Here is a 57,671-nt window from a genome sequence, read left to right as displayed (position 1 = left end):
AATACTAGATGAGAGTGATTTAAATGAAGAACTGTTTTCAAGTTATTTGATGACGAAAGATTTAAAAGATCCAGACCTGCTTATTCGAACGAGTGGAGAAATCCGTTTAAGTAACTTTATGCTTTGGCAATTGGCTTATACGGAGTTCTTTTTTACGGATGTACTGTGGCCGGATTTTGGTAAGGAACATTTAGTTGAGGCCATCGAGGCATATCAAGGTCGTTCAAGAAGATTTGGTGGGTTACAAAGCGAGGAATCCTAATGAAACAAAGAATTATTACAGCAGTGGTAGCAGCAGCAATATTTTTACCAATCATCATTTTTGGGGAAACGCCATTCATCATCTTAATGTATCTGATTGCTTCCATAAGTTTATACGAAGCTTTAAAGATGAGGGGGCGTTGGGTTTTCAGCATTCCGGGCTTATTATCCCTTGCTCTTTTGTGGGTGTTCCTCATTCCGACGGAAACGATCGGGATCATTACAGATTTCGGTTACTCCAAAATTGAGCTTGCCTTTCTTGCCGTGTTATTATTTTTAACGTATACAGTGGCCACCAAGAATCGTTTCAATTTTGATGATGTGGCGTTTTCACTTTTAAGCGTTTTATATGTAGGGATCGGTTTCTATTATTTCATGGAAATCCGTCTGGAAGGCGTGCAGTTTGTTTTTTATGCCTTATTTATCATTTGGGCAACCGACTCGGGTGCTTATTTCATTGGCAGGGCAATGGGAAAAAAGAAACTCTGGCCAGAAATCAGCCCGAATAAGACCGTTGAAGGTTTTGTTGGTGGCATCATCTGTGCTGTCATCGTGGGCGTCATCATGACGTTTTCCACCGACCTTGAGATGTCCATCCCGAAACTAGTGATCGTGACAGCGATTCTATCTATTTTTGGACAAGTGGGGGACTTAGTGGAGTCTGCTCTCAAAAGGCATTACAAAGTAAAGGATTCAGGACATTTACTACCGGGACATGGTGGTATGCTGGATCGTTTCGACAGCTTGTTATTTGTTTTACCCCTTCTTCACTTTCTGTTATAACGTGGACTTAAGGGGAGGTAGGTTGGAATCGGGAGGAGTGTAGTTGTTGAAGAAAATCAGCTTAATGGGTGCTACAGGGTCCATTGGGACACAAACCCTGGATATCATCAGGGAACATCCTGAAGAATTTGGACTGACAGCCATGTCTGTCGGCAAAAATATAGAAGAAGCCAGGAAGATGATCACTGAATTCAACCCCAGGCTCGTATCTGTACAGCGCAGAGAAGATGCTGAAACATTGTCAAGGGAATTTCCCTCATCTATAAAAGTCCTTCATGGAGAAGAAGGATTAGTGGAGGTAGCGTGTCACCAGGATGCCGATATCCTTGTGAATGCGGTACTTGGGAGCGTAGGATTATATCCTACCCTTCAAGCAATCGAGGCTGGGAAAACGATTGCGATTGCCAACAAAGAGACCCTGGTAACAGCTGGTCATCTAGTTATGGAAGCAGCAAAGGCCAAGGGGACGTCCCTGCTGCCAGTGGATAGTGAACATTCCGCTATCTTCCAGGCTCTTCAGGGAGAGCGGGAAAAGAACATAGAGAAGTTAATCATTACGGCATCTGGAGGTAGTTTCAGAGATCGTACGAGGGAAGAATTGGTCGGTGTCACGGTTCATGAAGCGTTGAATCATCCAAATTGGTCTATGGGGGCTAAGATAACCATCGACTCGGCCTCCATGATGAATAAAGGCCTGGAGGTCATTGAGGCTCATTGGTTGTTCGACATCCCATACGAGCGGATAGACGTTGTGCAACACAGGGAAAGCATCATACACTCGATGATTCAATTTCATGACTCATCTGTCATGGCCCAACTGGGTACACCGGATATGCGTGTTCCCATTCAATACGCCCTTACCTATCCTGACCGGCTTCAAAGACCTGGGAAAAGGCTGGACCTTGTAGAAATAGGGAAACTCCATTTTGAACAAATGGATTTAAATCGTTTCCGGTGCCTTGCTTTTGCATACGAAGCGGGAAGGATCGGCGGAAGTATGACGACGGTTCTGAATGCCGCAAATGAAGCAAGCGTAGCGTTGTTCCTGGATAATAAAATATCTTTCCTCGACATAGAAACATATATTGAAAAGGCTATGAATGCCCATCAGGTAATACATAGACCTGATCTTGAAACCATCCATGAAATCGATCTCGAGACCCGTCGACTCGTTTCAAGTTGGTTGTAGGCAAGGGTCTTTAGCATGTTTACACAGACTGTTACGTAGAATGATAGTGGACATGTTTTTTGCGGGATACTTTAACATTTAAATCTGTTACCAACAGGTTATAAAAAAGGTGGTTTTATATTTGCAAACGGTGATTGCCTTTATTGTTATTTTTGGGGCTTTAGTATTTTTTCATGAACTTGGGCATTTAATCTTCGCTAAACGTGCAGGGATCCTATGCCGTGAATTTGCCATAGGGTTTGGTCCTAAAATATTTTCTTATAAAAAGGATGAAACAACCTACACCATTCGGTTACTGCCTCTGGGGGGCTTTGTACGGATGGCCGGAGAAGATCCGGAAATGGTGGAGCTCAAGGCTGGTCATCGTGTGGGGCTTGTACTCGATCAGGATGAAAAGATCGTTAAAATCGTCATGAATAATAAAGATCGCTATCCTAATATTCGTGTCATCGAAGTGGAAGAAGCGGATCTCGAACATAGACTGCATATCCGTGGATACGAGGAAGACGAGGAAGAATTGAAAACCTTCCCGATTTCACGAGATGCGGTATTCATTGAAGATGGTGTGGAAACGCAAATCGCCCCATGGGATCGACAGTTCGCTTCCAAGACCCTTCCCCAAAGGGCATTGGCCATCTTTGCCGGACCATTATTTAATTTCATTTTGGCCTTCTTTATCTTTATCCTGGTCGGTCTACTACAGGGTGTACCAACAAACGACCCGGTGCTTGGGGAATTGACTGAAGATGGGGCAGCGAAAGAGGCAGGCCTTCAAAAGAATGACATCGTCATGAGTATCGACGGGAAAGAAATTTCCACTTGGGAAGATATTGTTACGATTATTCAGGAACATCCGGGAGATGAACTTCGGTTCAATGTTGACCGGGATGGTTCAAATGCTGAAATCCCTGTCACCCCGAAGCCTCAGGAAATCGAAGGGAAAGAGATCGGGATCATCGGCGTTCACAGTCCCGTAGAGAAGTCACCACTCAAGGTGGTCTCCAACAGTGCCCAGCAAACCTATGAATGGACTAAAATGATTTTTGTACTGTTAGGAAAGCTCGTGTCTGGGGAATTCTCCATCGATGCCTTATCAGGACCTGTGGGAATCTATCAATCGACAGACGTAGTGGCAAAATCCGGAATATACTATCTGATGAGATGGGCTGCCATCCTTAGCATCAACCTGGGAATCATGAATTTATTACCGATCCCGGCCCTTGATGGAGGCAGACTTCTATTCTTTGCCGTAGAAGCGGTCAGAGGAAAACCTGTAGATCGTCAAATGGAAGGAATGGTCCACTTCGTCGGATTCGCCCTTCTCATGGTACTCATGCTCGTCGTCACTTGGAATGACATACAAAGATTTTTCCTTTAGAATTCAACGAATGAAACAAAACAGGCAGATTCTCCCTTTGTAATCAAAAAATGAGGGTGTTACTGCCTGTTCTTTTAAGTTAAAATAGTGAGAAGGAAAATCTTACACTACATAAATAATTAATATGGTATGAGGTGCTAGTAAATGAAGCAACAAAATACATTCATCCCGACACTAAGAGAAACACCTGCTGATGCAGAAATTAAAAGTCATCAGCTTCTCTTGCGAGCGGGATTCATCAGACAAAATGCCAGCGGGATTTATAGCTTTCTGCCACTGGGAAACAAAGTGTTGAAAAAAGTAGAAGAAATCATCCGTGAGGAATTGGATGCAGCAGGGGCTGTTGAATTGCTTATGCCTGCCCTTCAACCTTCTGAACTTTGGAAGGAATCAGGCCGCTGGGGGACGTACGGACCTGAATTGATGCGAATGAATGACCGTCATGAACGTGAATTTGCCCTTGGAGCAACCCATGAGGAAGTCATAACCAGCTTAGTGAGGGATGAAATTAAATCGTACAAGCGCCTGCCCCTCACCATGTACCAGATCCAAACGAAATTCCGTGATGAGAAACGTCCCCGCTTTGGACTATTGAGGGGAAGGGAGTTCATCATGAAGGATGCGTACTCTTTCCATTCTTCATTTGAAAGCCTTGACGAGACGTATAATGCATTATTTAAAGCCTATTCCAACATTTTCAGTCGATGCGGTTTGAATTTCAGGGCAGTCATTGCTGATTCCGGTGCTATGGGCGGTAAAGATACACATGAATTCATGGTGTTATCAGAGGTTGGTGAAGATACAATCGCTTATTCTGATTCATCTGATTATGCAGCCAATATCGAGATGGCTGAAGTGGTGGATGCCTACACCGAATCAACCGAAGAGATGCTTTCAATGGAAAAGGTATCAACACCTGACGTCAAGTCCATTGAAGAAGTATCCTCTTTCTTATCCGTAGAGAAGGATCAATGTATTAAGTCTCTTTTATTTAAAGTGGATGATGAGTTTGTTTTGGTATTATCCCGCGGTGATCACGAAATCAATGATATTAAAGTGAAGAATCTTTTAAATGCAGGTGTGGTCGAGCTTGCTTCAGCTGAAGAAACGAAAGAGGTCACCGGTTGCGAAATAGGATCGATCGGTCCCTGCTCTTTAAAAGTGAAGATTGTAGCTGATCAGGCGGTCAAATACATTCGTAATGGTGTTACGGGAGCAAATGAATCAGGCTATCATTTCAGAAACGTGAATCCTGAACGTGATTTCGAGGTATCCCAATATGCAGACCTGCGTTTCATTCAGGAAGGGGATCCTTCTCCTGACGGAAAGGGAACGATCATATTCGCAAAGGGAATAGAAGTGGGACATGTTTTCAAACTTGGAACCAGGTATTCCGATGCTTTGGGAAGCTCATTCCTTGATGAAAACGGCAGGTCACAATCCGTTATCATGGGCTGTTACGGTATAGGAGTCTCCCGTACCTTAGCTGCTGTTGCTGAACAATTCAACGATGACAGGGGTCTTTTATGGCCAACGGATCTGACTCCATACGACCTTCATTTAATTCCCATTAATATGAAGGATGAAGCACAGGCAACCCTCTCAAACGAACTATATGACATATTTAAAGAAAACAGATATGATGTATTAATGGATGATCGAGCTGAACGTCCGGGAGTGAAGTTTGCCGATTCAGACTTGATCGGCCTTCCGATCCGCGTAACGGTCGGGAAGAAAGCCGGAGAAGGAATCGTAGAAGTGAAAGTTAGAAAAACCGGCGATGTGCTAGAGGTTCATAAAGATGAACTTCTCTCCAAGCTGCAAGAACTATTCAAGACACTTTCTTAAATCTAAAAGGGCTCGACTTTAAAGGAGGCCATCCTTTTGCTGTCAGCCCTTTTTATTCTGTAAACAAAATGATTCAAGAGTGGAAATGGGGGAAAGGAATATGGGAGAAAAGCCCCTGGGCAAAAGGGAAAGGTTTCAATTGCTGCTGCAACAGTTAGGCTTAACAGAGGATGCATTTGTAAAGTACTTCAGCCATGCTGAAATTGAGAAATTGGCAGTGTACCGCAAAGAAAGGAAATGGCATTTTTACTTTACGTTTGAGGAAATCATCCCTTGTAACGTGTGGAGCAAATTTTCCATTGCACTGCAGACGTCCTTTAAACATATTGCCAATGTAGGCTATTCGATCAAGGTGTTGAATCCCAATGTAACGGATCAGCATATTTTGGATTACTGGCAGGATTGTGTGAAAGAAATCCAAGGGATATCACCTCCTCTTTTAAAATTATTAAATACTCAAAAGCCGAAGATCCATGGAAACAAAATCATTGTTCAGGCTTCAAATGACACAGAAGCAACACAGCTCAAAAGAAAATACGGAGATATGATCACCTCCACGTTCGAAAATTTCGGTTTTCCTAAATTTGTTCTGGATGCTGAGGTAAGTCAAGTAGAAGAACAAAGCAATGAATATGAGAAATTTCTGGAAGAAAAGCTTAAAGAGGATCAGGAAAGAGCAAAACAGGCACTAATCGAAATGGAAAAAGCAGAAAAAGAGGGTCCAAGCGATGCACCGAGTGGCCCATTCATGCTTGGCCTTACAATCAAAGACGATGCTGACTTCCGTAAAATCGAAGAAATTTATGACGAAGAGCGTCGTATCGCCATTGAGGGTTATGTGTTCGATTGTGAGACTAGAGAACTCAGGAGCGGACGCACCTTGCTTACATTTAAGGTGACCGATTACTCGAGCTCGATTTTGGTCAAGATGTTCTCGAGGGATAAAGAGGACGCAGCTGTCATGAACAACATGAAGAAAGGTATGTGGGTCCGCTGCCGTGGAAGCATACAAAACGATACATTTGTACGGGACCTTGTGATGATCGCCAATGATGTGAATGAAATCAAGCCGGTCCTTAGACTCGATACTGCTCCGGCAGATGAAAAAAGAGTAGAGCTTCACATGCATACTCCAATGAGCCAAATGGATGCCGTCTCTTCCGTTGCAAGCCTTGTGGCCCAAGCGAAAAAATGGGGCCATAAAGCGGTTGCAATCACAGATCATGCTGTTGCACAATCCTTCCCGGAAGCATATAACGCAAGTAAGAAAAATGATATTAAACTTTTATATGGTGTGGAAGCCAATCTTGTGGATGATGGGGTCCCGATAGCCTATAATGATCGCGATCTCCCCCTCGAAGACAGCACATATATAGTTTTTGACGTTGAAACGACCGGGCTTTCCGCAGTATACGACACCATCATTGAACTCGCGGCGGTGAAAATTAAAGATGGCGAGGTCATTGATAAATTCGAGTCATTTGCGAACCCTCATCATCCGCTATCTGCCACGACGATTGAGTTGACGGGCATTACCGATGACATGGTACAGACTGCACCAGAGATAAATGATGTCCTCCTCAGATATCATAAATGGGTCGGGGATGATATTCTGGTCGCTCATAATGCATCCTTTGATATGGGGTTCTTGAATGCTGGGTATCAAAAAGCCGGTATTGAAAAAGCTTCCAATCCCGTCATAGATACATTGGAACTTGCAAGACTGCTTTATCCGCAATTTAAGAATCACCGTCTGAATACACTGGCAAAAAAATTCGATATTGAATTGACCCAGCATCACCGAGCCATCTATGATGCCGAAACCACTGGGTATCTCCTTTTGAAAATGCTGAAAGATGCAGTCGAAAAAGGAATCACTAATCATAATCAATTCAATGATTATATGGGGAAAGGCGATGCGTATAAACGTTCAAGGCCATATCACTGTACGTTGATCGCCCAGACGGAAGAAGGATTGAAAAACCTTTATAAGCTTGTTTCCATTTCTCACATGAATTATTTCTTCCGGGTACCAAGGATCCCCCGCTCCCAACTGCAAAAGTACCGTGCGGGAATCCTGGTAGGTTCAGGCTGTGACAAAGGAGAAGTATTCGAAGGGATGATGCAGAAAGGAAAAGAAGAGGTGGAGGAGAAGGCCCATTTCTACGATTATCTGGAAGTTCACCCTAAAGAAGTGTACCAGCATTTGATTGAATTAGATCTCGTTCAAAGCCAGAAGAACCTGGAAGATATCATCCAAAATATCGTTGAGTTGGGAAGGAAACTGGATAAGCCTGTTGTAGCGACTGGCAACGTTCATTATTTAAATGAAACGGATAAAATATACCGTAAGATCCTCGTGGGGTCACAAGGTGGAGCCAATCCGTTGAATCGTCATGAACTTCCTGATGTTCATTTTAGAACAACGAATGAAATGCTGGATGCTTTCTCTTTCCTTGGTAAAGAAACGGCTAAAGAGATCGTAGTGGATAATTCGAATAAGATTGCCGATATGGTAGATGTCATTAAGCCGATCAGGGACGATCTATATACACCGAAAATCGAAGGTGCCGACGAGGAAATGCGCAGGATGAGTTATGCCATGGCGAAAAGCATTTATGGCGAAGTCCTTCCGGAAATTGTCGAAGCCAGAATTGAAAAAGAGTTGAAGAGTATCATCGGACACGGTTTCGCGGTCATCTATTTAATCTCTCATAAGCTGGTTAAGAAATCGTTGGACGATGGTTATCTGGTTGGTTCACGGGGGTCGGTCGGTTCTTCTTTCGTAGCGACAATGACGGAGATCACGGAAGTAAATCCACTGCCTCCTCATTACGTCTGTCCGACCTGCAAAAAATCGGAGTTCTTTGATGATGGATCAGTCGGGTCGGGTTTCGACCTGCCTAATAAGGACTGCCCGGATTGCGGTGTCCCTTATAAGAAAGACGGACATGATATACCGTTTGAAACCTTCCTGGGGTTCAAAGGAGACAAGGTTCCGGATATCGATCTGAACTTCTCGGGTGAATATCAGCCGAACGCTCATAACTATACAAAGGTTCTTTTCGGGGAAGACAATGTATATCGGGCAGGTACGATTGGGACAGTGGCGGAAAAGACCGCCTACGGTTATGTAAAAGGATACGCGAATGATCATCAGCTTCAGATCCGTGGAGCGGAAATTGACCGTTTGGTAAGTGGATGTACCGGTGTCAAGAGAACAACCGGGCAGCATCCCGGAGGAATCATCGTTGTCCCTGATTATATGGATATCTTTGATTTCTCACCTATCCAATTTCCCGCTGACGATTCGAATTCCGAATGGAAAACGACGCATTTTGATTTCCATTCCATACATGATAATCTCTTGAAACTGGATATCCTGGGACACGATGACCCGACTGTCATCCGTATGCTTCAAGATTTATCCGGAATCGATCCCAAGACGATTCCCACCGATGACCCTGAAGTGATGAAAATCTTCAGCGGTACAGAATCCCTGGGTGTAACAGAAGATCAAATCATGTGTAAGACGGGTACACTCGGGATCCCTGAATTCGGTACGAGATTCGTCCGTCAGATGCTTGAAGATACAAAGCCGACAACGTTCTCCGAGCTGGTCCAAATTTCAGGGCTTTCACACGGTACCGACGTATGGCTCGGGAATGCACAAGAGCTCATTCATAACAACATTTGTAATCTGAGCGAAGTGATCGGGTGCCGTGATGATATTATGGTATACCTGATCTATCAGGGACTCGAACCTTCACTTGCCTTTAAGATCATGGAATTTGTCCGTAAAGGAAAAGGTCTTCAGGAAGAATGGGTAGAAGAAATGAAGAAGAACGGGGTACCGGATTGGTATATTGATTCCTGCCTGAAGATTAAGTATATGTTCCCGAAAGCCCATGCTGCCGCTTATGTATTAATGGCTGTTCGTATTGCGTACTTTAAGGTGCATCATGCACTACTTTACTATGCCGCTTATTTTACCGTCCGGGCGGAAGATTTTGATATCGAAGCGATGGTAAGAGGATCACAGGCTGTAAGAGCCAAAATCGAGGAGATCAATAGTAAAGGCCTGGACGCATCACCGAAAGAAAAGAATACGTTAACGGTTCTGGAGTTGGCACTTGAAATGTGCGAGAGAGGCTATAAGTTCCAGAAAGTTGATCTGTACCGTTCAGCGGCTGCTGAATTTGTGATCGATGGAGATACTTTGATTCCCCCATTCAACTCCATACCCGGACTTGGAACCAATGCTGCCATCAATATTGTAAACGCAAGGCAGGATGGGGAATTTCTATCTAAAGAGGATCTTCAGCAAAGAGGCCGCGTGTCCAAGACCATTATCGAGTATCTGGATAATCACGGATGCCTGGAAGCTTTGCCGGATAAGAACCAATTATCCCTGTTCTAAGACTGATACCATGGGAATTGTTTGCATAAACATGTTGATTATGGTATATTTTTATTGGAAATACTAAAGATAGCTCTAAAGGTAGAAGAGTGGGGTCGCACCCCACTCTTTCGTTATTACATGGAGATTTTTGAACTATCATTTCTAGTCTTGGTGCACGATTTTCATATAGACCAGGAGGTAAGTATGAGCAAAATAACAACACTAGTAGAAGAAATTGTTACACCAATCTTAGATGACATGTCTTTGGAACTCATTGATATGGAATATGTTAAAGAAGGATCCAATTGGTTTCTTCGCATATTCATCGACAAGGATTCCGGTGTTGACATTGAAGAATGCGGAATAGTAAGTGAAAGACTTAGTGAAAAGTTAGATGAAATTGACCCAATTCCTCATAATTACTTTTTAGAAGTTTCTTCACCGGGTGCTGAACGTCCTTTAAAGAAAGACAGGGACTTCGAAAAAGCCATCGGCAAAAATGTATATGTTAAAACATATGAGCCAATGAACGGCGAAAAAGCATTCGAAGGAACACTTCTTTCCTATACTTCAGACCTATTATCATTAGAAGTAACCATTAAGACTCGAAAAAAGAAGGTTGAAATTCCAACAGATAAGATAGCCATTGCGCGATTGGCTGTTACATTTTCATAGGAACTAACCGCACTATAAAGGGGGATGAAACCACCATGAGCACTCAGTTATTAGATGCTCTTACTGTTTTAGAGAAAGAAAAAGGCATTGCCAGAGATGTCATCATTGAAGCCATTGAAGCGGCACTTGTGTCAGCTTATAAACGAAATTTCAACCAGGCACAAAATGTCCGTGTAGACCTTAACCTTGATACGGGTACGATGAGAGTCTTCGCCCGTAAGGAAGTCGTGGATGAAGTGTTCGATTCCCGTCTTGAGATCTCGGTTGAAGACGCCGGGGAAATCAACCCAAGCTACGAAGTGGGAGACGTTGTTGAACTTGAAGTTACTCCTAAAGATTTCGGGCGCATCGCTGCTCAAACGGCTAAACAGGTTGTGACCCAGCGAGTGAGGGAAGCAGAGAGAGGAATTATCTATTCCGAATTTGTGGACCGGGAAGAAGACATCATGACAGGTATCGTTCAACGTCAGGACAATCGGTTCATCTATGTGGCTTTAGGGAAGATTGAAGCCCTCTTACCGGTGAGCGAGCAAATGCCTAACGAAACATACAAACCTCATGACCGGATCAAGGTGTTCATCACGAAGGTAGAAAAGACGACAAAAGGTCCTCAAATCTTTGTTTCACGAACACACCCTGGTCTATTAAAGCGACTATTTGAAATCGAGGTTCCTGAAATCTTTGACGGAACGGTAGAAATCAAATCTGTTGCCCGCGAAGCCGGAGACCGTTCTAAAATTTCGGTTCACGCAGAAAACCCTGAAGTGGATCCCGTAGGTGCTTGTGTGGGAACTAAAGGTGCCCGTGTACAGGCGATCGTGAACGAACTGAAAGGTGAAAAGATCGATATCGTCCAGTGGTCTGAAGATCCCGTGACTTTCGTCGCCAATGCTTTGAGTCCTTCTAAAGTACTGGATGTACAGGTGAACGAAGAAGATAAAGCAACCAGAGTCGTGGTTCCTGACTATCAACTGTCACTCGCAATCGGTAAACGTGGTCAAAACGCTCGTCTTGCAGCTAAATTGACAAACTGGAAGATTGATATCAAGAGCGAAACAGATGCACGCGAATTGGGTTTATATCCTCGGGAAGAGGCCTTTTTGCCTCAGGATGAAGAGGACGAGTATGACAACGAGCCTTTAGATATTGATTTCGAAAATCAAGATTAAGAGGTGGGCAAGATGGGTTTAAACAAGAAGATTCCCTTGCGCAAATGCGTGGCAACGGGTGAAATGAAGCCAAAAAAAGAAATGATACGTATTGTCAGGTCTAAAGAAGGGGAGGTTTCCATCGATCCTACTGGTAAGAAATCAGGACGTGGAGCCTATCTCTCAAAGGATAAAGACGTCATTTTATTAGCCAAAAAGAAAAATACTTTAGCCAATCAATTACAAGCGAAAATAGATGAATCTCTTTACGATGAATTGATTAGCCTTGTAGAGAAGGAGTAACGTTTAGCGTATGAATCAGAATCGTTGGATGTCACTTTTAGGATTGGCAAATCGGGCACGTAAGATTATTTCAGGTGAAGAGCTTGTTATTAAAGAAGTTCGCAGTGGACGAGCGAAACTTGTCATTCTTTCCAAAGATGCTTCTGCTAATACAAACAAGAAAATTACGGACAAATGTAAATCGTATAATGTCCCGGTATGCTTAGTGGAAAACAGGTATGACGTAGGTCAAGCCATTGGAAAAGAGGCAAGGGTAGTCGTCGCCGTAATGGATGCCGGCTTTGCCAAAAAATTATCCGAACTGCTCGATTGAATCTCAGTGGGGGTGAACATATGAGCAAGATGCGTGTATATGAATATGCAAAGAAATACAATGTTTCAAGTAAAGATGTGATCGAAAAATTAAAGCAACTGAATATTGAGGTATCAAACCATATGGCAACTATAGAAGATGACGCGGTAACAAAATTGGACTCGATGTACAAAGCTGATTCAAAAGGGCAAGGGAATAAAGCCGCTAATGAATCTAAATCAAGTGCATCCAAGTCAGACGAAGCTCCAAACAAGGAAAAAGTAAAGACAGCACCGAAAAGTCGTGAAGGAAAAAAACACGATCAACAAAACCAATCAAAGGAGAAAAAGGTCTTCAATAATAATAATAACAACAACAAAAACAGAAACAACAAACAAAATAAGCAGAACAAAAATTTCAAACAGGCTCCTCAACAGCAAACGCCTGCTAAGAAAAAAGAGCTTCCATCTAAGATCACATTCTCAGAATCACTGACAGTTTCAGAACTTGCCAAAAAGCTTCATAAAGAACCATCTGAAATCATAAAAAAACTATTCATGCTTGGTGTCATGGCAACCATCAATCAGGAACTGGATAAAGACTCGATCGAATTGATTGCAGGGGAATACGGAGTAGAAGTGGAAGAAGAGATCAAGGTGGACGCGACCGATCTTGAAGTATATTTCACTGAAGATACAAAAGAGCAAGCCGAAGAACGCCCATCTGTCGTAACCATCATGGGTCACGTCGATCATGGTAAAACAACGCTTCTTGACTCCATCCGTAACACGAAAGTCACAGCAGGGGAAGCAGGCGGGATCACCCAGCATATCGGTGCTTATCAAGTAGATGTAGACGGAAAGAAAATCACATTCCTTGATACTCCGGGGCATGCTGCCTTCACGACTATGCGTGCGCGCGGTGCAAAAGTGACGGACATTGCAATCATTGTAGTAGCTGCAGATGACGGTGTTATGCCTCAAACGGTTGAAGCAATCAATCATGCGAAAGCAGCAGAAGTACCGATCATCATTGCTGTGAATAAAATGGATAAAGAAGCTGCCAACCCAGATCGTGTAATGCAGGAGCTGACAGAGTATGAATTGGTTCCTGAAGCATGGGGTGGAGACACAATCTTCGTACCATTATCCGCATTGTCTGGTGAAGGAATCGACAATTTACTTGAAATGATCGTTCTTGTAAGTGAAGTGGAGGAGCTTAAAGCGAATCCGAATCGTCTTGCCCAAGGAACAGTCATTGAAGCTCAACTGGATAAAGGCCGCGGTTCTGTTGCTACTTTACTCGTTCAAAACGGAACGTTAAAAGTAGGGGATCCAATTGTAGTAGGTAATACATTCGGGCGCGTCCGTGCTATGGTCAATGACCTTGGACGCCGTGTGAAAGAGGCCGGCCCTTCTGCTCCTGTAGAAATTACGGGATTGAATGATGTTCCACAAGCTGGGGACCGTTTCGTCGTATTCGAAGATGAGAAAACAGCGCGTTCCGTTGGTGAAGCGCGTGCATCCCAAGCACTTCAAGCCCAGCGTGGAGAGAAGTCAAAGGTAAGTCTTGAGACCCTGTTCGAGCAAATGAAACAGGGAGAAATGAAGGATCTGAACCTTGTGCTTAAAGCGGATGTCCAAGGATCGGTTGAAGCACTCGCCGCTTCGTTAATGAAGATTGAGGTGGAAGGTGTTAATATCCGGATCATCCACACAGGTGTAGGGGCGATCAATGAATCTGATATTACACTGGCGTCTGCTTCAAATGCCATTGTGATCGGCTTTAACGTGCGACCAGATGTCAATGCCAAGCGTACTGCTGAAGCAGAGGGCGTAGAAATTCGATTACACCGAATCATCTATAAGGTAATGGAAGAGATTGAAGCGGCAATGCAAGGGATGCTTGACCCAGAATTTGAAGAGAAGATCATCGGTCAGGCGGAAGTACGTCAAACATTTAAAGTGTCTAAAGTTGGTACGATTGCGGGAAGCTATGTAACAGAAGGTAAGATTTCTCGTAATAGCGGAGTGCGTCTCATCCGCGACGGTATCGTTATCTTCGAAGGTGAACTCGATGCACTTAAGCGCTTTAAGGATGATGCGAAAGACGTAGCCAAAGGTTACGAATGTGGTATTACGATCAAGAACTTCAATGATGTGAAGGAAGGCGACATCATCGAAGCCTTCATCATGGAGGAAATTACACGTAAATGATCACATATGTTGAATGTGAGTGCATGATTTATGACTCTCACTCATTAAAAGATAAGCGGGCTGTCCTGCAAAGGGTCATGTCACGCCTTAAACAAAAATTCAATGTATCGGTATCTGAAATCGGGCATCAGGATGTATGGCAGCGTACAAGGATTGCCATCGTCACTGTCGCTTCTTCCAAGGGAGCGAGTGAAAGAGAGATTGAACATGCATTGAAATTCATGGATTCTTTTCCTGAGTGGGAACGACTGGAAACCCAAATCGAGTCACTATAAGGAACGCCTTATATCAACGTATAATTATTAACGACATATAAGAGGTGATATTGATGAGCCATCGTGCGAATCGTGTTAGCGAGCAAATGAAGAAAGAGCTCAGCGATATTATCGGACGAAAAATAAAGGATCCACGTATTGGCTTTGTAACGGTTACGGATGTACAAGTATCCGGGGACTTACAACAGGCAAAAGTGTATATTACCGTTCTGGGTGGGGAAGACCAAAGAGAGAACACGCTTAAAGGTCTTGCCAAGGCAAAAGGTTTCATCCGTTCTGAAGTAGGACAGAGAATCCGCCTGCGTAAAACACCTGAAATTATTTTTGAGTTTGATGAGTCGATTGATTATGGTAACCATATTGAATCTTTATTAAGAAAAGTTCAAGATGAACCAGAAGAGTCTAAAGATACAGAAGAGTAATATGAAAGGGCTGATCCGGACGGAAGGACTATTCCAAAGGATCAGCCCTTATTTTTTTTACTTGAAAGGACCAAATACAATGCATACTGGAGGTAATATAGATGAATGGAATCCTGCCCTTATGGAAGCCCAGGGGATTGACGTCCCATGACTGTGTCTTTAAGTTGAGGAAACTCCTCAGAACAAAGAAAGTCGGACATACCGGTACTCTGGACCCTGAAGTCTCGGGTGTCCTGCCTATTTGCATCGGAAGGGCAACCAAGATAGCGGAATATATAACAGCATCCGGAAAGACCTATGAAGGAGAAGTCACGATCGGATATTCCACCACAACAGAAGACGCGTGGGGAGAGAAGGTTGAAGAAAAGAAGGTGGACCGGATCATAACGAGAATGGAGGTTGAGGGGATCCTGCAGGGCATGACCGGAGACATCATCCAGACGCCCCCCATGTTTTCGGCAGTTAAAGTAAATGGAAAGCGGTTATATGAATATGCGAGACAGGGCATAGAAATAGACAGACCTTCAAGGACTGTACATATCCACAGGCTGCAATTGCTGGAGGAGTGGAATGAGTTAGCCGGCGATTACCCTTCATTCGCCTTTGAGGTGGTTTGTGGGAAAGGGACTTATGTAAGGACACTTGCTGTTGAAATCGGGAATGGCCTCGGGTATCCAGCTCATATGTCCGCCCTTACACGAACACAATCAGCCTGTTTTAGAAAAGAAGATTGTATCACGTTCGAACAGATTCAAGAGTTTGTTCAAAATGAGGATCCACAAAACCTTCTCCTTCCACTGGAAATGGGGCTTTCTCATTTGCCGAAAATGACAATTAGTGATACATTAGCAGAGAAAGTGAAGAACGGAGCACGCCTTGAAGAGCCTGAGGACTGGCAGGACGGTTCCGTAGTGATGGAGCATAAAGGTAAGGCTATCGCCATCTATCAGAGGCATCCTGACAAGCCTGGGATCATCAAGCCTGTCAAAGTGCTTTTCAACGACTAGTGAAAAAGGTGAAATACTGTGAAAGTAATAACTGTACATCATCCCCATTCAATTAGTAAGAATGAATTTCCACCACTTGTACTCGCTCTGGGTTATTTCGATGGCGTTCATAAAGGCCATCAAAGGGTGATCAGGGCAGCAGTGGAAGAAGCGAAGGAACAGGACGTTTGCAGCGCGGTGATGACATTTGATCCTCATCCTTCCGTTGTATTAGGTCATAAACACAAGCATATACACTACATAACACCCCTGGAAGATAAGAAAGAAATCATAAAGGAACTCGGTGTGGATTATTTATTCATTGTCCGGTTTACGTCAGAATTTGCAAATCTGACCCCGCAGGACTTCGTGGATCAATATATTATCGGCCTTAATGTTAGGCATGTTGTAGCAGGATATGATTATTCATATGGCAGACTGGGGAAGGGGACGATGGAAACCCTGCCATTCCATTCCCGCGATATGTTTGCCTCCACGACCGTTTCGAAGCTGACAGATGCTGACCTGGATTTGAAAGTGAGTTCTTCCTTAATAAGGGAAAACCTTAAAGAGGGCGATGTTTGCAGGGTGAAAAAGCTTCTTGGCAGACCATTCAAAATGAAGGGAACGGTCATACACGGAGATAAAAGAGGGAGGAAAATCGGGTTTCCTACAGCAAATATCGAACTCTCTGATGACTACTTGACCCCTAAGGTGGGGGTGTATGCGGTAAGGATGAAAATTCATGATAAATGGTTTGAAGGTGTGTGCAATATCGGGTACAAGCCGACCTTTAAAAATCCGGATGATTATTCTTTGACAATTGAAGTGCATCTTTTTGATTTCCACACTTCCATTTACGGAGAGGAAGTATTCATTGAATGGTATGATAGAATAAGGGACGAACAGAAATTTTCCGGAATAGAGGAGCTAATCTCCCAAATTCAGAAAGATAAAGACCAGGCGATAGACTACTTTGCGAAAAATTGAGGATTACACTTGATTTTTATTCAAAAGAGTAGTATTCTAAATATCGTATGAAATGAACCTTTGCTTGGCATCACGATTCACCAACGGCTGCTCAGTAACAGGGGATTTGAAAGAAATTACTAGGAGGTGAAAAGGATGGCTATCACTAAAGAACGTAAAAACGAACTTATCAGTGAATACAAAGTACATGAGAACGATACTGGATCTCCAGAAGTTCAAATTGCTGTCCTAACTGAAGAAATTAACAACCTGAACGATCACTTACGCGTTCACAAGAAAGATCACCACTCTCGTCGCGGTCTTCTTAAAATGGTAGGTCACCGTCGTAATCTATTATCTTACTTACGTAAGAAAGATGTACAACGCTACCGTGAGTTAATTAACAAATTAGGTTTACGTCGATAAACAGACAAAGGAAGCGGGATTATGTCCCGCTTTTTCTTTAGCTTTCATAAGTGGAAATCTTTGTATGATCCTCCACTTCTTTTTATACATTTTCATCATTTAACGTATTCATTTTACTCGTTTTTGTCTAAAATACATAATATGTATACTGAGTGGATAGCAGACCCTCGTTTAATTGGTGAAGCATCCGCAGTGATACAACATCCTGTATTTACATAGTCAGCAGGGATTCAAATAAACGAATATAACAGCGCATATGTGCATGATATAGATTAATTTTATGTTTATCCGGGTTGGGTACAGGCCGAACCTTTTAGTGATATATAAAGAGAGGGGTACACTTTATGGAACAAACTAAACAAACCTTTTCCATCGAATGGGCCGGAAGAGAATTGACGGTCGAAGTTGGCCAATTTGCCAAACAAGCGAATGGAGCGGTAATGGTACGTTATGGAGATACTGCGGTACTTAGCAGTGCTACAGCTTCGAAAGAACCAAAACCTTTGGATTTCTTCCCATTAACCGTTAACTATGAAGAGAGATTATATGCAGTGGGTAAAATCCCTGGAGGTTTCATTAAACGTGAAGGCCGTCCGAGTGAGAAAGCCATCCTGGCGAGCCGCTTAATAGATCGTCCCATCCGACCATTGTTCGCAGATGGATTTCGTAATGAAGTTCAAGTAATCAGCATTGTGATGAGTGTGGACCAAAATTGTTCATCCGAAATGGCTGCTATGTTTGGTTCTTCATTAGCGCTTTCGGTTTCAGATATTCCGTTCGAAGGTCCGATTGCAGGAGTCATTGTTGGACTTGTGGATGGAGAATTCATCATTAACCCTTCTGTTGAGCAATTGGAGAAGAGTGAGATTCATTTATCTGTAGCTGGTACGAAAGATGCCATCAATATGGTAGAAGCGGGAGCAAATGAGGTTCCGGAAGAGACAATGCTTGAAGCGATCATGTTCGGTCATGAAGAGATTAAGCGTCTGGTTGCTTTCCAGGAAGAAATCGTCGCTAAAGTCGGTAAAGAGAAATCTGCAATTCAACTTGTTGAATTGGATCAAGACGTTGAAGCAGAGGTTCGTTCCTTATGTGAAAGTGAATTGATTCCTGCCATTCAAGTTCAAGAGAAGCATGCTCGTGAAGAAGCAATTGGAAATGTTAAAGATAAAGTGATGGCCGTTTATGAAGAAGAGAAGGAAGCTGATGAAGCTACCTTGAAACAAGTGAAAAAGGTATTGGATATGCTTGTGAAAAATGAAGTTCGCCGACTGATCACTGAAGATAAAGTACGCCCTGATGGCCGTAAGGTTGATGAAATCCGTCCACTGTCTTCTGAGGTTGGTTTATTGCCAAGAACTCATGGTTCTGGACTATTCACACGTGGACAAACCCAGGCGCTAAGTATTTGTACGCTGGGTGCTTTAGGAGATGTTCAGGTGCTTGATGGTCTTGGGATCGAAGAATCAAAACGATTCATGCACCATTATAATTTCCCTCAATTCAGTGTAGGTTCTACAGGACCGATCAGAGGACCTGGTCGTCGTGAAATCGGACACGGAGCATTGGGAGAAAAGGCTCTGGATCCAATTATTCCAAATGAAAAAGACTTCCCTTATACCATTCGTCTTGTTTCAGAAGTCCTCGAATCCAACGGTTCAACTTCTCAAGCAAGTATTTGTGCAAGTACCCTCGCAATGATGGACGCCGGTGTTCCAATTAAAGCACCTGTAGCCGGGATAGCAATGGGGCTTATCAAATCTGGTGAAAATTACTCCATCCTGACAGATATTCAAGGAATGGAAGATCACCTTGGTGACATGGACTTTAAAGTTGCTGGAACTTCTAAAGGTGTAACTGCTCTTCAAATGGATATCAAAATTGATGGATTATCCCGTGAAATTCTTGAAGAAGCACTTCAACAAGCTAAAAAAGGAAGAATGCAGATTCTTGACAGCATGTTAGCAACAATCGGTGAAGCAAGAACGAGTCTGTCCCAATACGCTCCGAAGATCCTGACCATGCATATTAATCCTGATAAAATCCGCGATGTCATTGGACCAAGTGGTAAGCAGATCAATAAGATCATCGACGAAACAGGCGTTAAGATTGATATTGAGCAGGACGGAACGATCTTCATCTCCTCTACTGATGAAGAGATGAATAAAGTAGCTAAGAAAACGATTGAAGATATCGTAAGAGAAGTCGAAGCTGGGCAAATGTATCTTGGAAAAGTGAAACGAATTGAGAAATTCGGTGCATTTGTAGAAATCTTCAGTGGTAAAGATGGACTTGTTCATATTTCTGAACTTGCAGAAGAACGTATCCGCAAGGTTGAAGATGTAGTGGCGATCGGTGACGAAATCCTTGTAAAGGTTCTGGATATCGATAACCAAGGAAGAGTCAACTTATCACGAAAAGCAGTTCTTAAAGAACAGCGTGAAAAGGAAGAACAAAACCAGGGTTAATCTTTTAAGATTGGCAGGCTGTCCTGTAGGGAGCAAACTCTCCTCCGGGACGGCTTTTTTTATCTGTTCGACGAGCTTTATGCAGCATGTTCTACCCTGTTCTTTTCTTACATATGTTTGTAGGAGAAGGAAGGTGGACAGGGATGGAAAAAAAATACTTGATTGGAATTAGTCTAATTGCTATTCTGACTTTAGTAGCAGTGGAGAATCCTCTAACAGATCAGTATGTGACCGGGTTAAAAAAAGAGGCAGTAGTAGTGAGTGGGGGAAACAACACAAACGATCTTACCCGTATGATAAAAGAGGAAGCCAAATCAAGAGAGATACCGGCTCAGGATGCTGTGATAGATACCGTTTGGAAAGCTACACCTGGATATAATGGATTGAAAGTAGACGTAGAGGCGTCCTTACAAAATATGAAGAAAGAAAAATCATTTGATGAAGACAAGCTGGTTTACAAACAAATCCCTCCTGAAAAGCATTTACCTGATTTACCTGCCTCTCCTGTCTATCGTGGGAATCCTGATAAGCCCATGGTATCCTTTATAATCAATGTAGCGTGGGGAAATGAATACATCCCTGATATGCTTGCAACTTTGAAAAAGCATCAGGTATATGCTACGTTCTTTCTAGAGGGGAGATGGGTGAAGAATAACCCGGATTTGGCGAAGATGATCGTGGATGCGGGACATGAGGTGGGGAATCATTCATATTCCCATCCTGATATGAAGGTACTTGAAGCCAGCAAGGTAAAAGAAGAATTGAAAAAAACAAATGAAATGATTGAAGTGACCACAGGTGAAAAAGTAAAGTGGTTTGCTCCGCCAAGCGGCAGCTACAGGGATGAAGTTGTAAAAATTGCAGATGACATGCAAATGAGGACGATCATGTGGAGTGTTGATACGATTGACTGGCAAAAACCACAACCCAATGTGCTAATTGAACGTGTAATGGGTAAAATGCACAAAGGGGCGATTGTACTCATGCATCCTACAGCTTCAACAGCCAATTCATTGAACACACTGATTCTTCAAATAAAAGAAAAAAATTTGAGGCTAGGTACGATTTCAAGTTTAGTGAAAGAAGAGAGAATCGTAGAAGAGGCAGATAATTCATCACAACAAGGAAATAGTAAGAAGAAGCAGTAACTTCACATCATGAATAGGAGGAACTTTCTTGATTAAGAAATATACATGTCAAAATGGATTGCGAATCGTACTGGAAGAAATTCCACACGTTCGTTCCGTAGCAATAGGGGTCTGGATTGGAACAGGCTCGCGAAATGAAACCGAACAAAATAATGGGATCTCCCATTTTCTTGAGCATATGTTTTTTAAAGGCACAAAGACCAAGACTGCACGTGAAATAGCCGAGTCCTTTGACAGCATAGGTGGACAGGTAAACGCATTTACTTCAAAGGAATATACGTGCTATTATGCAAAAGTATTGGACAATCATGCAGATTACGCATTACATACACTTTCAGATATGTTCTTCAACTCCACATATGTAGAAGAGGAGTTAAATAAGGAAAAAAATGTAGTGTATGAGGAAATAAAAATGTATGAAGATACTCCTGACGATATAGTACATGATTTACTTAGTAAGGCAGTTTATGAAGAGCATCCACTGGGCTATCCTATCCTGGGAACGGAAGGTACACTGAATACATTTAATCAGTCAAAATTGAAGGAATATATGCATGACATGTACACACCGGACCAGGTAGTGGTGTCCGTTGCAGGAAATGTGGACGAGACATTCATCAAAGAGGTTGAAAAGTTATTCGGTTCATATGAAGGCGGAAAAGGTCCGGAAGAGAGGATCAAACCTGCGTTTCATTACAATAAGCTTGCCCGTAAGAAAGATACGGAACAGGCCCATTTATGCTTAGGTTTCGATGGTCTCGAAATCGGTCATCCTGACATTTACAACTTGATTGTGTTGAATAACGTATTGGGTGGCAGTATGTCTTCCCGCCTGTTCCAGGAGGTTCGTGAACAGAGAGGACTCGCTTATTCTGTATTCTCCTATCACTCTGCTTACGAAGACAGCGGGATGGTAACCATTTATGGAGGGACAGGGGCCAATCAATTAGATGAATTATTCGATACCATCGACAGTACACTAGTAACTCTTAAAGGAGAGGGGATTACCTCGAAAGAATTGCAAAACAGCAAAGAGCAATTAAAAGGTAATCTTATGTTGAGTTTAGAAAGCACCAATAGCCGTATGAGCAGGAACGGAAAGAATGAATTACTGCTGAAACGACACCGGACCCTCGATGAAATCGTCGAAGAAATCGATGGAGTGACCATGGATAAAGTCAATCGTCTCGCTTTGGAAATCTTCACAGATGACTATGCTTCTTCACTCATCAGCCCGGCTGGGAACCTGCCTCAAAATATGAAAAAATAACCGGAAAAAGCAGACCAAGAGAGGTCTGCTTTTTTTATGGAACGATAAGTTCTTCTTCTAAAAAATGTGGACAGTGTATACATTGTATTACATAGCTATTTTTAGGAGGACAGAATCATGAGGTTAAGTGAGTTAAGCGGGAAAGAAATCGTTGATTATAAAAAAGCGGAACGGCTTGGCATTCTGGGTCAGACAGATCTTGAATTTAATGATAAGTCAGGCAGCATCAATGCGCTGATCATCCCTACCGGGAAATGGCTGAGGAAGCAGGGGGGAGAAATCCGGGTTCCCTGGCATCAGATCCGGACAATCGGGGCAGATATGATCATTTTGGAAGTTTCGGATGACTAATGGTTACTACAGCAATACGAAAACGGGTCCTGACCCGTTTTTTATTTTGCCTGCTTTTCTAAAACCGTCCATACTTGCTTTTCTTCTCACCCATTGGGTATGTGCTACATACACTGTTGAAGTGAAAAGGGATTTAGAATAGCGATTATGTAAAAAGTAGGTGAAATCAGTGATGCTGACCGGAATGCAGATCGCAGTTCTAGGCGGAGATGCTCGTCAACTTGAGATTATTCGTAAGCTTACGGAGTTGGATGCCAGAATATCACTCGTAGGTTTTGAACAACTAGATCATGCCTTTACAGGGGCTACGAAGGAAAAACTGGGTGAAGTGGACTTTTCAGTGATGGATGCCATTATCCTACCTGTACCCGGCACGAATCTACAAGGAGAAATAGATACGATTTTTTCAAATGAAAAAATCGTATTAACGGAAGAAATTGTATCTGAAACGCCAGAGCACTGTACGATCTATTCAGGAATTAGTAATGCGTACTTGGATCAAATCATGTCTTCAACGAACCGCAAACTTGTTCAGTTGTTTGAAAGAGACGACGTTGCCATCTATAATTCCATCCCTACAGTAGAGGGAACGATTATGATGGCTATTCAACATACAGACTTTACGATCCACGGTTCCGACATCGTGATATTGGGTCTCGGCAGAGTGGGTATGAGTGTAGCCAGGACGTTTCATCATTTAGGGGGAAGGGTGAAGGTCGGAGTGCGCAAGAGTGAGCACTTGGCCCGGGTGACCGAAATGGGGTTAGTGCCATTCCACTTAGATGATTTGGAAAAAGAGGTTGAGAATTGTGATATTTGTATTAATACAATTCCAGTGCCCATAGTGAAGGCTGGCATCATAGCCAAAATGCCTGCTCATACATTAATTATCGATTTGGCTTCAAAGCCTGGCGGTACAGATTTTCGTTATGCAGAAAAACGTGGGATTAAAGCATTGTTAGCCCCGGGGCTCCCAGGAATCGTAGCACCGAAAACGGCAGGGCAGATCCTGGCGAATGTTCTTTGTCAATTATTAGAAGAAGATTTTGATTTAGGAAAGGAGAGTTCAACATGAGTGTGAAAGGTAAACGTATCGGGTTTGGTCTCACAGGATCTCATTGTACCTACGATGCAGTGTTCCCTGAAATCGAGAGATTAGTGAATAATGGAGCGGAAGTCATGCCCGTTGTGACATCTACCGTTATGAATACGGAAACAAGATTCGGTAAAGGAGAAGATTGGATCAAACGAATCGAAGACGTAACCGGTCATAAAGTGATCGATTCAATCGTCAAGGCAGAACCCCTTGGTCCAAAGATTCCACTGGATTGCATGGTGATTGCCCCCTTAACGGGTAATTCTATGAGTAAGTTTGCCAATGCAATGACCGATTCCCCTGTGTTAATGGCCGCCAAAGCAACACTGCGTAACCACCGCCCTGTAGTCCTCGGGATTTCCACAAATGATGCTCTGGGATTAAATGGAATAAATCTGATGAGATTAATTTCAACGAAAGATATTTATTTTATTCCCTTTGGGCAGGATGCACCTGAAAGTAAACCAAAATCGATGGTTGCCAGAATGACATTGATTCAAGAGACGATCGAAGCGGCGATGGAAGGACATCAGCTTCAACCCGTCGTCATCGAAAGATATTTAGATTAATTCAAGAAGAAGGTCATCGCCCGGGAAATTCAGATGACCTTCTTTTCATGCATGTAAAGATAGACGAACCCGGAATCATCAATAAAAAATCCTATTGTCGAATAATTGTTTATGTTAAAATATTCTTTAATATAGTAATAGACTAAATTAACTTACCTATTTTACTATGAGAATATTGAATGGTTGGAAGGAGAGAAGATTTTGAATACAACGGGATTTCATGTAGCTGTTGTGGGTGCCACCGGTGCCGTAGGACAACAAATGCTACAAACATTAGAAAAAAGGGATTTTCCAATAAAACAATTGACTTTACTATCATCAGCACGTTCTGCGGGTTCCACTGTCATATTTAAAGGAAAAGAATGGACGGTTGAAGAAGCGAAGCCTGAAAGTTTCGATGGGGTTGACATCGCTTTATTTAGTGCAGGTGGGAGTGTATCCAAACTTCTTGCTCCTGAAGCCGTAAAACGCGGGGCGGTCGTAGTCGACAATACGAGTGCATATCGCATGGATCCGGATGTTCCACTTGTAGTCCCGGAAGTGAATGAAGAGGACATCAAGCTTCACAATGGAATCATTGCCAATCCGAACTGCTCGACGATTCAAATGGTTGCTGCACTCGAACCGATCCGCCAGCAGTATGGCCTGAAGAAAGTTATCGTATCCACTTATCAAGCCGTTTCAGGCGCCGGTGCCGTGGCAATTGATGAACTCCACGCGCAATCACAGGCCATTTTATCCGGTGAATCATTTGAACCGGGTGTGTTACCTGTAAAAGGCGACAAAAAACATTATCAGATTGCTTATAATGCCATTCCTCAAATTGATACATTTCAGGACAATGGCTTCACATTCGAAGAAATGAAAATGATCAATGAAACGAAAAAGATCATGCATATGCCTTCTCTAAAGGTTTCAGCGACGTGTGTCAGATTACCGGTTGTAACAGGTCACTCCGAAAGTGTATATATTGAAATTGAGAAGGACTCTGTTACGGTGAAAGATATCCACGCACTTCTTCAAGATGCACCCGGGGTAACCCTGGAAGATGTACCTGAAGAACAAATCTATCCGATGCCTGCTCATGCCGTAGGTAAGCCGGATGTATTTGTAGGTCGCGTCCGTAAAGACCTTGATGAAGACAGGGGATTCCATATGTGGGTTGTGTCTGACAACTTACTGAAGGGAGCTGCCTGGAATTCTGTTCAAATCGCAGAAAGTTTAATGAATCTGGGGCTAATTAAGTAATGAAGAGGGATCATCTCAGCTATTAATCTGCATAATTCCACTAATCGTTTTCCAGATACCTCTTGAATATGACAACGAGGTGTAGTCATGAAAGTGATCGTTCAAAAATTTGGTGGAACTTCTGTACGTGATGAGGCAAGTCGCCTGAAGGCAATGGCCCACACGAAACAAGCAATTGATAAAGGGTATAAAGTGGTGGTAGTCGTTTCAGCAATGGGAAGAAAAGGTGAACCCTACGCCACGGATTCACTGTTGTCCTTAATCGGCGGCAGAAACACTTCAATCAGTAAACGGGAGCAGGACCTTTTATTATCCTGTGGAGAAATCATTTCGAGTCTGGTCTTTTCCAATATGCTCCTCGAACATGGTATCCGTTCGACAGCCCTGACCGGAGCCCAGGCGGGGTTCCGGACGAATAACGATTTTAACAATGCAAAAATTATAGAGATGAAATGCAGCCGGTTGGTAAGGGAACTGGAACATCATGATGCCGTCGTAGTGGCAGGCTTTCAGGGAGCGACCAAGGATGGGGATGTGACAACCATCGGCAGAGGGGGGAGTGATACCTCCGCATCTGCACTTGGGGTAGCATTAAAAGCGGACTACATCGATATTTTCACAGATGTGGAAGGGGTCATGACTGCGGATCCCCGCATTTCTTCCAAGGCAAGACCGATAACCGTCGTTTCATATAACGAAGTGTGTAATATGGCATATCAGGGAGCCAAGGTCATACATCCGAGGGCAGTTGAAATTGCCATGAATTCGAATGTGCCGATACGGATTCGTTCGACCTATTCAACTGGAGAAGGCACTCTTGTGACGACCCTGGAAAATACGAGGGCCCATAAAGAGTTCAGGAGCCACCCAGTAACAGGGATCGCTCACGTATCCAACCTCACCCAAATTAAAGTATTCGCTAAGGAAGATCAGTACAATCTTCAGGCTGAAGTGTTCAAAGCCATGGCGAAAGAGGGGATCAGCGTAGATTTTATCAATATTTCCCCGAGAGGTGTCGTGTACACGGTGGGTTCTTCGGTAGCGGATGATGCAATCAGTGTTTTAAGTAAGATAGGGCATAACCCCATTATAGAGTCGGAGTGTGCTAAGATCTCAGTAGTGGGGGCGGGGATGACAGGTGTCCCCGGAGTGACCTCTGCAATTGTTTCTTCCCTGTCGAACGAAGGGATCCGTATACTTCAATCAGCAGACAGTCATACGACCATCTGGGTTCTGGTGAAGGAAATGGACTTGATCAATGCCATCAATGCCCTTCATGATACATTCCAATTACAAGAAAGAAATGCTACATTCAAAGTGGGATAAACTTACGAGGAGAGTGACTAGATTGAATTTTGGCCGAGTTTCTACGGCGATGGTTACACCATTTGACCGTAAAGGAAATATTGACTTTACTAAAACGACGCAATTAATCCATTATCTGATCGAGAATGGATCCGATTCATTAGTAGTGGCAGGCACTACTGGGGAGTCTCCCACCTTAACGAAAGAAGAAAAGATTGCACTATTCCGTCACGTGGTGAAAGTGGTGAATGGCAGAATTCCGGTCATTGCCGGGACGGGAAGCAACAACACCCATGCTTCGATCGAACTTACAAAGAAGGCGGAGGAGGCAGGCGTCGATGCCATCATGCTTGTAGCGCCTTATTATAATAAGCCGAGTCAGGAGGGGATGTACCAGCATTTCAAGATGATTGCAGAGTCAACTTCCTTACCTGTCATGCTGTATAATATTCCGGGCAGGTCAAGCGTCAATGTCTCACCTGAAACGATTATACGTCTCTCAAAGATCGGGAACATCGTTGCTGTGAAAGAAGCAAGTGGGGATCTGGCCAGCATGACTGAAATCATTTCCCATACGACTGATGATTTTATGTTGTACAGTGGTGATGACGGCCTAACCCTGCCGGTATTATCCATTGGCGGGGCGGGGATTGTGTCAGTGGCTTCCCATGTCATCGGAAATGAGATGAAGGAGATGGTCACATCCTTTTTAGGAGGGAACATCATCCATGCAGCACAGCAGCACCAAAAGCTCCTTCCAATCATGAACGGCCTGTTTACCAGCCCGAATCCCACTCCGGTCAAAACAGCCCTTCAGATGAAAGGCCTGGACGTTGGCTCTGTGCGATTGCCGTTGATCCCCTTAACAGAAGTAGAAAGAGCAAAACTGTCTCACTTGCTCGAAGCGTTATCTTAATTGAATGCATATACTATATCCTTAAGACTGTGAAGATACGTCCTTCGCGGTCTTTTTTTATTACAGGGCGAAATCCGTTTGGTTACTTGAAAGACAATTATTCAAAAGAAGAAGGATTTATTCTTAGCGTATCGAAATAGTAACGTAGAATAAATGATTGCAGTCTTTTTCCTAATCCTGAACATGAAGGATAAAATTGGTTGTACTACCAAAATGGTATCAAGTATAATGAATATAACTGATTGAAGATCGGGGAAGGAACAGCATAGGAGGACATAATGGTGAGTAAGATAAAGAATGAAAGCATTAAGGTGATACCACTCGGGGGAGTGGGAGAGATAGGCAAGAACATGTACGTGATAGAAGTCGACCATGAAATATTCGTGATCGACGCAGGACTTATGTTTCCGGAAAATGAAATGCTTGGAATCGATATCGTCATTCCTGACATTCAATATTTGATTGAAAATAAAGAACGGGTAAAAGGGATCTTCTTGACCCATGGACATGAAGACAGTATTGGTGCGATTTCATATGTATTAACAAAGATCAAGGCTCCGGTCTATGGAACACGCTTAACGAATGCACTCGTAAAGGCACGTTTGAAGGATGACCATATCAGGGATGATGTGAAGTTCTATACGATTCATTCTGATAGCTATCTTACGTTTGACGGGGTGAATGTTACGTTCTTTAAAACCACACACAGCATCCCTGATTCAGTCGGGGTGTGCATACATACATCTGAAGGAGTCATCGTCCATACAGGGGAATTCAAGTTCGATCAATCGGCAAAACATCTTTACCGGCCGGATTTAGGCAAGATGGCACAAATCGGTGAGAAAGGTGTCCTTTGTTTGTTGTCTGATAGTAAAGAGGCCGAGAGACCAGGGTTTACAACATCAGAGTCGGTTATCGAACAACATATCACGAACGCCTTGCGTAAAGCTTCAGGGAGAGTGATCGTGGCATGCTTCGCCTCGAATTTAATTCGTCTTCAGCAGGTGTTCGATGCAGCTGAGCAGAATAATCGAAAAGTGGCTGTGGTCGGGAAGAGCTTAAAGAGAGTCTATGATGTGGCCTTGAAACTCGGATACCTTCATGTCAGGGATGAAATGATCATTGGAATTGACGAAATGGGGAATTATCCTAAAGATGAAGTCCTCATCATAGCCACAGGCACTCAAGGGGAACCGTTTGAAGCCCTTCAACGGATGTCAAAGCGTTCCCATCGTCTTGTGAACATTGAAGAGGGTGACACGGTCCTCATTACCGCCACACCTTCCCCAGGCATGGAAGTGATTGTCGGCAGGACGATCGACATGCTTTATAGAGCCGGGGCAAATGTGTTAACCGCGTCGAAAAAAGTTCATGTGTCAGGTCACGGGAGTCAGGAAGACTTGAAGTTCATGTTGAATATCATGAAACCGAAGTACTTCATTCCCATCCAGGGTGAATATAAAATGCTCGTCGCTCATACTCAGCTCGCCCATGATACCGGTCTTCCTTATAAGCAGATCTTTATCATGGATAGGGGAGACGTGCTTCAATACAAAGATGGGAAGATGAGAATGAGCGGCCGTGTTCAGGCGGGTAATGTATTGATCGATGGAATCGGTGTCGGCGACGTAGGGAATATTGTACTTCGTGATCGTAAATTATTATCGGAAGACGGTGTGTTTACCGTCGTCGTCACCATCAACAGAAGATCGAAATCCATCGTCTCAGGGCCTGAAATCATCTCCAGGGGATTCGTGTATGTGAGGGAGTCTGAGGAATTGATCGAAGGGGCAGGGGGAATCGTGACGGATGTGGTTCATTCCTATCTGCAAAAAGGATCATTTGAATGGACAGCGATCAAGCAGGACATCCGGGATCAACTAAATTATTTCCTTTTTAATAAAACTCGAAGAAGACCAATGATTTTACCGATCATCATGGAAGTATAAAGTGTGAGGCTATTTGTTACGAACAAATAGCCTCATATTTATTTGAACTTAAAGAATAAAGTATGAAAACACTCCCATATTAAAATAATAACAAGAGAATGGGAATGAAAAGGAGATGTTTTCATGGAACAAAATCGTGAACATATGCAGGATGAGCCGAACAAAGGACAGGATGATCAGAAAGACAAGCCGTCTGGATTGATGGAAAAGATTCAACAGCTGGGTCAAACGAATGTTCCACAACTTTCTCAAGACTCCAATATTCACTGCCTCACCATTGTGGGCCAGATAGAAGGACATATGCAGCTTCCGCCTCAGAATAAAACAACAAAGTATGAGCATGTCATCCCCCAGCTTGTGGCCATTGAACAAAATCCCAAAATCGAAGGGCTGGTTGTGATTCTGAATACGGTGGGGGGAGATGTAGAAGCGGGTCTGGCCATTTCCGAAATGATAGCCTCATTATCCAAACCTACTGTTTCCGTCGTACTTGGGGGAGGACATAGCATCGGGGTTCCAATTGCTGTATCTTGCGACTTCTCTTTCATTGCAAGTACGGCTACCATGACGATCCACCCCGTTCGATTAACCGGTTTAGTCATAGGTGTGCCCCAAACATTTGAGTATCTGGATAAAATGCAGGATCGGGTGGTCAGCTTTGTCACCAAACACAGTAATATCACGGAAGAGGATTTTAAAGACCTTATGTTTGCAAAAGGGAACCTCACAAGGGATATAGGTACGAATGTGGTGGGGGATGATGCCGTGGAGTACGGATTGATCGATGGGATCGGCGGCATCGGTTCGGCAATCAGAAAGATCAATGAATTGATCGAGATGAAGAAGCATGCAGATTCACAAGAGGGGTTGGTGCAATGATCCTCTACACAATGGTTCCCAATGATATGGTGTTCCCGACCGATGAAAGTGAATTCAGCGGGCAAATGATGATAAACTATCAAGGCGTTCCCCTTCTAGTGCAGCAGGAGAAAAACAATTATCGAATCATCAGGGTCATGAGCAGTGATCCGGCCCATTACTTAAATGATCAAATCTGCCCAGGTGAATATCTCAACTAATTCAAGAAGAGGATACTCCCGAAATAGTGGGTATGATATAATATTACTGAGAAGACAGTAGATACCAAAAGTACACGGGAAGGGTTTGACACCTTAGGCACATACATTGCCCCAAAGGGTCAGCCCTTTCTTCATCTTTTAGTACATAATTCAGATAGACTTCAACAGAATTTAGGTGAATGGTTTGGCAAAACGAAAAAAAAGAAAAAAACGCTCTCAAACCGGCTCTGCACTAAAACAGACAATCAAGTATGAGATCATCGGATTGATCCTGGCCGCATTAAGCCTGATATCCATCATAGAGCTTGGAGCCGTTGGAAAGGCACTTGTCTATTTTTATCGTTTCTTCCTGGGAGAATGGTATATGATTGCCCTTCTATGGATGCTGTATGTAGCGGGGTACCTGATGATTAAACGAGAGGTGCCGATGTTGTTCAGCAGGAGACTTGTCGGGTTATACATCATCATTGCCAGTTTCCTCCTATTAAGTCATGTGAAATTATTTGATCTCCTTTCAAATGGCGGTTCATTCGATAATCCCAGTGTGATCATGAATACGTGGGATTTATATTGGATGGACGTAAACGGTGAATCCAGTACGTCCGATCTTGGAGGGGGAATGATCGGCAGCATCCTGTTTGCGGTTTCCTACTTTCTATTTGACTCCCAGGGAGCGAGGATCGTCAGCGCAACTTTCATTATGATCGGCATCATCCTTGTCACCGGTAAATCCATTGGGGACGTACTTGGAAGAGCAGGGAAACGCTTTGGTGCGTTCATGAGTGGACAATGGTCAGCATTTAAACAGGATATGAGCGACTGGAAAGAAGAGCAATCCAAGAAAAAAGAAGTAAAAGAGAAGAAAAAGCAAGATGCACCATTGAGAAAAGAAGAATCGGCTGCACCAGTGCTTCCCGAGGAAGAAGAAACGCGGGAACCGATCATCTCGAATTTCGCAGAGCGTGCATATGGCGGTACACACTCAAAAGAAGACCCCGCCTCTTCAGGAGCCGGGACAAGTAACGATAAAGAGGCTTCTAAATCAGGAAAAGAGGGCGATATGGAAGGTGAAGCAGAAGCAGCCCCGCCAATCACCTTTACGGAAGTGGAAAATAAAGATTACAAGCTTCCTTCAATCTCTTTATTAAAAACACCGAGAAAAACGGATCAGAGTAACGAGTATCAATTGATTCATGCCAACGCAGCTAAGCTTGAAAGAACATTTCAAAGCTTCGGGGTAAAGGCGAAAGTGACACAAGTCCACCTTGGTCCTGCAGTCACAAAATATGAAGTACATCCAGATGTAGGGGTGAAAGTAAGCAGGATCGTCAACCTGAGTGATGATCTGGCTTTGGCCCTTGCAGCGAAAGATATTCGGATTGAAGCTCCGATACCGGGTAAATCGGCCATCGGTATTGAGGTTCCGAACTCAGAAGTAGCTATGGTGTCCCTGAGGGAGGTACTTGAAGCGAAGGAGCATAACAAACCGGAAGCAAAGCTGCAGATTGGCTTAGGACGGGATATTACCGGTGAAGCGGTACTCGCTGAGCTGAATAAAATGCCTCACTTACTGGTAGCGGGGGCAACAGGGAGCGGTAAGAGTGTATGTATCAATGGAATCATCACGAGTATTCTCATGAGGGCAAAGCCCCATGAAGTAAAGCTGATGATGATTGATCCGAAAATGGTTGAACTGAACGTATACAATGGAGTTCCACATCTCCTGGCTCCCGTCGTAACAGATGCCAAGAAAGCCTCCCAGGCATTAAAGAAAGTTGTAAGCGAAATGGAGCGCAGATATGAGTTATTCTCTCATACGGGAACGAGGAATATTGAAGGTTACAATGACTACGTTAAGAGACAGAATATAGAAAATGAAGATAAACAGCCTTTGCTACCTTATATCGTAGTGATTGTAGACGAGCTGGCGGATCTCATGATGGTAGCCTCGAGCGACGTGGAGGATGCCATCACCAGGCTTGCACAGATGGCACGTGCTGCCGGGATCCATCTTATCATTGCAACGCAGCGTCCATCGGTAGACGTCATAACAGGAGTCATTAAAGCAAATATCCCGTCACGGATCGCCTTCGCCGTATCGTCCCAAACCGATTCCAGAACGATACTGGATTCCGGTGGTGCTGAAAAGCTACTGGGAAGGGGAGATATGCTCTTCATGCCTGTTGGGGCATCCAAGCCCACTAGGGTGCAAGGTGCATTTTTATCAGATGAAGAAGTAGAAGAAATCGTTGATTTTGTCATCTCTCAACAAAAGGCTCAATATCAGGAAGAAATGATTCCTGATGAAGTGCCTGAGGATGAGAAGTCAGGTGAAGCGGAAGACGAGTTATACCATGATGCCGTCCAGTTGATCGCGGAAATGCAAACTGCATCCGTCTCGATGCTTCAAAGAAGATTCAGGATCGGCTATACAAGAGCCGCGAGATTAATCGATGAGATGGAAGTAAGGGGAGTCGTAGGCCCTTATGAAGGCAGTAAACCCAGAACCGTCCTTGTCGGGAAACCATCAGAAGAGCAAAGTTCATAATAAAAGGTGTGTTACTCTATTCATATCGGATGGGGTAACATACCTTTTTTTTGTGTAGAAAGGAGGAAAATCCATCATTTGAAAACGCTTTAATAAAAGTGATACGGGTTTATCCACGAATGTGTTATACTATTAAAAGCGTTTACAAGTGTAATGGCTTTGTTGAGAGTATGTAAAAAATGATAACGGAAATCGATCTGACTGTAAAAAAGTAGTTAATATATACCATTTAAGCCCATTTATTGAACTAGTTTATCAATATTTTTACAGAAAAGGATTCTAAATTGTCATTCTAATCATTTTTTTCGACAAAATCACACAATGCTATTTATTTATCAAAAGAAAAGTGTTATAGTATTTTCGATTAGTAGGAAAGATATACATCAGAGGTCTGATGTCTTGAGAAAATGTGGTGGTGGTTCCAGTGACAATAAAAACAGACAATCGGCATTTATACTTACAAGTAATTGACCGTTTGAAGAAGGATATCGAGGCGGGAATATACAAAGAAAAAGAAAAACTCCCATCTGAATTCGATCTTTCCAAACAACTAGGTGTAAGTAGGGCTACTCTTAGGGAAGCTCTCAGAATTCTTGAGGAAGAAAGTGTCATCGTACGACGTCATGGTGTAGGTACATTTGTAAACGCCAAGCCGCTCTTTACTTCGGGTATTGAGCAGCTGAACAGTGTAACGAACATGATCAAGCAGGCTGGTATGGAGCCAGGGACCATTTTCTTAAGCTCAACAACTCAAGAAGCTACTGAGGATGATGTGAAGAGGTTTACTTGCAATGAAGAGGACGACGTGATCCTCATTGAAAGGGTTCGAACTGCAAACGGGGAACCGGTTGTATATTGTGTGGACAAAATTCCCGAGAAAGTCATGCCGAGGAATTTCACCCATGAGGATAATTCGATTTTCACCGTTTTAGAAAAACGGGAGAATAAGAGAATTACCCATGCTGTGGCACAAATTGAACCAATGGGATATCACGATAAAATCTCCCCTATTCTAAATTGCGAACCGGAAACGGCTTTACTCGTTTTAAAGCAAATGCACTTTGATGAAAACGATGAGCCGATCCTGTATTCTGTAAACTATTTCCGATCAGACAAATTTAGCTTCCAGGTATTAAGAAAGCGCGTATAACAGTAATTCATCTTACTACTAATTTATTACAATAATAGGGGGTACTCTAGGTGAAAAAACGTAAATTCGGTTTAGCGTTATCATTTGTTCTGGCAGCAGGTACATTATTAGGTGCTTGTGGAACAAGCGAGGACAAAGATGGTGCATCTAGTGGTGAAGGCAAGAAAGAAGATCAATTTACAGTAGCAATGGTTACAGATGTTGGTGGGGTGGATGACAAATCATTCAACCAATCTGCTTGGGAAGGCCTGAAAGCCTTTGGTAAAGAAAACGACATGGAAAAAGGTAAGGGTGGATTTGACTATTTACAGTCACAATCTGATGCTGACTACGCTACAAACTTAAACAAATTAGCTCGTCAAGACTTTGACTTAGTATATGGTATCGGCTTCCTTATGGAAGGTGCGATCACTGAAATTGCACAACAACAAAAAGATTCACACTTCGCAATCGTTGATGCAGTAGTGGATCAACCAAACGTTGCAAGCATCATGTTCAAGGAGCAGGAAGCTTCTTTCCTTGCTGGAGTGACAGCAGGACTTGCGACTAAAACGAACAAAATCGGATTCATCGGTGGTATGGAAATTCCGGTAATTGAACGCTTCCACTCTGGTTTCATTGCTGGTGTTAAAGCGGTCAATCCAGATGCAGAAATCGTTGCAGACTATGCAGGTGCTTTCGACAAAGCTGAACTTGGACAAACAATCGCGTCTAAAATGTACACTCAAGATGTAGATGTAATCTTCCACGCAGCTGGTGGAACGGGTAATGGTTTATTCAAAGAAGCACGCGATTTGAAAGAAAAAGATCCTTCACGTGAACTTTGGGCGATCGGCGTTGACTCTGATCAATCTGCAGAAGGTAAAGTAGGAGATCATAATATCATTCTTACATCTGCACTTAAGCGCGTTGATAACGCTGTTGTGGATCTATCCACTAAAGCCAAAGAAGGAAACTTCCCAGGCGGAGAACAAATCCTTTACGGTCTTAAAGAAGACGGCGTTGGGCTTGCTGAATTAAATGCAGAACTTTCCAACAAAGATGAAGTCATGAAAAAAGTAGATGAATGGAAAGAGAAAATTACTAGCGGTGAAGTGACAGTTCCTGAAACGATCAAGGATGCGGAAGCTTTCTCAGCTAACTAATAGCATAAGGGACAGGTGGCCAGCTAAGACTGGCCGCTTATCCTGATAAATAAGAGACTCATATGTTAATAGAAATTTAATTGAAGTATAGAACATTTCTATCTTTCATTTAGATTTTTATTCGGGGAAACCCCTTTTTTTCTGGCGTGTTAAGGTCTGACCTCTAACTACTAGATAAATATCCCTAGTCTATGCAAGGAGTGATTAGCAATGGATTACGTAATCGAGATGCTGAATATTCGTAAGGAATTTCCAGGCATCGTAGCAAATGACAACATTACCCTCCAGCTCAAAAAAGGTGAAATTCATGCGCTTCTTGGTGAAAATGGAGCAGGTAAGTCGACACTAATGAACGTTCTATTCGGCTTGTACCAGCCTGAACAGGGAGAAATCCGTGTGAAAGGGCAAAAAGTGAACATTACCAATCCGAACATAGCCAATGATCTTGGAATCGGTATGGTCCATCAGCATTTCATGCTCGTCGATACATTCACTGTAACGGAAAATATCATTCTCGGAAGAGAGCCTAAGTCAGGTGCGACAGTTGATATTAAAAAAGCTGAAAAAGATATTCTCGATATTTCTGAACGATATGGTCTGAAAGTAGATCCAAGTGCTAAAATTTCTGAAATTTCAGTAGGTATGCAGCAGCGTGTGGAAATATTAAAGACACTTTATCGTGGAGCGGAAATCCTGATCTTTGATGAACCGACCGCTGTATTGACACCTCAAGAAATTAAAGAACTCATTCAAATCATGAAAACATTGATCAAAGAAGGTAAATCAATCATCCTTATCACTCATAAGCTTAAAGAGATTATGGAGGTGTGTGATAATGTAACCGTTATCAGGAAAGGAAAAGGGATCGGGACGGTCAACGTTTCAGAAACGGATCCCAATCATCTTGCCAGCCTGATGGTGGGACGTGAAGTTACGTTCAAAACGGAAAAGAAAGAAGCGCGACCTGGGGAAAATGTATTGGAGGTCCGTGATTTAAACGTGAAAGATCAGCGCAATGTCCCTGTTGTAAAAGGCTTGAACCTTGAGGTGAAAGCAGGAGAGATCCTTGGCATAGCTGGTGTGGATGGCAACGGACAAAGTGAGTTGATTGAGGCCATCACAGGTCTTCATAAAATAGACAGTGGATCAGTGAAACTGAATGGCAAAGAAATAGCAAATATGAAACCCCGTAAAATCTATGAATCGGGTGTAGGTCATATTCCTCAAGATAGGCATAAACATGGTCTCGTGCTTGATTTTCCTATCGGGGAGAATATGGTTCTTCAGACTTATTATCAGAAACCGTATTCCAATAAAGGGGTACTTAGTTATAAAAATATTTACAATCAGGCAAGAAAGTTGATATCGGAATTTGATGTCAGGACTCCATCAGAATTTACCCTTGCCCGTGCTTTATCCGGGGGGAATCAGCAAAAGGCAATCATCGGCCGTGAGGTTGACCGGGATCCGGATTTATTGATTGCTGCTCAGCCGACCAGGGGACTTGATGTAGGGGCGATCGAGTTTATCCATAAACGTCTGATCGAACAAAGAGATAATGGAAAAGCGGTTCTTCTACTATCATTTGAACTCGATGAAATCATGAATGTAAGTGACCGTATCGCCGTCATCTACGAGGGGCAAATTGTGGCGATTGTTAACCCCAGGGAAACAACTGAACAAGAACTTGGACTATTAATGGCTGGTTCGAAGAGGAAGGAAACGGGAGGGAAATCACATGTCTAACCGATTAACAAATATATTAATCCCGGTAATCTCAGTCCTTTTAGGAATCATTGTCGGAACGATCATCATGCTGGTGAGTGGATATGACCCGATTGCAGGATACGCTGCATTATGGAACGGCATCTTCGGGGAAATCTATTATGTAGGAGAAACGATCCGTCAAGTGACACCGTATATTTTAGCAGGACTGGCTGTTGCCTTCGCCTTTAGGACGGGTCTCTTTAACATAGGGGTGGAAGGTCAATTGATTGTGGGATGGCTTGCAGCTGTCTGGGTAGGAGTTGCATTTGATGACTTACCCAAGCTGATCCACCTGCCTCTTGCCATCATTGCGGCAGCATTGGCAGGGGCTCTATGGGGCTTTATCCCGGGACTTCTTAAAGCGAAGTTCCGCGTGCACGAAGTCATTGTTACGATCATGATGAACTATATTGCTCTTCACGTTACAAATGCCATTATCCGTGATGTCATCACTGACCGTAAAGATCGTACAGAAATGATTGCGGATACTGCTTCATTGAAGTCACCTTTTTTCGAAAGTTTGACAGATTACTCCCGTCTGCATTGGGGGATTTTCATCGCCCTTGCATGTGTATTCATAATGTGGTTCCTGCTTGAGAAGACAAAGCGTGGTTATGAGCTTCGTTCTGTAGGATTCAACCAGCATGCTTCGCAATACGCCGGTATGAACGTAAATGGTAATATCATCCTGTCCATGGTCATCTCAGGAGCGTTTGCCGGACTTGCAGGAGCTATGGAAGGACTCGGAACATTTGGTTATGCTTCAATCAAAGGAGGATTCACAGGAGTCGGATTCGATGGGATTGCTGTAGCCCTTCTGGGAGGAAATGCGGCTATCGGAGTCGTATTCGCTGCATTATTATTTGGTGGACTTAAAGTGGGAGCACTGAATATGCCGCTGGATGCCGGTATTCCAAATGAACTTGTCGACATCATTATTGCCCTTATTATTTTCTTTGTAGCATCCGGTTATATGATTCGTTATCTGATTCAACGATTTAGTAAAAAGGGGGTGAAATAAGTGGGTTTTATTGATATCTTGACGATCCTCATCCCATCAACATTACTGTGGGCAACACCACTTATTTTCACTGCTTTGGGAGGGGCGTTCTCAGAGCGTTCAGGCGTAGTTAATATCGGACTGGAAGGTCTGATGGTCATTGGTGCATTCTCAAGTATCGTATTTAACCTTGCATTTGCAGATACTTTCGGTGCAGCGACACCGTGGGTTGCACTGCTCGTGGCCATGGTGATGGGGGGGCTATTGGCCATCCTGCATGCCGTTGCTTCCATTACATTCAGGGCCGATCAGGTTGTATCAGGGGTTGCCATCAACCTGCTGGCAGTCGGTTTGACTCTTTTCTTAGTCAAGCGTATCTATGGAAAGGGTCAAACGGATATCATCTCTGAGGGATTTGGGAAGGTCGATGTTCCTTTACTTCACAAGATTCCGGTCATCGGAGATATCTTCTTTTCTAACACATACTGGCCACCATTCGTTGCGATTCTTGTGTCCTTCATTGTCTGGTTCATTATGTTCAAAACCCCGTTCGGTCTAAGATTGCGTTCTGTAGGTGAACATCCTATGGCTGCAGACACAATGGGGATCAATGTAACGAAAATGCGCTATATCGGTGTCATCATATCCGGTGCTTTTGCAGGTGTCGGCGGGGGAGTATACGCCCAGGCGATTTCCTCAGACTTCAGCCATGCAACAATCAGTGGACAAGGGTTCATGGCCCTTGCAGCCTTGATCTTCGGGAAATGGCATCCACTTGGAGCCATGGGAGCGGCCCTGTTCTTTGGATTTGCTCAAAGTTTAAGTATCATCGGATCAAGTATCCCGTTGTTTGAAAACATCCCTAGTGTATTCCTATTGATTGCGCCATATGTGCTTACCATCCTTGCACTGACAGGCTTCATCGGCCGTGCGGATGCACCAAAAGCACTGGGCACACCATACATCAAAGGAAACCGTTAATAAATCTTTTAAACAAACGAAAAGGATATCCCGAAAGTCGGGATATCCTTTTCATTTTATAATCTGCCGTATTAGTAAGATTATGAAGAGAGGAGTGTCAAAAACATATTGAAAAATTTATAAGCATATAATAGTTTACTCTAAAAGGATATTTCCAACAGAGGAAGATGCTTGAAATCAATCTCTCACTACATGTATAGTTATACATAAATACCGCACAATAAAGGTGTTTATTAATTTTGCTTTTAAATCGATGGAAGTATGGAACTAAGGAGGACGGTACGATGACAGCCATAAACGAAATAGTCAAGAAGAAACCTGGTTACACGCTACATATCGTTCAAACGGATAAGTATAAAACCAATAGCCTCGTATTAAAGATGAAAGCCCCCCTCGACCCTGAAACAGTCACTTTAAGGGGATTGCTTCCCCATGTGATGCAGAGCAGTACAAAGACCTATCCGAGCACAACAGAGTTACGCTCCCATCTGGATGAGTTATATGGAGCGAACTTCTTTGTGGATTTAGGCAAAAAAGGTGAGTACCATGTGGTCAGTATGTCTGTTGAAATTGCCAACGAAAAGTTTTTGAAAGATTCTGAGCCCCTGCTTCAAAAAGGAATTGAATTCCTTTCAGATGTCCTTCAGAATCCTCATATTGAAAATAATGAGTTCGACAAGAAAACAGTCGAAAAAGAAAAACGGAACCAAAAGGTCAGAATTCAAGCAGTATATGATGATAAAATGCGCTATGCCAATTCCCGACTCGTGGAAGAAATGTGTAAAGGCGAGCGTTTCGCCCTCCATGTAAACGGTGTAAGTGAAGAAGTGGAGTCCATTACTCCGAAGAGCTTATATGAATATTATCAAAAAGTGATGGCGGAAGATCAGTTTGATCTTTATGTGATCGGTGATGTCGATGTTAAAGAGGTTGAAAGCCTCTGTGATCGACTGTTTGAATTAAATGGACGTTCTCCTGAACAAGTGGATGCTTCCCTAGTGAAGCAAAAAGAAAAAGAAAACGTCGTAAAAGAAAAACAGGATGTTAAACAAGGAAAGCTGAACATGGGCTATCGTACACATACTCAATATGGAGACGAAGACTATTTCGCTCTTCAAGTATTCAATGGAATATTCGGCGGCTTCTCCCATTCCAAATTGTTCATCAATGTGAGGGAGAAAGCGAGCCTGGCATATTATGCCGCGAGCCGTCTCGAGAGTCATAAAGGTTTATTGATGGTGATGTCCGGCATCGAATTTGAGAAGTATGATCAAGCGGTAGGAATCATCAACGAACAGCTCCAGGCGATGAAGGATGGTGACTTCACGGATGGGGAAATCGATCAGACAAAAGCGGTCATCCGCAACCAGCTCCTTGAAACCATCGATACCTCAAGAGGTCTGGTGGAAGTACTTTACCATAATGCCGTAGCTCATGAAGAAATCGACTTGAAGCATTGGTTGGATGAGATTGAGAAAACAACAAAAGATGATATCGTAAAAGCCGCAAATAAAGTTGAACTTGATACGATTTACTTTCTAACAGGAATGGAGGGATAGAGATGAAGAAAATTTCCTTCGATCAATTACAAGAAAATTTGTATTATGAAAAAATGTCTAATGGTCTCGACGTATACATCCTCCCGAAAAAAGGATTTAACAAGACGTATGCTACATTTACAACGAAATATGGAAGCATCGACAATCATTTTGTCCCTTTGGATGAAGATGAATTCGTTAAAGTACCCGATGGAATCGCCCATTTCTTAGAACATAAACTGTTTGAAAAAGAAGATGGAGATGTCTTCCAGCAATTCAGTAAGCAAGGGGCATCCGCCAATGCTTTCACTTCTTTTACACGGACGGCTTATCTGTTCTCAAGTACGACAAACGTAGAACGAAATTTGGAAACACTCATCGATTTCGTGCAAGATCCGTACTTTACAGAGAAAACGGTGGAAAAGGAAAAAGGCATCATCGGGCAGGAAATCACCATGTACGATGATAACCCTGATTGGCGATTATACTTCGGTGTAATCCAGAATATGTATAAAAATCACCCTGTTAAAATTGATATTGCAGGAACGATCGAATCCATCACACCGATTACAAAGGATATGCTCTATCAGTGTTATAAAACATTCTACCATCCAAGTAATATGCTCTTATTCGTGGTTGGCTCTGTGGATCCCGAACAGATCATGAATCAGGTCCGTGCGAATCAGGAGAAGAAAGATTATGAAAAATTGCCTGAAATCAAGCGCAAATTCGAGGATGAACCAGAGACAGTCGCGGAGAAAAAACAGGTTCTTAAAATGAACGTTCAAAGTCCTAAATGTCTCGTCGGACTGAAAGCTCCGGAACCAATCCAGCAGGGTCGGGAAATGCTCAGACAGGAGCTTTCCATGAATGTTTTCCTTGATATGCTGTTCGGAAAGAGTTCGCCGTACTATTCCGAACTTTATAATGATGGATTGATCGATGAGACATTCCATTATGACTATACACAGGAAAATGGCTTTGGTTTCCTTACGGTCGGTGGAGATACGGAAAAGCCGGATGAGCTCTCAGAGAAGGTACAATCGCTGCTTCTGAAAGCAAAGCGGGAATCTCTCTTTTCTGAGGAAAGTCTTGAGAGGACGAAGAAGAAGAAGATTGGTGCATTTCTGCGTGCCATTAATTCTCCTGAGTATATTGCGAATCAATTTACCCGCTATGCCTTTAATGAGATGGATTTATTTGAAGTCGTGCCTACCCTTGAATCATTGAAATATGATGATATCCAGGCGGTTGCGGGATCCATTATCAGTGAAGAACGATTTACTGTATGTCAAGTCGTACCTAAATCATGATGGAAGGGGAGCTATTCTTTTATAGGATAGTTCCTCTATTTATGTGAATGACGTTTGGAGTGAAACAAATGAAGTATGCATTAATTACAGGTGCATCAGGTGGAATCGGGAGCAGTACTGCCCTTACATTGGCTGAGGAGGGGTGGAATCTATACTTGCATTATCATTCCAATGAAGAGGCAATAAAGGAATTGGTTCATAAAGTCGAAGCTTTGGGAGTGGAGGCAATTCCCATTCAGGTGAATCTTGCCAACCCGGAAGAAGTGGGTAATCTTGTCCACTCCATATTCAGGCTCGATGCGATTATTTACTGTAGCGGAAATTCAACCTGGGGACTCTTTCAGGACCATTCAGAAGACGATATGGATCAGATGATCAACCTTCATGTGAAAAGTCCGTTGCTTCTGGTTCAAAAGCTCCTGCCGAAGCTGATTGACCGGAAAGGGGGGATTGTCATGGTGAGTTCGATCTGGGGACAGATCGGAGGTGCCTGTGAGGTGGTATATTCAACAGTCAAAGGTGCCCAAATAGCATTTGTGAAATCCTTGAGTAAAGAGCTTGCATTAAGCGGGGTAAGGGTAAACGCCATTGCACCCGGTGCCGTTGACACGTCCATGATGGGCTCATTCAGTGATGAAGATAAAGATGCGATCCGTGAAGAGATCCCTATTGGCCGGTTTGCTCAACCAGGGGAAATCGCTGACTCCATTCAGTTCCTTCTTTCATCCAGGGCTTCATATATCACAGGTCAAACCCTTTCCGTCAATGGGGGATGGCACACATGAAAATTTTTTCAATCAGAGAATTCCAGCGCATAATTTTCCCTCCGGGATACAAACTAAGGTTGTATTTCAATAAAGGAGGTCATGACAAATGTCTGTATTAGATAACTGGTCTGATTGGAAAAACTTTTTAGGGGAACGCCTAAACCAGGCAGAACACGGCGGCATGGAGCACGAAACGGTAAATGACTTGGCTTATCAAATCGGTGATTACTTAGCCAATCAAGTCGAAGCTAAGAACGATCAGGAAAAAGTATTAGCGGATTTATGGTCGGTCGCATCTCCAGAAGAGCAACATGCCATCGCCAATATGATGGTCAAGCTTGTGAATAATAACGGCAGTCGTTAAGGAGAGGGATTTCCCTCTCCTTTTTCTTATGGGGGAATGGCTTACACCAAATAATATTGGTCTTCAAGTTATCATTTCACGTATTAATGAGAAATTGTACATATTTATGTAGGTTTTGCTTTTCTATTAGCAGGAAATCATTTATTATAATACCTAGATGTTTAAATAACTTTTCGAATTATGTCAATTTATATCGAAATGAGATGTCACAGTTTTTTAGAGGAGGAAACGATGGAACACAAAGAATGGTATTTAGAATATGAAATACAAAAAAATCGTCCCGGCCTCTTAGGTGATATTTCCTCGTTATTAGGAATGCTTTCTATCAATATAGTGACGATAAATGGTGTGGATGAAGGAAGAAGGGGAATGCTTCTCCTTGCCAACAATGATGAACAGATCATGAGGCTTGAATCCATCCTTCAAACGATGGATACAATCAATGTGACAAAGCTCCGGGAACCTAAATTAAGGGATCGTCTTGCTGTGCGTCACGGCCGTTATATCCAGCGTGATGCCGACGACAAGAAAACATTTCGATTTGTTCGTGATGAGCTTGGCTTATTAGTTGATTTCCTGGCTGAATTATTTAAGCAGGAAGGACATAAGCTTGTTGGGATCAGGGGCATGCCCCGGGTAGGGAAGACCGAATCCATCGTGGCATCAAGTGTATGTGCGAATAAGAAGTGGCTTTTTGTCTCTTCAACATTATTAAAGCAAACGATACGAAGCAAGCTCATTGAAGACGAGTATTCTGCTGAGAATTTGTTTATTATAGACGGCATCGTTTCTACACGCCGTGCAAGTGAGAAGCATTGGCAGCTGGTGAGGGAGATCATGAGATTACCTGCTGTGAAAGTAATCGAACATCCTGATGTATTCGTTCAAAACTCTGAATATTCACTTGAAGATTTTGATTATATCATTGAACTTAGAAACGATCCTGATGAAGAAATTACATACGAATTAGTTGAACAAAATAATCTATTTCAAAATTCCGATTTTGGAGGTTTTGATTTTTAATATTGGAAGGTGTTAAGTAGTGACGGAATTAGGAAATCGTTTAAAGGAAGCTCGAGAGGCGAAAGGTTACAGCCTTGATGATTTACAAAGGATAACAAAAATTCAAAAACGCTATTTGATCGGGATCGAAGAAGGCAATTATGATGCGATGCCGGGTAAATTTTACGTCCGCGCATTCATTAAGCAATATTGTGAAGCAGTCGGACTTCCCCCTGAGGTGATTTTTGAGGAGCACAAGGAAGAAATCCCGACGACCTATGAAGATGAAATACCGGTTTCCCTTTCGAGGGTACAGTCCCGGAAGAGTGTTCCAGAGAGCTCTGCGAAGGTTTTTGACTTTCTACCGAAGCTGCTCATAGCTCTATTTGTCATTGGTGCACTGATTGCCTTATGGGTATTTTGGCAAGGGAAAGTAGGGGACAAGGCACCTGAATCCAACCAAGCAGAAAACCAGACACAAGTAGATGTTGATGAGAATAAGAGTGCTGAGGGCGATAAGCCTGAAGATGACACAAAGGATAAAGAACAGAGCGAAGAACCGAAGCCTTCAGACGATCAAAAAGCTGATCAAGAGAAGGAACAAAATACTGAACAATCTTTGGAAGCAGTGAGTACGTCGGGTTATAAAACGACCTATGAACTGAAAGATGCCGATGAATTCAAACTTCAGCTGGCAGCCCGTGGAGATACATGGGTAGGAGTTTATAATTCCCAGGATGAATTGTTGTTTGAAGGTTTACTGAAAAAGGATAATAAAAAGGACTTTGACGTTTCCTCTGATAAACAGGCTTACCTGGTTATTGGTAATGCTTCGAATACAGATATCCTCGTTAACGGTAAAAAGCTTGAATATAAAGTTTCTGCAACCGATGTCGTCAGGCAGGATATCATCATCAATTACGTACCGCAATCAGAGCAATAATTGAAACGGGAGGAGTTTTAATAACTCCTTTTTCTTACATACTAATGGTATACACGTTTTAAAGCATTGGAGGTAGAAAGGTGAACTTACCTAATAAGATTACAGTATCAAGGATATTTTTAATTCCATTATTTTTAATCATCATGCTTGCACCACTAAATTGGGGTGAGATGGTGTTTCTTGGGGCGGAAATGCCGGTCAAGCATTTTGTGGGAGCTTTGATTTTTATCATTGCGGCAACGACGGATTGGATTGACGGGTATTATGCCAGGAAGCTTGACCTTGTGACAAATCTGGGGAAATTCTTAGACCCGTTGGCAGATAAACTGCTTGTATCGGCCGCGTTAATTGTACTTGTTGAGTTGGGTCTTGCCCCATCGTGGATCGTCATCATCATCATCAGTCGTGAGTTTGCCGTTACAGGGCTTCGTCTCGTATTAGCTGGGGAAGGGGAAGTGGTTGCTGCCGGTCAACTCGGCAAGATTAAAACCTGGGCACAGATCATCGCAATATCAGCCCTTCTTCTTCATAATGCCATTTTCGAACTGATCGATCTTCCATTTGCGACGATTGCTCTATGGGTGGCTATGTTCTTTACAATTTGGTCAGGATGGGACTATTTCAAACATAATAAAAAAGCGTTTGTAAATTCGAAATAACAATGTACACCAGGGGATTGATTCAACTAGAATCATCCCCTTCTTTTCACCATATTTTAGGGGGACTTAAGATGAATGCAGAAATAATAGCGGTTGGTTCCGAGTTGCTGCTCGGACAAATCGTCAATTCCAATGCTCAATTCATTTCCGAGCAGTTAGCCGAAATGGGCGTAAACGTGTATTACCACACAAGTGTGGGGGATAACACTGCCCGCTTACAGCATGCCATTGAGGTAGCGGAGAAGCGAGCGGACTTGCTGATATTTACCGGAGGCCTTGGACCCACAAAGGATGATCTGACAAAAGAAACGATTGCAAATGTTTTAGGAACGACTTTAAGCTTGGACCATGACGCTTTGGAATCGATAAAAAGCTATTTTAAAAAGGTCAATCGTGAAATGACTCCGAACAATGAAAAACAAGCCCTCATATTATCGGAGGCCCACGTATTGAAGAACGAACACGGTATGGCTCCGGGGATGTTATTAAAAAAGGGCGGCAATGCCTATATGCTTCTCCCTGGTCCGCCGTCTGAAATGAGGCCGATGTTTGATAAGTACGGCAAACAGGCAATTTTGAACTTAATGAAGAAGAAAGAAGTCATCCACTCAAGGGTCCTTCGTTTCTTTGGCATCGGGGAAGCAGAGCTTGAAACGGAATTAGAAGATCTGATTGACAGACAAACCAACCCCACCATCGCACCTCTCGCAGGTGACGGCGAGGTGACCTTGAGGCTGACGGCCAAGCACGAGTCAAGGAATATTGCTATTTCACTATTGGATTCAGTCGAAAAAGAGATCTTGAACAGGGTGGGAGAATACTTCTACGGATATAATCAGGATTCTCTTGTCGAAGTGGGATTCCATCTATTAAAAGAGAAGGGCCTTACCCTTTCATGTGCAGAAAGTTTGACTGGGGGACTGTTTCAGGCTCAGTTGACGTCGCTCCCTGGGGCTTCTGAAGTATTGAGTGGCGGGGTAGTATGCTATCAGGATGAGATCAAGACAAGGATTTTATCTGTTAATGATGCTACGCTGCAACAGCATTCATCTGTAAGTGAGCAATGTGCACGGGAACTGGCCGAAAACGTTAGAGAGCTGTTTTCCACCGACATCGGAGTCAGCTTTACAGGTGTAGCAGGACCGGATGCTCACCAAGGTCAGCCTGCCGGGACCGTCTGGATTGGATTATCTATGAAAGGTGGAACGACCAAGGCATTTCTACTGAACCTTGGCGGTGGCCGGAATGGGAACCGGATGAGGACGGCGAAGTATGGTTGGCACTATTTGATCAAGGAATTGAATTAGTCAGGTATGGCTGTCTTCTTTTTGGAGGCAGCTTTTTATCTTTTTTTAACAAGCACACCCAAAGAAAAAAACCGAATGAATGTTCGATTTTTTTCTTGTTTTCTCTAATAAAAACGTTTATAGTATAGATAGGTTGGATTTGAGACAAACTTATAAGTTGTCGATTACATGATTTACATTCAAAGGAGGAAGATTTGTGAGCGATCGTAAAGCAGCCTTAGATATGGCGTTAAAACAAATAGAAAAGCAGTTTGGTAAAGGCTCAATCATGAAGCTTGGGGAGAAAACGGACAGAAACGTAGTAACATGTCCAAGTGGTTCACTAGCACTGGACGCTGCCCTTGGAATAGGCGGATATCCACGTGGAAGGATTATTGAGGTATATGGTCCCGAATCATCCGGTAAAACAACAGTGGCACTTCATGCGATAGCAGAGGTACAGGCTCAAGGCGGGCAGGCGGCATTCATTGATGCAGAGCACGCACTTGATCCCGAATATGCTCAAAAGCTTGGGGTAAACATAGATGAATTGTTGCTTTCACAACCAGATACAGGTGAACAGGCATTGGAAATCGCTGAAGCACTTGTACGAAGTGGAGCGGTGGATGCCATCGTTATCGACTCTGTTGCAGCCCTTGTACCGAAAGCAGAAATCGAAGGAGAGATGGGAGACGCTCACGTTGGTCTTCAAGCCCGTTTAATGTCACAGGCCCTTCGTAAACTTTCCGGTGCCATCAATAAGTCGAAGACCATTGCGATCTTCATTAACCAGATCCGTGAGAAGGTCGGGGTCATGTTCGGTAATCCTGAAACGACTCCCGGTGGACGCGCACTGAAGTTCTATTCTTCCGTACGTTTGGAAGTACGCCGTGCCGAAACCCTTAAGCAGGGGAATGAAATGGTAGGGAATAAAACGAAGATCAAAGTAGTGAAAAATAAAGTGGCTCCACCTTTCCGTGTAGCCGAAGTCGATATCATGTACGGGGAGGGAATCTCCAAAGAAGGTGAAATCGTCGATCTTGGGTCTGAATTGGACATCGTTCAAAAGAGCGGTGCCTGGTACTCCTACAACGAAGAGCGCCTCGGTCAGGGACGTGAAAACGCGAAGATTTTCCTGAAAGAAAATCCTGAAATCCGTAATGAAATCATGCTGAAGATCCGTGAACATTACGGATTGGATACAGGCCGTGCTGAAACGGACGATCAAGGTGAATTAAGTCTTCTGGAAGACTAAGTGAGGAAAGAGAAGCAGACGTGATTCGGTTTGCTTCTCTTTATTATGTATGGGAATTCGAGTTTTGGTGGAAAATAGTAACAGTCCCTTTTCTAGAAAAACAGTGGGTACTCGATACATGCCAGGTTATACATACCCGGAATCACCGGTTGACCCAGCACTTCTAAAAAAAATGAAAAAGATGGTTTTGGTTAAAAAACATTCACAAGCCCAATGCGACAGTGTCAATTTTTGTCGATTACAAAAAAACCCTTGAGAAATCTAGTGATAGAGGGCTCAACCCCTTGACAATAAATTTTCAGAGATTTAAAATTAACATGTATATTTTACAAATTTTTCGAATGAATATTTGAAAGCCTAGCGCTGTATATTTTGTTCAAATGAGCAATGTACAAGCCGACATGTAAAAAACATGATGACAGTTCATAGCAAGAGGAGGTGAAATAATGCAACCCATAACAATCATCTCCATTTTGCTTGGCCTAATCGTCGGTGTAGTTGTTGGATACCTAATTCGTAAGTCCATTGCTGAAGCAAAGATTGCTGGTGCTAAAGGTTCAGCGGAGCAGATTTTAGAAGATGCGAAGCGCGAGGCAGATGCTCTGAAGAAAGAAGCACTTTTGGAAGCAAAGGACGAAAATCATAAACTTCGCACTGAAATGGAAAACGACCTTCGTGAACGAAGAAATGAATTGCAAAAACAAGAAAATCGTTTGATGCAAAAAGAGGAAAACCTCGATCGAAAAGATGATACGCTTGATAAGCGTGAAGGCTTACTCGAGAGAAAAGAGGGGACTCTTAACGAGAGACAACAACATATTGAAGAGATGGAAAGCAAAGTGGACGAGATGGTACGATCACAGCAAACAGAGCTAGAACGTATCTCGAGCCTGACTCGTGATGAAGCGAAAGGAATCATACTTGACCGCGTTGAAAATGAACTCTCCCATGATATTGCCATCATGGTCAGAGAACATGAGACACGTGCGAAGGAAGATGCAGATAAGAAGGCGAAAGAGGTCCTTTCACTGGCTATACAACGTTGTGCCGCAGAACATGTGGCCGAAACAACGGTCAGTGTTGTGAATCTACCGAATGATGAGATGAAAGGTCGAATTATTGGGCGGGAAGGACGTAACATTCGTACGCTGGAAACACTTACGGGAATTGATTTGATAATCGATGATACTCCTGAAGCGGTTATTCTTTCTGGTTTTGATCCGATTCGTAGAGAAACGGCTCGAATTGCATTAGAGAAATTAGTTCAGGATGGACGTATCCACCCTGCACGAATTGAAGAAATGGTGGATAAATCCCGCCGTGAAGTGGATGAGTATATCCGGGAAATTGGTGAACAGACAACTTTCGAAGTAGGTGTTCATGGACTTCATCCGGATTTGATCAAGATCCTGGGGCGTTTGAAGTATCGTACAAGTTACGGTCAAAACGTTTTAAAACACTCAATGGAAGTGGCCTATCTGTCAGGACTACTCGCAGCAGAGCTTGGTGAGGATGAAAGACTCGCCAAACGTGCCGGATTGCTTCATGATATCGGTAAGGCGATCGACCATGAAGTGGAAGGAAGCCACGTGGAAATTGGTGTAGAGCTTGCAACGAAGTACAAAGAACATCCTGTTGTCATCAACAGTATTGCTTCTCACCACGGAGATACAGAGCCAACGTCCATCATTGCCGTACTGGTTGCTGCAGCTGATGCTTTATCTGCTGCAAGACCAGGAGCAAGAAGTGAGACGCTTGAGAACTACATCCGTCGACTGGAGAAACTTGAAGAAATCTCAGAGTCATATGAAGGCGTTGAGAAGTCCTTCGCTATCCAGGCTGGCCGTGAAGTGCGTATCATGGTTAGACCGGAAGCCATTGACGATCTGGAATCCCACCGTTTGGCAAGGGATATTCGTAAGAGGATCGAGGACGAACTTGATTATCCAGGCCATATTAAAGTAACGGTTATCCGTGAAACAAGGGCCGTCGAATACGCGAAATAAGAGGTTGACTCGAGAAGGGATATCCCTTCTTGAGTCAGCTTTTTTTATCTCTTTCTATCATCCGTTGCAGAATGGTAGATGGTTCCTATTAGGATGAATAGACGACAAGTTATTTGTGATACAATAATGACAAGAATGAATACATAAAGAGAAGGGAATTTTCATGAAAATATTATTTGTTGGAGACGTAGTCGGTTCAATGGGCCGGGAAATGATTACAGAATATCTGCCTAAGCTAAAGAAGAAGCATTCACCGGATTTTACAATTGTTAATGGTGAGAATGCTGCATCAGGTAGAGGGATTACTGAGAAAATATATAAACAGTTTATACAAGATGGTGCGAATATGGTCACCCTGGGAAATCATACATGGGACAATAAGGATATCTTTAATTTTATCGATTCATCGAAACAAATGGTGAGGCCGGCTAATTTCCCTGAAGGAACGCCGGGCAGCGGTTTGGTGTTTGGGGAGGTATACGGTAAAGAGGTAGCGGTTATCAACGCTCAAGGAAGGACGTTTATGCCTCCTCTTGATGATCCATTTAAAGCGCTCGATGAGCTTGTAGATGAGGCGAAAAAGAGAACATCCGTTATATTCGTTGATTTCCATGCAGAGGCGACAAGTGAGAAGCAGGCTGTAGGCTGGTTTCTGGATGGCCGCGTGTCTGCAGTGATTGGAACGCACACTCATGTTCAAACGGCAGACAACCGGATTCTTCCAAATGGGACAGCCTTTATGTGTGACGTTGGTATGACCGGACCATATGATGAGGTATTGGGAATGAGTAGGGATTCTGTTTTAAGGAGATTCCAGACCAGTCTGCCTGTCCGTTTTGAAGTACCGAAGGCCGGGCGTAAGATCCTGAGTGCTTGTTTGATCGACATTGATCAGAAGTCAGGCAAAGCTAAAAAGATCGAGCGCATATTGATTAACGAAGACCATCCGTTTATGGCAGAATATTAAATGTTTTCCTCCCTTTTTCGGTGTTACCGGAATGATTTGTCCATTTCCTGAATATAGTATCAGTGGAATCATTTATACCAAGTTTGTTCTTTACCACGGACATACGGTATGGGGGAAATGACAAGGAGGAAAAGGAATGGAAATATTAAAAGTTTCAGCAAAATCTAATCCTAATTCTGTAGCTGGTGCACTCGCCGGTGTTCTTCGTGAGAGAGGAGGAGCTGAAATACAAGCAATCGGTGCAGGAGCTTTAAATCAAGCCGTCAAGGCTGTTGCCATTGCAAGAGGCTTTGTGGCTCCCAGTGGTTTAGATTTAATATGTATTCCTGCATTTACAGATATTCTGATCGATGGAGAAGAACGTACGGCGATAAAGTTAATCGTGGAACCAAGATAATAAACCATAGGCTGTTCATTAAAGGGGACCCTTTAATGGACAGCCTTTATACTATGAACAAATATACATATATGTTATTACACGGAGAGGAAGACCAAATATGATATTTGATGCACACTGTGATGTTTTGATGAAACTGTATGTAGAGCCGGGGAGTGGAGCCTTTCAATCGAAGGGTTCCTTACACATAACATATCCTCAACTCATTCAAAGCAGCAGTAAAGTACAGTTGTTCGCAATTTATATCCCATCATACCTGAAGCCGGGTCAACGGTTTCAAGCAGCACTCGAAATGGTGAATCTGTTTCATAATCAGATCCTTAAGCCAAACCCTAAACTGAAATTCGTCACCTGTAAAAAAGATATAGAACGTCTTCGGGAAGATGAAATAGGGGCAATGCTGACACTGGAAGGTGCCGAAGCAGTGGAGGAGGATCTTACGAAGCTCGAGATCCTTTACAGGCTGGGAGTCAGGTCAGTCGGTTTAACGTGGAATTGGGCCAATGCAGCAGCAGATGGGGCCCTTGAACCGAGAGGGGGCGGGTTGACTAACTTTGGGGAAGAAATCGTCTCCTTCTTAAACGAGAAAAGACTTTGGACAGATGTTTCCCATTTAAGTGAAAAAGCATTCTGGGATGTGATGGATTCAGCTGAATATCCGATAGCATCCCACTCAAACGCCTACTCGATCTGTCCCAATCCACGGAACTTAAACAATGATCAAATTGAGGCACTCATCAAGAAAAACAGCGTAATGGGCATCACCTTTGTCCCACCTTTTTTAAACAAAAAAGGGACAGCGGAGATTTCCGATGTAGTCCGCCATATCGAACATGTATGCAGTCTCGGAGGCGAGGATCATATCGGATTTGGCTCCGATTTCGACGGCATATCCGAAACCGTTCAAGGTTTATCCTCATACATTCAATATGATAACTTAATCAACACCCTCCAACGATACTATAGTGAAAAACAAGTGGGGAAATTCTTATTTCAGAACTTTTTTGATAGATTAACTGATTGATTGCAAATAAACCATTAAAGGAAAAACCTTTAGTGGTTTATTTGTGCCGAGACGAACGGGTTTACAGCGAGAATGTCTTCAATACAGTAGTGATTTAAAGAGAAAAGTGATAAACTGATAGAGTGAATGAAATGAAAATGCTGCATCGGAAATAGATGATGAATCCTAATGAAGAGAATATGCTTCAACAATAGATGTTGCAAATAATGATTGAAGGGGTGTAATGAATGAAGGAACAGCTTTCTTGGAAAGTTGGCGGACAGCAAGGTGAAGGTATTGAGAGTACAGGTGAAATCTTTTCCATGGCCCTCAATCGTCTTGGGTATTTCTTATATGGTTACCGCCATTTCTCCTCCCGTATTAAAGGAGGACATACAAACAACAAGATTCGAGTAAGCACCACGCAAGTTCGTGCGATTGCTGACGATTTAGATATTTTGGTTGCATTTGATCAGGAAACGATTGATGTGAATTACAAAGAATTACATAGCGATGGTGTTATAATAGCGGATGCAAAGTTCAAACCTGTGAAACCTGAAGATACCGATGCCTCCCTATACATTGTTCCCTTCACAGAATTAGCGAAGGAGCTCGGAACTTCCCTTATGAAGAATATGGTTGCAGTCGGGGCTACATGTGCCGTCCTCAATCTCGATCCAAATGTTTTCAAGGTAGTAGTGGAAGAAATCTTTGGTCGCAAAGGTGAAACTGTTGTGGAGAAAAATATGGATGCCATTAAACAGGGATTCGAGGCGATGAAAACAGAACTTGGGGACCAGGTCGGTTCCCTGCAACTGAAAGAAGCAGACGGTAATAAACGGATGTTCATGATCGGAAACGACGCCATAGCACTTGGTGCACTGGCAGGAGGCGTTCGATTGATGGCAGCTTATCCGATCACGCCTGCTTCTGAAATCATGGAGTATCTCATCAAGAAGCTTCCAATGGTCGGCGGGACCGTCATCCAAACGGAGGATGAGATTGCAGCGGCCACTATGGCAATCGGGGCGAACTACGGAGGGATCCGTTCCTTCACGGCTTCAGCAGGACCAGGGCTCTCACTCATGATGGAAGCGATAGGGCTATCCGGAATGACAGAACAGCCACTTGTTGTAGTGGATACGCAACGCGGGGGACCGTCTACAGGTTTGCCGACGAAACAGGAACAGTCTGATTTAATGGCAATGATTTACGGTACCCACGGTGAAATCCCTAAGGTGGTCCTGGCACCTAGTACCGTTCAGGAAGCCTTTTATGACACAGTAGAAGCCTTTAACCTTGCGGAAGAGTATCAATGTCCGGTCATCATTCTTTCAGATCTCCAACTTTCCTTAGGAAAACAAACGGTGGAACCCCTGGATTACAGTAAAGTGGAAATACGCAGAGGAAAGCTTGCGTCCAATGAATCTGAATTAGAAGAATTAGAGCCCAAGAAATATTATAAGCGTTTTGAAGTGACCGAAGATGGGGTATCACCACGTGTTATCCCCGGGATGAAAAATGGGATTCATCATGTCACAGGAGTAGAGCACGATGAAACCGGAAAGCCATCTGAATCTCCTCAGAACAGACAGGCGCAGATGGATAAACGTATGCGTAAACTTGATAAAATCAATTTCAATAATCCGATACACACCCATGCAACTCATGAAGAGGCTGACTTGTTGTTAGTAGGCTTCAATTCTACACGCGGAGTGATTGAAGAAGCGATGAGTCGTTTGGAAGCCGATGGTTTGAAAGTGAATCATGCCCATGTTCGTTTAATCCATCCTTTCCCTGCAGATGAATTGGAACCATTAATGCAAACTGCGAAGAAGGTGGTTGTGATCGAGAATAACGCTACCGGCCAATTAGCCAACATTATCAAAATGAATGTAGGGTACGGGAATAAAATCGTTAAAATGACAAAGTATGATGGTACACCATATTTGCCAAATGAAATTCATTCACGATGTAAGGAGTTGAACTAATCCATGGCTACCTTCAAAGATTTCAGGAATAATGTTAAACCGAACTGGTGTCCCGGGTGTGGTGACTTCTCGGTACAAGCTGCGATCCAGCGGGCATCTGCCAATGTGGGACTGGATCCGGAACAGTTAGCGGTCGTTTCAGGGATCGGATGTTCAGGACGTATATCCGGATACATCAATTCTTACGGCTTTCACGGAATCCATGGACGTTCCCTTCCGATTGCCCAGGGCTTAAAGATGGCCAACAAAGATTTGACCGTCATCGCTTCAGGCGGGGATGGGGATGGATTCGCCATCGGTCTTGGCCATACGATCCATGCCATTCGCCGGAATGTTGATGTCACATATATCGTAATGGACAATCAAATTTATGGCTTAACCAAAGGACAAACGTCTCCACGCTCGTCCGCCGGGTTTAAAACGAAGTCTACACCACAGGGATCGATCGAACAGGCCCTTGACCCAATGGAAATGGCCCTTTCGGCAGGAGCAACCTTTGTCGCACAAAGCTTCTCTTCTGACTTAAAAGAACTGACGGCATTAATCGAAGCGGGACTTAACCATAAAGGTTTCTCCCTGATCAATGTGTTCAGCCCTTGCGTCACCTATAATAAAATCAATACGTACGAGTGGTTCAAAGAGAACCTTACAAAGCTCGCTGATATAGGAGGTTATGACCCATCGAACCGGGAGCAGGCTATGAATACGCTAATGGAAAAGGATGGACTGGTTACGGGTTTGATTTATCAAAATAAAGAACAGCCTTCCTATCAGGACCTTGTGTCAGGCTATTCCGAAGAGCCTCTCAGTACTCATGACTTAAGATTAGATGAAAGTAAATTTGATGAATTAGTGAAAGAATTCATGTAATGGAAGAAACCGGACTCCTTTTTTAGGGGCCCGGTTTGTTTTTTAATTTATTGATCTCTTCATTTAAGAGAGAATTGGTGAATTGAAGATGTTGGATGGTATTTTCATAATTTTTCAGAGTGTCTTTCGAAGCGATGGAATCTTCTTCATTCGATATGAATACTTTATCCTTCAAGTCTTTGATGTTCATTCTGACGGATTGAAGTGAACGGGTGAAGACGTTTTTATCCTCCTGCATTCTTTTTAATTCTGCCTGTAATTGTTGAATAGACGACTCATTATCCTTCTGAACTTGCACTGCACGTTCACGATCCTCTTTGTTGCGCTTTTTGACCCATTCATATATGATCATGGATTCTGTCAAACGATTATGTGACGCATATAACTCGATCTCATTTAGGTAAAGGCGCTTTTGTAGCATTTCATTGTCACATAGGAGACGATGAATATATTCTTCATTAAAACACTTATCAATAAGCACATGGTGCTTCTGTGACGCCAACTCTATTCTCATATCCTTAAGTAGTTCCTCAAGCTCCCATAATTGTATTTCTTTTTTATATAATTGTTCTTGTACTTCTTTGTTAGCCATTAATAGGAAATCATTTTCTTTTAATAAGTAACTATTTTCAACTTGTAAGGCCATGATTTCGTGTACCAGAGAACTCATTGAATCAAGGAAGTGTTCCGTTTGTTCCTTTGTTTTTGATACATAATGAGTCGTGGATGTCCTTAGTTGGTCCTTGACCTGGTTCAGAATGTACCGGAGCTTTTTCACTTCCCGTTCCTGTGCAGACAAAAGGGCTTGGTATTTTGAGGATTCCATGTTTTTTTCAGAAGCCTGGATTTCAAGCTCCTGAAGATATGTTTGTATACGGTTTTGTAATAGGTCGTTTTCTTTTTTGATGGCGACATAATGTTGGGTTCGGCTTCCGTTTTCTAACCTTTCACATTTATTTTTATATTTTTCCATTTCTGATTTATAATGGATAATTTGCTGCTGTAGCTGGAGGTTCGAAAGTTGTCTCATCTACTTAAGCTCCTTTCGCCGTTAATTTCTAATATGTATATGTAAGAGTCCGGATGAACGGTATTTGTCCATGAAAGAAGCCATGTAAACTTCCCAGCGTTTACATGGCTTATATATATAATTAATATCATTGCAATGATAGTTGATTGTTCACGTTCGTAATATTCATTTAAAGGAAGCAGCGTAACCATAAAAGTTGAATCACACTATATATGAAAGTTTAAGTTTAATCGTCAAGATCGTAATGTTGCATATTTATTCAGTTTCGTTTTTTTATTCCTCCTTTCCTTATGGTATATGATATGACGCTTTAGATGCTAAGGTACTGTCAAACGTCTATAGAATCAGCCTATTTTTAAAAAGAATCGAGTAGGAGGGGATGATTAATCCCCGACCTCTCACACCACCGTACGTACCGATCGGTATACGGCGGTTCAATCAAGATGATTGACGAAGACTTTCATACCTAACGATAAGACTTAGAAGCCCTTGGCGATTCCAGAAGGAATTGCCAAGGGTTTTGTGTAGTATTGGACTTTGTGCGATCCTCCAATAACCCTTTCGGGTATTACCCCACTCATATGCCTTCCATTTTGGAACGCCGAGCGCAAGGAATTGCCAAGGGTTTTGTGTAGTATTGGACTTTGTGCGATCCTCCAATAACCCTTTCGGGTATTACCCCACTCATATGCCTTCCATTTTGGAACGCCGAGCGCA

At 43.0% G+C, this 57,671-nt stretch carries 50 protein-coding genes and 1 pseudogene (1 of these 51 running past the window's edge); 49 read left to right on the top strand and 2 right to left on the bottom strand.

Annotated elements, in window-relative coordinates; all coding sequences use genetic code 11:
• The 49 genes from AM506_RS00255 to AM506_RS00015 all read left to right on the top strand — a co-directional run.
• Positions 1–262 carry the final stretch of an isoprenyl transferase gene (locus AM506_RS00255; RefSeq protein ID WP_060669684.1) on the top strand. Its footprint begins 530 nt before the window's first position, so only the last 262 of its 792 coding nucleotides appear in the window; the start codon falls outside the window, past its left edge; it ends in the stop codon at positions 260–262.
• Positions 262–1,044, top strand: a complete 783-nt coding sequence (locus AM506_RS00250) for a phosphatidate cytidylyltransferase (RefSeq protein ID WP_060669682.1) — start codon at positions 262–264, stop codon at positions 1,042–1,044. Before AM506_RS00255 ends, AM506_RS00250 begins: the two co-directional genes overlap by 1 nt.
• 46 nt (positions 1,045–1,090) lie before the next feature.
• Positions 1,091–2,233, top strand: coding sequence for a 1-deoxy-D-xylulose-5-phosphate reductoisomerase (dxr, locus tag AM506_RS00245; protein WP_060670659.1), 1,143 nt, complete (start codon positions 1,091–1,093; stop codon positions 2,231–2,233).
• A 121-nt stretch (positions 2,234–2,354) separates the two neighbouring features.
• Positions 2,355–3,611 carry an RIP metalloprotease RseP gene (rseP, locus tag AM506_RS00240; RefSeq protein ID WP_060669680.1) on the top strand — a complete coding sequence of 419 codons (1,257 nt, stop codon included), beginning with the start codon at positions 2,355–2,357 and terminating at the stop codon, positions 3,609–3,611.
• Between the two features lie 144 nt (positions 3,612–3,755).
• Complete coding sequence (locus AM506_RS00235; protein WP_060669678.1) at positions 3,756–5,459, top strand: proline--tRNA ligase; 1,704 nt, start codon at positions 3,756–3,758, stop codon at positions 5,457–5,459.
• Between the two features lie 100 nt (positions 5,460–5,559).
• Positions 5,560–9,879 carry a PolC-type DNA polymerase III gene (locus tag AM506_RS00230; protein WP_060669676.1) on the top strand — a complete coding sequence of 1,440 codons (4,320 nt, stop codon included), beginning with the start codon at positions 5,560–5,562 and terminating at the stop codon, positions 9,877–9,879.
• A gap of 186 nt (positions 9,880–10,065) precedes the next feature.
• Positions 10,066–10,536, top strand: a complete 471-nt coding sequence (gene rimP, locus AM506_RS00225; protein WP_060669675.1) for a ribosome maturation factor RimP — start codon at positions 10,066–10,068, stop codon at positions 10,534–10,536.
• A 35-nt stretch (positions 10,537–10,571) separates the two neighbouring features.
• A complete protein-coding gene (gene nusA, locus AM506_RS00220; protein WP_060669673.1) occupies positions 10,572–11,705 on the top strand; it encodes a transcription termination factor NusA in 1,134 nt (377 codons plus the stop codon).
• 12 nt (positions 11,706–11,717) lie between these two features.
• Positions 11,718–11,987 (top strand): RNase P modulator RnpM, encoded by a 270-nt coding sequence (gene rnpM / locus AM506_RS00215; protein ID WP_060669671.1) that lies wholly within the window; start codon positions 11,718–11,720, stop codon positions 11,985–11,987.
• A 10-nt stretch (positions 11,988–11,997) separates the two neighbouring features.
• Complete coding sequence (locus AM506_RS00210) at positions 11,998–12,300, top strand: YlxQ family RNA-binding protein (protein ID WP_060669669.1); 303 nt, start codon at positions 11,998–12,000, stop codon at positions 12,298–12,300.
• A gap of 20 nt (positions 12,301–12,320) precedes the next feature.
• Positions 12,321–14,495 (top strand): translation initiation factor IF-2, encoded by a 2,175-nt coding sequence (gene infB, locus AM506_RS00205; RefSeq protein WP_060669667.1) that lies wholly within the window; start codon positions 12,321–12,323, stop codon positions 14,493–14,495.
• Positions 14,492–14,770, top strand: coding sequence for a DUF503 domain-containing protein (locus tag AM506_RS00200; RefSeq protein ID WP_060669665.1), 279 nt, complete (start codon positions 14,492–14,494; stop codon positions 14,768–14,770). The genes infB and AM506_RS00200 overlap by 4 nt, the downstream gene beginning before the upstream one ends.
• 53 nt (positions 14,771–14,823) lie before the next feature.
• On the top strand, positions 14,824–15,192 hold the full coding sequence (rbfA, locus tag AM506_RS00195; RefSeq protein ID WP_060669663.1) for a 30S ribosome-binding factor RbfA: 369 nt from the start codon (positions 14,824–14,826) through the stop codon (positions 15,190–15,192).
• Between the two features lie 101 nt (positions 15,193–15,293).
• Entirely contained in the window at positions 15,294–16,199 is a 906-nt protein-coding gene (gene truB / locus AM506_RS00190) for a tRNA pseudouridine(55) synthase TruB (RefSeq protein ID WP_060669661.1), read from the top strand.
• 18 nt (positions 16,200–16,217) lie between these two features.
• Positions 16,218–17,168 carry a bifunctional riboflavin kinase/FAD synthetase gene (gene ribF, locus AM506_RS00185; protein ID WP_060669659.1) on the top strand — a complete coding sequence of 317 codons (951 nt, stop codon included), beginning with the start codon at positions 16,218–16,220 and terminating at the stop codon, positions 17,166–17,168.
• Positions 17,169–17,303: 135 nt separating this feature from the next.
• Positions 17,304–17,573 carry a 30S ribosomal protein S15 gene (gene rpsO, locus AM506_RS00180; protein ID WP_034760125.1) on the top strand — a complete coding sequence of 90 codons (270 nt, stop codon included), beginning with the start codon at positions 17,304–17,306 and terminating at the stop codon, positions 17,571–17,573.
• Positions 17,574–17,917: 344 nt separating this feature from the next.
• On the top strand, positions 17,918–20,041 hold the full coding sequence (pnp, locus tag AM506_RS00175) for a polyribonucleotide nucleotidyltransferase (RefSeq protein WP_060669657.1): 2,124 nt from the start codon (positions 17,918–17,920) through the stop codon (positions 20,039–20,041).
• Between the two features lie 143 nt (positions 20,042–20,184).
• Positions 20,185–21,189 carry a polysaccharide deacetylase family protein gene (locus AM506_RS00170; protein ID WP_060669655.1) on the top strand — a complete coding sequence of 335 codons (1,005 nt, stop codon included), beginning with the start codon at positions 20,185–20,187 and terminating at the stop codon, positions 21,187–21,189.
• 28 nt (positions 21,190–21,217) lie between these two features.
• The gene (locus tag AM506_RS00165) at positions 21,218–22,459 is read left to right on the top strand and encodes a M16 family metallopeptidase (protein ID WP_060669653.1); all 1,242 of its coding nucleotides are present in this window, start codon (positions 21,218–21,220) and stop codon (positions 22,457–22,459) included.
• Positions 22,460–22,576: 117 nt separating this feature from the next.
• A complete protein-coding gene (locus AM506_RS00160; RefSeq protein ID WP_060669651.1) occupies positions 22,577–22,810 on the top strand; it encodes a YlmC/YmxH family sporulation protein in 234 nt (77 codons plus the stop codon).
• Between the two features lie 172 nt (positions 22,811–22,982).
• On the top strand, positions 22,983–23,885 hold the full coding sequence (dpaA, locus tag AM506_RS00155) for a dipicolinic acid synthetase subunit A (RefSeq protein WP_060669649.1): 903 nt from the start codon (positions 22,983–22,985) through the stop codon (positions 23,883–23,885).
• Positions 23,882–24,475, top strand: coding sequence for a dipicolinate synthase subunit B (gene dpaB, locus AM506_RS00150; RefSeq protein ID WP_060669647.1), 594 nt, complete (start codon positions 23,882–23,884; stop codon positions 24,473–24,475). Before dpaA ends, dpaB begins: the two co-directional genes overlap by 4 nt.
• Before the next feature lie 198 nt (positions 24,476–24,673).
• Positions 24,674–25,723 (top strand): aspartate-semialdehyde dehydrogenase, encoded by a 1,050-nt coding sequence (asd, locus tag AM506_RS00145; RefSeq protein ID WP_060670657.1) that lies wholly within the window; start codon positions 24,674–24,676, stop codon positions 25,721–25,723.
• Between the two features lie 87 nt (positions 25,724–25,810).
• On the top strand, positions 25,811–27,049 hold the full coding sequence (gene dapG / locus AM506_RS00140) for an aspartate kinase (protein ID WP_060669645.1): 1,239 nt from the start codon (positions 25,811–25,813) through the stop codon (positions 27,047–27,049).
• 22 nt (positions 27,050–27,071) lie between these two features.
• Positions 27,072–27,944: a 4-hydroxy-tetrahydrodipicolinate synthase gene (dapA, locus tag AM506_RS00135; RefSeq protein WP_268788360.1), complete on the top strand. Its 873-nt coding sequence runs from the start codon at positions 27,072–27,074 to the stop codon at positions 27,942–27,944.
• 281 nt (positions 27,945–28,225) lie between these two features.
• Positions 28,226–29,893 carry a ribonuclease J gene (locus tag AM506_RS00130; protein ID WP_060670653.1) on the top strand — a complete coding sequence of 556 codons (1,668 nt, stop codon included), beginning with the start codon at positions 28,226–28,228 and terminating at the stop codon, positions 29,891–29,893.
• A gap of 144 nt (positions 29,894–30,037) precedes the next feature.
• Entirely contained in the window at positions 30,038–30,772 is a 735-nt protein-coding gene (locus AM506_RS00125; protein WP_060670651.1) for a ClpP family protease, read from the top strand.
• The gene (locus AM506_RS00120) at positions 30,769–30,972 is read left to right on the top strand and encodes a YlzJ-like family protein (RefSeq protein ID WP_060669643.1); all 204 of its coding nucleotides are present in this window, start codon (positions 30,769–30,771) and stop codon (positions 30,970–30,972) included. Before AM506_RS00125 ends, AM506_RS00120 begins: the two co-directional genes overlap by 4 nt.
• Before the next feature lie 184 nt (positions 30,973–31,156).
• Positions 31,157–33,520, top strand: a complete 2,364-nt coding sequence (locus tag AM506_RS00115; protein ID WP_060669641.1) for a DNA translocase FtsK — start codon at positions 31,157–31,159, stop codon at positions 33,518–33,520.
• Positions 33,521–33,944: 424 nt separating this feature from the next.
• Positions 33,945–34,670: a GntR family transcriptional regulator gene (locus tag AM506_RS00110; protein WP_060669639.1), complete on the top strand. Its 726-nt coding sequence runs from the start codon at positions 33,945–33,947 to the stop codon at positions 34,668–34,670.
• Between the two features lie 50 nt (positions 34,671–34,720).
• Positions 34,721–35,815, top strand: coding sequence for a BMP family lipoprotein (locus tag AM506_RS00105; protein WP_060669637.1), 1,095 nt, complete (start codon positions 34,721–34,723; stop codon positions 35,813–35,815).
• A gap of 210 nt (positions 35,816–36,025) precedes the next feature.
• Positions 36,026–37,561 carry an ABC transporter ATP-binding protein gene (locus tag AM506_RS00100; RefSeq protein WP_060669635.1) on the top strand — a complete coding sequence of 512 codons (1,536 nt, stop codon included), beginning with the start codon at positions 36,026–36,028 and terminating at the stop codon, positions 37,559–37,561.
• Positions 37,554–38,603 carry an ABC transporter permease gene (locus tag AM506_RS00095; protein WP_060669633.1) on the top strand — a complete coding sequence of 350 codons (1,050 nt, stop codon included), beginning with the start codon at positions 37,554–37,556 and terminating at the stop codon, positions 38,601–38,603. The genes AM506_RS00100 and AM506_RS00095 overlap by 8 nt, the downstream gene beginning before the upstream one ends.
• Positions 38,604–39,563, top strand: a complete 960-nt coding sequence (locus tag AM506_RS00090; RefSeq protein WP_034760090.1) for an ABC transporter permease — start codon at positions 38,604–38,606, stop codon at positions 39,561–39,563.
• Positions 39,564–39,847: 284 nt separating this feature from the next.
• A complete protein-coding gene (yfmF, locus tag AM506_RS00085) occupies positions 39,848–41,122 on the top strand; it encodes an EF-P 5-aminopentanol modification-associated protein YfmF (protein ID WP_060669631.1) in 1,275 nt (424 codons plus the stop codon).
• Positions 41,123–41,124: 2 nt separating this feature from the next.
• Positions 41,125–42,414: an EF-P 5-aminopentanol modification-associated protein YfmH gene (yfmH, locus tag AM506_RS00080; RefSeq protein WP_060669629.1), complete on the top strand. Its 1,290-nt coding sequence runs from the start codon at positions 41,125–41,127 to the stop codon at positions 42,412–42,414.
• Positions 42,415–42,482: 68 nt separating this feature from the next.
• On the top strand, positions 42,483–43,199 hold the full coding sequence (gene ymfI / locus AM506_RS00075) for an elongation factor P 5-aminopentanone reductase (RefSeq protein ID WP_060669627.1): 717 nt from the start codon (positions 42,483–42,485) through the stop codon (positions 43,197–43,199).
• 88 nt (positions 43,200–43,287) lie between these two features.
• Entirely contained in the window at positions 43,288–43,545 is a 258-nt protein-coding gene (locus tag AM506_RS00070) for a DUF3243 domain-containing protein (RefSeq protein WP_060669625.1), read from the top strand.
• Positions 43,546–43,776: 231 nt separating this feature from the next.
• A complete protein-coding gene (locus AM506_RS00065) occupies positions 43,777–44,568 on the top strand; it encodes a DUF3388 domain-containing protein (protein WP_060669623.1) in 792 nt (263 codons plus the stop codon).
• 19 nt (positions 44,569–44,587) lie between these two features.
• Positions 44,588–45,490 (top strand): helix-turn-helix domain-containing protein, encoded by a 903-nt coding sequence (locus tag AM506_RS00060; RefSeq protein ID WP_060669616.1) that lies wholly within the window; start codon positions 44,588–44,590, stop codon positions 45,488–45,490.
• Positions 45,491–45,570: 80 nt separating this feature from the next.
• Entirely contained in the window at positions 45,571–46,149 is a 579-nt protein-coding gene (pgsA, locus tag AM506_RS00055) for a CDP-diacylglycerol--glycerol-3-phosphate 3-phosphatidyltransferase (protein ID WP_060669614.1), read from the top strand.
• Positions 46,150–46,220: 71 nt separating this feature from the next.
• Positions 46,221–47,456 (top strand): competence/damage-inducible protein A, encoded by a 1,236-nt coding sequence (locus AM506_RS00050; RefSeq protein ID WP_060669612.1) that lies wholly within the window; start codon positions 46,221–46,223, stop codon positions 47,454–47,456.
• Positions 47,457–47,652: 196 nt separating this feature from the next.
• Positions 47,653–48,690: a recombinase RecA gene (recA, locus tag AM506_RS00045; protein ID WP_060669610.1), complete on the top strand. Its 1,038-nt coding sequence runs from the start codon at positions 47,653–47,655 to the stop codon at positions 48,688–48,690.
• Between the two features lie 446 nt (positions 48,691–49,136).
• A complete protein-coding gene (gene rny, locus AM506_RS00040) occupies positions 49,137–50,696 on the top strand; it encodes a ribonuclease Y (protein WP_060669609.1) in 1,560 nt (519 codons plus the stop codon).
• Positions 50,697–50,859: 163 nt separating this feature from the next.
• Positions 50,860–51,663 (top strand): TIGR00282 family metallophosphoesterase, encoded by an 804-nt coding sequence (locus AM506_RS00035; protein WP_060669607.1) that lies wholly within the window; start codon positions 50,860–50,862, stop codon positions 51,661–51,663.
• Positions 51,664–51,799: 136 nt separating this feature from the next.
• Positions 51,800–52,060 carry a stage V sporulation protein SpoVS gene (gene spoVS, locus AM506_RS00030; protein WP_034760060.1) on the top strand — a complete coding sequence of 87 codons (261 nt, stop codon included), beginning with the start codon at positions 51,800–51,802 and terminating at the stop codon, positions 52,058–52,060.
• Positions 52,061–52,160: 100 nt separating this feature from the next.
• Positions 52,161–53,084 (top strand): dipeptidase, encoded by a 924-nt coding sequence (locus tag AM506_RS00025; RefSeq protein WP_060669604.1) that lies wholly within the window; start codon positions 52,161–52,163, stop codon positions 53,082–53,084.
• A gap of 227 nt (positions 53,085–53,311) precedes the next feature.
• Positions 53,312–55,054, top strand: coding sequence for a 2-oxoacid:acceptor oxidoreductase subunit alpha (locus AM506_RS00020; protein ID WP_060669602.1), 1,743 nt, complete (start codon positions 53,312–53,314; stop codon positions 55,052–55,054).
• Between the two features lie 3 nt (positions 55,055–55,057).
• Positions 55,058–55,924, top strand: coding sequence for a 2-oxoacid:ferredoxin oxidoreductase subunit beta (locus AM506_RS00015; RefSeq protein ID WP_060669600.1), 867 nt, complete (start codon positions 55,058–55,060; stop codon positions 55,922–55,924).
• Positions 55,925–55,946: 22 nt separating this feature from the next.
• Here AM506_RS00015 and AM506_RS00010 read toward each other — a convergent pair whose 3' ends face one another.
• Both AM506_RS00010 and AM506_RS23655 read right to left on the bottom strand, forming a co-directional pair.
• Positions 55,947–56,954: a hypothetical protein gene (locus AM506_RS00010; RefSeq protein ID WP_060669597.1), complete on the bottom strand. Its 1,008-nt coding sequence runs from the start codon at positions 56,952–56,954 to the stop codon at positions 55,947–55,949.
• A gap of 438 nt (positions 56,955–57,392) precedes the next feature.
• Positions 57,393–57,563: pseudogene (locus AM506_RS23655) on the bottom strand (group II intron reverse transcriptase/maturase); the annotation flags it as partial.
• Positions 57,564–57,671: the final 108 nt, after the last annotated feature.

This window comes from Rossellomorea vietnamensis, from assembly GCF_001305855.1.
Classification (GTDB): Bacteria; Bacillota; Bacilli; order Bacillales; family Bacillaceae_B; genus Rossellomorea; species Rossellomorea vietnamensis_A.
Note: the sequence above shows the minus strand (reverse complement) of the source record. Positions and strands in the feature narration are given on the sequence as shown.

Excerpts from the sequence above, each read along its gene's own strand:
- rny (WP_060669609.1), top strand. The coding sequence starts at position 49,137 with ATGCAACCCATAACAATCATCTCCATTTTGCTTGGCCTAATCGTCGGT.
- AM506_RS00235 (WP_060669678.1), top strand. The coding sequence starts at position 3,756 with ATGAAGCAACAAAATACATTCATCCCGACACTAAGAGAAACACCTGCT.
- AM506_RS00210 (WP_060669669.1), top strand. The coding sequence starts at position 11,998 with ATGAATCAGAATCGTTGGATGTCACTTTTAGGATTGGCAAATCGGGCA.
- AM506_RS00230 (WP_060669676.1), top strand. The coding sequence starts at position 5,560 with ATGGGAGAAAAGCCCCTGGGCAAAAGGGAAAGGTTTCAATTGCTGCTG.
- AM506_RS00065 (WP_060669623.1), top strand. The coding sequence starts at position 43,777 with ATGGAACACAAAGAATGGTATTTAGAATATGAAATACAAAAAAATCGT.
- dpaA (WP_060669649.1), top strand. The coding sequence starts at position 22,983 with ATGCTGACCGGAATGCAGATCGCAGTTCTAGGCGGAGATGCTCGTCAA.
- AM506_RS00070 (WP_060669625.1), top strand. The coding sequence starts at position 43,288 with ATGTCTGTATTAGATAACTGGTCTGATTGGAAAAACTTTTTAGGGGAA.
- truB (WP_060669661.1), top strand. The coding sequence starts at position 15,294 with ATGAATGGAATCCTGCCCTTATGGAAGCCCAGGGGATTGACGTCCCAT.
- AM506_RS00025 (WP_060669604.1), top strand. The coding sequence starts at position 52,161 with ATGATATTTGATGCACACTGTGATGTTTTGATGAAACTGTATGTAGAG.
- AM506_RS00035 (WP_060669607.1), top strand. The coding sequence starts at position 50,860 with ATGAAAATATTATTTGTTGGAGACGTAGTCGGTTCAATGGGCCGGGAA.
- nusA (WP_060669673.1), top strand. The coding sequence starts at position 10,572 with ATGAGCACTCAGTTATTAGATGCTCTTACTGTTTTAGAGAAAGAAAAA.
- AM506_RS00200 (WP_060669665.1), top strand. The coding sequence starts at position 14,492 with ATGATCACATATGTTGAATGTGAGTGCATGATTTATGACTCTCACTCA.
- dapG (WP_060669645.1), top strand. The coding sequence starts at position 25,811 with ATGAAAGTGATCGTTCAAAAATTTGGTGGAACTTCTGTACGTGATGAG.
- yfmF (WP_060669631.1), top strand. The coding sequence starts at position 39,848 with ATGACAGCCATAAACGAAATAGTCAAGAAGAAACCTGGTTACACGCTA.
- AM506_RS00120 (WP_060669643.1), top strand. The coding sequence starts at position 30,769 with ATGATCCTCTACACAATGGTTCCCAATGATATGGTGTTCCCGACCGAT.
- AM506_RS00160 (WP_060669651.1), top strand. The coding sequence starts at position 22,577 with ATGAGGTTAAGTGAGTTAAGCGGGAAAGAAATCGTTGATTATAAAAAA.
- rimP (WP_060669675.1), top strand. The coding sequence starts at position 10,066 with ATGAGCAAAATAACAACACTAGTAGAAGAAATTGTTACACCAATCTTA.
- AM506_RS00050 (WP_060669612.1), top strand. The coding sequence starts at position 46,221 with ATGAATGCAGAAATAATAGCGGTTGGTTCCGAGTTGCTGCTCGGACAA.
- AM506_RS00020 (WP_060669602.1), top strand. The coding sequence starts at position 53,312 with ATGAAGGAACAGCTTTCTTGGAAAGTTGGCGGACAGCAAGGTGAAGGT.
- AM506_RS00100 (WP_060669635.1), top strand. The coding sequence starts at position 36,026 with ATGGATTACGTAATCGAGATGCTGAATATTCGTAAGGAATTTCCAGGC.
- rbfA (WP_060669663.1), top strand. The coding sequence starts at position 14,824 with ATGAGCCATCGTGCGAATCGTGTTAGCGAGCAAATGAAGAAAGAGCTC.
- rnpM (WP_060669671.1), top strand. The coding sequence starts at position 11,718 with ATGGGTTTAAACAAGAAGATTCCCTTGCGCAAATGCGTGGCAACGGGT.
- yfmH (WP_060669629.1), top strand. The coding sequence starts at position 41,125 with ATGAAGAAAATTTCCTTCGATCAATTACAAGAAAATTTGTATTATGAA.
- AM506_RS00250 (WP_060669682.1), top strand. The coding sequence starts at position 262 with ATGAAACAAAGAATTATTACAGCAGTGGTAGCAGCAGCAATATTTTTA.
- infB (WP_060669667.1), top strand. The coding sequence starts at position 12,321 with ATGAGCAAGATGCGTGTATATGAATATGCAAAGAAATACAATGTTTCA.
- pnp (WP_060669657.1), top strand. The coding sequence starts at position 17,918 with ATGGAACAAACTAAACAAACCTTTTCCATCGAATGGGCCGGAAGAGAA.
- AM506_RS00010 (WP_060669597.1), bottom strand. The coding sequence starts at position 56,954 with ATGAGACAACTTTCGAACCTCCAGCTACAGCAGCAAATTATCCATTAT.
- AM506_RS00125 (WP_060670651.1), top strand. The coding sequence starts at position 30,038 with ATGCAGGATGAGCCGAACAAAGGACAGGATGATCAGAAAGACAAGCCG.
- AM506_RS00015 (WP_060669600.1), top strand. The coding sequence starts at position 55,058 with ATGGCTACCTTCAAAGATTTCAGGAATAATGTTAAACCGAACTGGTGT.
- AM506_RS00095 (WP_060669633.1), top strand. The coding sequence starts at position 37,554 with ATGTCTAACCGATTAACAAATATATTAATCCCGGTAATCTCAGTCCTT.
- dpaB (WP_060669647.1), top strand. The coding sequence starts at position 23,882 with ATGAGTGTGAAAGGTAAACGTATCGGGTTTGGTCTCACAGGATCTCAT.
- AM506_RS00170 (WP_060669655.1), top strand. The coding sequence starts at position 20,185 with ATGGAAAAAAAATACTTGATTGGAATTAGTCTAATTGCTATTCTGACT.
- ymfI (WP_060669627.1), top strand. The coding sequence starts at position 42,483 with ATGAAGTATGCATTAATTACAGGTGCATCAGGTGGAATCGGGAGCAGT.
- spoVS (WP_034760060.1), top strand. The coding sequence starts at position 51,800 with ATGGAAATATTAAAAGTTTCAGCAAAATCTAATCCTAATTCTGTAGCT.
- rpsO (WP_034760125.1), top strand. The coding sequence starts at position 17,304 with ATGGCTATCACTAAAGAACGTAAAAACGAACTTATCAGTGAATACAAA.